The organism is Pseudomonas sp. SW-3 (genome assembly GCF_016615645.1).
Lineage (GTDB): Bacteria > Pseudomonadota > Gammaproteobacteria > Pseudomonadales > Pseudomonadaceae > Aquipseudomonas > Aquipseudomonas mandelii.
Map to the genome: position 1 here is coordinate 5840001 of NZ_CP067098.1, position 57524 is coordinate 5897524.

Sequence of the window (57524 nt, forward strand, 5' to 3'; positions counted from 1 at the left end):
ATCAGTCCAGGTGGTCGCCTTCGCCACTGGTGTTCCTTCCTATATCTACGCATTTCACCGCTACACAGGAAATTCCACCACCCTCTACCATACTCTAGCTTGTCAGTTTTGAATGCAGTTCCCAGGTTGAGCCCGGGGATTTCACATCCAACTTAACAAACCACCTACGCGCGCTTTACGCCCAGTAATTCCGATTAACGCTTGCACCCTCTGTATTACCGCGGCTGCTGGCACAGAGTTAGCCGGTGCTTATTCTGTCGGTAACGTCAAAACAGATACGTATTAGGTAACTGCCCTTCCTCCCAACTTAAAGTGCTTTACAATCCGAAGACCTTCTTCACACACGCGGCATGGCTGGATCAGGCTTTCGCCCATTGTCCAATATTCCCCACTGCTGCCTCCCGTAGGAGTCTGGACCGTGTCTCAGTTCCAGTGTGACTGATCATCCTCTCAGACCAGTTACGGATCGTCGCCTTGGTGAGCCATTACCTCACCAACTAGCTAATCCGACCTAGGCTCATCTGATAGCGCAAGGCCCGAAGGTCCCCTGCTTTCTCCCGTAGGACGTATGCGGTATTAGCGTCCGTTTCCGAGCGTTATCCCCCACTACCAGGCAGATTCCTAGGCATTACTCACCCGTCCGCCGCTCGCCACCAGGTACAAGTACCCGTGCTGCCGCTCGACTTGCATGTGTTAGGCCTGCCGCCAGCGTTCAATCTGAGCCATGATCAAACTCTTCAGTTCAAACATCTTTGGGTTTTTAAGAAACCCTAAACTTGGCTCAGCAATCGTTGGTTACATCTTTGATTTCTCGCGGAGTAACTTGTGATGCTGATAATCTTGTTGACTATCAGTCTGACTCCACAAGCACCCACACGAATTGCTTGATTCAGTTGTTAAAGAGCGGTTGGTTAAGATCTTTCGTCTCAACCGAGGCGCGCATTCTACAGCAGCCTCTGTTGCTGTCAAGCGGTTATTTTCAGAAGTTTTCAAAGTTTCCTTTGCAACTTCAACCACTTGCGCTTCCGATCTCTCGTTAGCGGGAGGCGAATTCTACAGCGTTACTCGCTGCTGTCAACACCTCTTTTTCTCCGCTTTCGACCGAGAAGATCGAACCGTCAATCAAGCCAAACAACCCTGCTTGATCAACTCCTTCTGTGCTTCGATAACCTGAAGCAACTCGCTGTCGAAAACTGCGTAACTCTTTGTTTACCAAGGAGTTTTCCGTTTCGACTGCGCCGGAAGTGGGGCGAATTATAGACTTCCAGAATCTGCCGTCAACCCCTAACTTAAGCTTTATTCAGATTTGAGCGTAATACGCGCAAATGCCTTCTTTCCGGCCTGGCAAACATGGGTCGCGCCCAGCACGTATATAAAGGTGCGATCAACAACCTCTCCATCTATACGCACACCGCCGGAATTCAGCAGATCACGGGCCACCGCCGAGTTCTTAACCAGCCCTGCCTTATTAAGGACAGCAGCAATCGGCATATCTTCAGTAGCCGTCAGCTCGATCTCCGGCAGATCGTCCGGCAACTCGCCATCCTTCATACGATTGCCCGCTGCACGGTGAGCATTGGCCGCGGCCTCTTCACCATGGAAACGCGCAACGATCTCTTCGGCCAGCTTGATCTTGATGTCACGAGGATTGGCGCCCGCCTCGACATCAGCACGGAATGCGTTGATTTCATCCATGGAGCGGAAGCTGAGCAATTCGAAGTAGCGCCACATCAGCGCATCCGGAATAGAGACCAGCTTGCCATACATGACACCCGGCGCTTCCTGGATACCGACGTAGTTGCCCAAGGACTTGGACATCTTCTTCACACCATCCAGACCTTCGAGCAGCGGCATCGTCAGAATGCATTGAGCCTCCTGACCATAACCGCGCTGCAGTTCACGCCCCATCAGCAGATTGAACTTCTGATCGGTACCGCCCAACTCGACATCCGCGCGCAAAGCGACCGAGTCATACCCTTGAACCAGCGGATAGAGGAACTCGTGAATAGCGATTGGCTGGTTGGTCGTGTAGCGCTTGTCGAAGTCATCGCGCTCAAGCATGCGAGCCACGGTGTACTGCGAAGTCAGACGAATGAAGTCCGCCGGCCCCATCTGGTCCATCCAGGTGGAGTTGAACGCCACCTCGGTTTTGGCCGGATCAAGAATCTTGAAGACTTGAGTCTTGTAGGTCTCGGCATTCTCGAGAACCTGCTCGCGGGTGAGCGGAGGACGCGTTGCGCTCTTGCCGCTCGGATCACCGATCATCCCGGTGAAGTCACCTATAAGGAAGATCACCTGGTGACCCAGTTCCTGGAACTGGCGCAGCTTATTAATAAGCACGGTATGGCCCAGGTGCAAATCCGGCGCGGTCGGATCGAAGCCTGCCTTAATACGCAGCGGCTGGCCACGCTTGAGCTTTTCGATCAGCTCGGACTCGACCAACAGTTCTTCCGCACCACGTTTAATCAGCGCTAGCTGCTCTTCAACCGACTTCATAACAGACCCGCAAGGCTCGAATTCAAAGGGGACCAACCATACAAGATCACGCGTCAAATACAAAGTTTGGCCGGCGCAATGACGCCAATCCGCTGGCAGAGTGACCGCGGACTTGCTTCAGAGATGATTTGGTTATATTTTATACAGTTATTTCATCTTCATCATGTCATTCATCTTTTCCAATTCATCTTTTTCAAAGTCAAAAATTACCTATGACCAAAGAATCGTCTAAAGCGCCACCGCTTTACCCGAAGACCCACCTGCTCGCAGCAAGTGGCATCGCCGCTCTTCTGAGCCTGGCGCTTCTGGTATTCCCTTCCAGTGATGTAGAAGCCAAAAAGACGACGCTGAGTCTTGAGCTGGAAAGCCCTGCTGAACAACTGACACAAGATCAAGACGCTGCTGAAGCCGTTCAAGCCACAAATGAACCGGCAGCCTCCCCTTTCGCGCAGATCGAAAACAGCGCTGAAGAGCCACAGGAAACCGCCCAGGCCGAGCCTGTACCTGCCCCGGTCACCGAAGAAAAGAAGACCCCAAACCACAGGGAAGTGATCGTTTCCAAAGGCGACACACTTTCCACGCTGTTCGAGAAAGTAGGCCTCCCCGCCACTTCGGTGCATGAAGTCATGGCCAGTGACAAGCAGGCCAAGCAATTCAGCCAGCTCAAACGCGGCCAGAAACTCGAATTCGAACTGACCCCCGACGGCCAGCTGAGCAACCTGCACAGCAAGCTCAGCGACGTCGAAAGTATTACCCTGACCAAGAATGACAAGGGTTATACGTTCAACCGCATTACCGCCAAGCCAACCGTGCGCTCCGCCTACGTTCATGGCGTGATCAACAGCTCGCTATCGCAGTCTGCCGCGCGTGCCGGGCTGTCCCACAGCCTCACCATGGACATGGCCAGCGTGTTTGGCTATGACGTCGACTTCGCCCAGGATATCCGCCAGGGTGACGAGTTCGATGTGATCTACGAGCAGAAAGTCGTCAACGGCAAGGCTGTCGGCAACGGCCCGATCCTGTCCGCACGCTTCACCAACCGCGGCAAGACCTACACCGCCGTGCGTTACACCAACAAGCAAGGCAACAGCAGCTACTACACAGCCGACGGCAACAGCATGCGCAAGGCGTTTATCCGCACGCCAGTGGACTTCGCCCGCATCAGCTCGAAATTCTCAATGGGTCGCAAACACCCGATCCTGAACAAGATCCGCGCTCACAAAGGTGTCGATTACGCAGCTCCACGCGGCACGCCGATCAAAGCGGCCGGTGACGGTAAAGTGTTGTTGGCCGGTCGCCGTGGCGGTTACGGCAATACCGTGATTATCCAGCACGGCAACACCTACCGTACGCTGTACGGCCATATGCAAGGCTTTGCCAAAGGCATAAAGACTGGCGGCAGCGTCAAGCAAGGCCAGGTAATCGGTTATATCGGCACAACCGGGCTCTCCACCGGCCCACACTTGCACTATGAGTTCCAGGTCAATGGCGTGCACGTCGACCCACTGGGCCAGAAAGTTGCGATGGCCGACCCTATTTCCAAAGGGGAACGCGCACGCTTCCTTTCGCAAAGTCAGCCGCTGATGGCGCGCATGGACCAAGAGAAAGCCACCATGCTGGCTTCGAAGCGCTAAATCATGACGCTCTATATCGGTGTGATGTCCGGAACCAGCCTCGATGGCCTGGACATTGCGCTAATCGAGCTGACCCCGGCGATCAAACTGATCGCCACGCACTACACCCCCATGCCTGACTCCCTGCGCGCCGAGCTGCTTGGCTTGTGCGCCAGCGGCGCGGACGAGATTGCCCGCTCCGCCATCGCACAGCAGAACTGGGTGAAACTGGCGGCTCAGGGTATTAACACTCTCCTCCGCCAACACAACCTGAAACCCGAAGACATTCGTGCGATTGGCAGCCACGGCCAGACCATTCGCCACGAACCGGCGCGCGGCTTCACGGTACAGATCGGCAACCCGGCCCTGCTGACCGAGCTGACCGGCATCACTGTGGTCAGCGACTTCCGCAGCCGTGATGTGGCCGCTGGCGGGCAAGGCGCGCCTTTGGTGCCGGCCTTTCACGAAGCGTTGTTTGATGAACGTGCCGGCAATCGTGCGGTATTGAATGTCGGCGGATTCAGCAACCTCAGCCTGATCGAGCCCGGCAAACCTGTCGCCGGTTTCGACTGCGGCCCGGGCAACGTCCTGCTGGATGCCTGGATTCATCAGCAACGCGGCGACAATTTTGATCGTGACGGCCAATGGGCTGCCAGTGGCAAGGTTGAACCGGTTCTGCTGAATGAATTGCTGAGTGATCCATTCTTCGTAACCAAAGGCCCGAAAAGCACCGGCCGCGAAGTGTTCAACCTGCCATGGCTGACACAGCATCTCTCGAAGCTCCCGCCCTTCGCCGCGGAAGATGTGCAAGCAACCCTGCTCGAACTGACCGCACTGACCATCGTCGAGTCATTGCAGCACGCCCAATCGGACACGCAGGAACTGCTGGTCTGCGGTGGTGGCGCGCACAACGCCACGCTGATGAACCGTTTGGCCGCCCTGCTGCCGAACGCGAGAGTCAGCAGCACTGCCGCTTACGGTGTGGACCCGGACTGGGTCGAAGCCATGGCCTTCGCTTGGCTGGCTCATTGCTGCCTGGAAGGCATCGCCGCCAACCGCCCGAGCGTCACTGGCGCCCGCGGCCTGCGCGTACTCGGCGCCATCTACCCGGCATAAACGCCGCACAGCAAAACGCCGCAAAGCCCTGAAGCCATGCGGCGCTTGATACTGCGGTGAAGCGCGATCAGATCGAGAACGAAGAGCCGCAACCACACGTGGTGCTCGCGTTCGGATTCTTGATCACAAAACGCGAACCTTCCAGACCTTCCTGATAATCCACCTCGGCACCGGCCAGGTACTGGAAGCTCATCGGGTCTACGACCAGACTCACACCTTCGCGCTCGACGATGGTGTCGTCATCGGCCACTTCTTCATCGAAGGTGAAGCCGTACTGAAAACCTGAACAACCGCCGCCCGTAACGAATACGCGCAGCTTCAAGCGATCATTCCCCTCTTCATCGACCAGGCTCTTCACCTTGTGCGCGGCACCGTGGGTGAATTGCAAAGCGGTGGGGGTGAAGGATTCGACGCTCATGCTGACTATCTCCCGGCGTTACGCCGCCATAATGCGTGATGACGCGCATTATCCGCTTCTCCTAGAAAATCGGTCAACTATTGTTACGGTATAGCAATAAACCCGATTGCCGGTTCGAAATGCAAAAAGGCCCGTCAGACGGGCCTTTTTGCTGAGCGGGATAAAGCCTTACGGCAGCATGCCGGCGTGGGACAGGCCCAGGCGCTCATCCAGCCCGAACAGAATGTTCAGGTTCTGCACCGCTTGACCCGACGCACCCTTGACCAGGTTATCGATTACCGACAGCACCACCACCAGATCGCCGTCCTGCGGACGATGCACGGCGATACGACAAACGTTGGCACCGCGAACACTGCGGGTTTCCGGGTGGCTGCCCGCCGGCATCACGTCGACGAACGGCTCGTTGGCGTAGCGCTTTTCAAACAACGCCTGCAGATCCACCGAGCGATCCACGACGGTCGCATACAGCGTCGAATGAATGCCGCGAATCATTGGTGTCAGGTGCGGAACGAAGGTCAGACCGACGTCCTTGCCCGCTGCACGACGCAGACCCTGGCGGATTTCCGGCAAGTGACGGTGACCTTTGACGGAGTAGGCTTTCATGCTTTCCGACGTCTCGGCGTACAGCGAACCGACCGAAGCGCCACGACCGGCACCGCTGACACCGGACTTGCAGTCAGCAATCAAACGCGTGGTATCGGCCAGGCCGGCTTCCAGCAATGGCAGGAAACCCAATTGCGTCGCCGTTGGATAGCAACCCGGCACCGCGATCAGGCGCGCATCCTTGATTTGCTCGCGATTGACTTCCGGCAAACCGTAGACCGCCTCCTCCAGCAACTCCGGCGCGCCGTGAGGCTGGCCGTACCACTTGGCCCACTCGGCAGCGTCTTGCAGACGGAAGTCAGCCGACAGGTCGATGACCTTGGTCCCCGCTGCGAGCAACTCACCGGCCAGTGCATGGGCAACACCATGAGGCGTGGCGAAGAACACCACATCGCAAGCGCCCAGCGTCTTGATGTCCGGAACACTAAAGGCCAGGCCGTCGTAGTGGCCTCGCAGGTTCGGGTACATGTCGGCCACGGCCAGACCGGCCTCGGATCGGGAAGTGATCACAACCACTTCAGCTTGCGGATGCTGTGCCAACAGACGCAGCAGTTCGACACCGGTGTAACCCGTGCCGCCGACGATACCGACCTTGACCATAAACCTGCCCTCAACGAACCCACTGGAAAGCCGTCGATAATAGGGGCCGCGCGGCCCTGCGACAACCGCTTAGGTGACGTGTGGCGGCTCATGTGTCCCTTCTCGGGCATATCGCCCAACTTTTGGCGAGTGGCTTTTGTGGCCTGGCAAGGCCCCGCGACGAGTCATAGCTCGCTATGGCGAGGAGCGGCAACGCAGTCTGGCCGCAAAAGACGCCGTCAAAATTGAACAGTTATGTCCGAGACGGGACACTTTCTCTACTATTCGGGCTACCGTGAACCTGGGAATAACTAAAAATGCTTTATCTATGGCTCAAAGCGCTTCATATCGTCAGCATGGTCTGCTGGTTTGCCGGCCTGTTTTACCTGCCCCGTCTGTTCGTTTATCACGCCCAAAGCGAAGACACCGTCAGCAAGGAACGCTTCAGCCTCATGGAGCGCAAGCTGTACCGCGGCATCATGGGCCCGGCGATGATCGCTACCCTGATATTCGGCATTGCACTGATCTGGCTTAACCCGAGCCTCTTCAGTCAAGGCGCGTGGATTCACGCCAAGCTGACCCTGGTGGTGATCCTGATCGGCTACCACCACATGTGCGGCGCACAGGTGAAGCGTTTTGCCCGTGGCGAAAACACCCGCAGCCATGTCTTTTATCGCTGGTTCAATGAAGTGCCGGTTCTGATATTGCTGGCTATCGTAATTCTGGTCGTCGTTCGGCCGTTCTAATAAGCACAACTCACCGGGGTACTTCCAATGTCGCTGCCCGCTTTGCTCGAACAACGCTTGCGTCTGCCGGTAGTGGCAGCGCCGATGTTTCTGATTTCCAATCCGCAATTGGTGCTCGCCTGCTGCCGTAACGGCGTCGTCGGCAGCTTTCCTGCGCTGAACCAGCGCGAGAGCAGCGGCTTCAAGGCCTGGCTGGAAGAGATCGAAGCAGGGTTGGCGACACTGGAGAACCCGGCGCCTTACGCGGTCAACCTGATCGTTCACAACACTAACCCACGGCTGCAAGCTGACCTTGCGATCTGCATCGAGCATAAAGTACCGATCGTGATTACCAGTCTCGGTGCAGTGAAAGAAGTAGTCGATGCCGTTCACAGCTATGGCGGACTGGTGTTCCATGACGTGACGACGCGGCGCCATGCCGAGAAAGCTGCCGAGGCCGGTGTGGACGGCTTGATCGCCGTGGCAGCGGGTGCCGGTGGACACGCTGGAACCTGGAGCCCGTTCTCGCTGATTGCCGAGATTCGCCAGTTTTTCGACAAGACCCTATTGCTGGCAGGCTGCCTTAACCACGGCCACGAGATCCTTGCTGCGCAATTGCTCGGCGCTGATCTGGCCTATTTCGGTACGCGATTTATCGGCACCACCGAAAGTCATGCGCCTGACGCCTACAAAGAGATGCTGCTGACGTCCAGAGCCGCGGACATCGTCCATACGCCGGCAGTGTCAGGCGTACCGGCGAGTTTCATGCGTCAAAGCCTGGAGGCTGCCGGTTTCGACATGGCGGCACTGCAAGGCAAGGGCGAAGTCGACTTCGGCTCCAAACTCAAGCCGATCAGCGATGAAGCCAAAGCCTGGAAAACCGTGTGGTCTGCGGGCCAGGGTGTCGGGGAAATCGATGATTTGCCGAGCGTCGATCAATTGGTCGCTCGACTTGACGCGGAATACCGCAAGGCTCTGGAACTGGCGGCCGAGCTGCCCAAACGCTGGCCACGATGAGATGAAACTTTGGCCAGCCCGCCCCGGCTGGCCTTACAATCCACGCTTGAAACACACCCTATTACAAATTCTCGCGACAAGGATGCCTCGCAATGAGCGACAACCGTTTCAAGATCGTGTTCGACGGCGCTCTGCTGCCAGGCGTTGACGCCGCCAGCGCCAGAGAGAACCTGGCTAAACTCTACAACAGCCAAGTCGCAGCCGTCGAACGGCTATTCACTGGCAAGACGGTTACGCTCAAGAAAGACCTGTCGCACGCCGACGCGCAAACCTACCTTCAAGCGCTGACGAAAACCGGCATCGATGCTCGCATCGAAAGCGAATCGTCCATTGAGCTGAACCTGGACGAAGCCCACGAACACAGGCCTGTCGCCAGCCAACCGGCATTTGCCGACCCCGCATCCCCTTACGCACCACCCCGAGCCACTGTCGGCGAAAGCCTGCCCGCGTATGCTCCACTCAAGCCATTCAGCGTTGAAGGCCGCATCGGTCGTTTGCGCTATCTCGCCTGGACGATGGTCCTGACGCTGGTCACCCTGGCCGTCGGTTCGGTATTGGCCATTTTCGCCTTCGCCATCATCAGCGCCGATTCGACCGCAGGCCTGATACTCGGTGGCCTGGTTGCGTTCATGCTGTTCATTGCCATGGCGGTCGTGAGCATTCAGATCAGTGTCCAGCGCCTGCATGACATCGGCTGGTCCGGCTGGCTCTGGTTGCTGAACCTCGTACCCTTCGTAGGCAGCTTCTTCCCGTTCGTGATCATGATCGCCCCGGGCACCAACATCGCCAATCGCTATGGCGCGCCGCCTCCACCCAACACCACGGCGGTCAAAGTGTTGTCTTCGTTGTGGGTGGTGTTGATCGCCATCGTCTTGGTTGGCGCGCTGGCCGGAGGCCTTACGGCGATCCAGGAAGAGTATGAAACTGCTGCCGAAACCAGCTATGACAGCAGCTCGGTAATCACTGAAGAAGTGGAAGTCGAGCCGGCCGCAGAGGCTGAGCAGGCACCCGATTCTGCAGACGATGAAGCCGAATAAGCCCCGGTCCCTGTAGACTCTGCGAAAGAATGAACAGCGCTCCCCGCCCGTGACACCCGCGTCGCTGGCGCGGAGCTGCTGCGATGGAGAACTGCATGACCCGTTACGCTCTGATCACTGGCGCTTCCAGTGGGATCGGCCTGGCGATGGCCGAAGCGCTGGCCCGCCGAGGCCGCAGCCTGATTCTGGTGGCCCGACAACGTGATCAGCTGGAAAGTATTGCCATTGAACTGACCCAACGCTTTGGCGTGGAAGTGCTGTTCCGCGCCTGTGACCTCGGCGAACCGCTACGGCTGTCCGGGTTCCTGCTGGAACTGGAAGAAGGTGACCGGCAAATCGATTTGCTGGTCAACTGCGCCGGCATCGGCACCTGCGGACCCTTTCTGGCCCAGGACTGGATGACCGAGCAGGACCTGATCGAAGTGAACATCCTGGCCCTCACCCGCTTGTGCCATGCCATCGGGAACAGCATGGCCTTGCAGGGGGGCGGACAAATTCTGAACGTCGCTTCAATGGCGGCATTCCAACCCGGCCCGTGGATGAGCACGTACTACGCCAGCAAAGCCTATGTGCTGCATTTTTCCGAAGGGTTGCGCGTCGAACTGAAGAAATGTGCGGTCAAGGTCTCGGTGCTGTGCCCCGGCCCGACCCGTACCGGGTTCTTCCGTACCGCTCAACTGGACACCGGTAAACTGGCCGACAGCAACATGCTCATGAGTCCCGAAGAGGTTGCGCTGTATACGGTGCGCGCCTTGGAGAAAAATCGAGCGATCATCATTCCCGGTCGAGGCAATCGCTGGCGCGCCCTCCTGCCACGGCTGGGCTCTCGCTGGCTGAACCGGACAATCGCTGGCATGGTCAACAAGGCCTACTGCCCGCGCTGACCCGGCCTCAAGGTAAAAGGCTGGGCTCGGGGATAACCCATGAGTACACTCAAGCCAGCCCAAACAACGGAGAAAACAGCTGTGGATACTCTGTTCACCAAGATCATCAACCGGGAAATCCCGGCGAAGATCATTTACGAGGACGACCAGGTACTGGCCTTCCACGACATCGCCCCACAGGCACCGGTGCATTTTCTGGTCATTCCGAAAAAAGCGGTGCGCACCCTCAACGACCTCACCGAGGAAGACAAGGCTTTGGCCGGACATATTCTGTTCACCGCCCAGCGCCTGGCCTTGGAACTGGGCTGCGAAGAAGGTTTCCGTGTGGTCATGAACTGCAATGAACTGGGCGGGCAGACTGTCTACCACATTCATATGCATGTGCTGGGTCAGCGCCAGATGCACTGGCCGCCGGGCTGATTGCAAAAAGCTTCGAGGGAGTGGCCAGCCACTCCCGTATGACCCAGCGCAAACCTTCCCCGGCCGATTGGGTTAAACTGGCCGCCGAGATTCCTCCCGGAGGTCAGCATGACTACCCAGCGTCACTACTCGCCGATTGACCGTCTTCTGCTGCAAGCCGATGCCGCGATGCGAACGTTGCTGCCTTTCAGTGGCCAGCCATACCGTCCGTCGCCAGCCATCGTGCAGCCGGATGCGCAAATGAGTGACGAAGACACCCGCCACGTTGCTGGCTTGATGCGCATCAACCATACCGGTGAAGTCTGCGCCCAGGCGCTGTATCAGGGTCAGGCCCTGACTGCCAAGCTGCCGCACGTGCGGGCCGCCATGGAACATGCTGCCGAAGAAGAAATCGATCACCTGGTCTGGTGCGAGCAACGCATCCAGCAACTGGGCAGCCACACCAGCATTCTCAACCCGCTGTTCTACGGCATGTCGTTCGGGATTGGCGCAGTGGCCGGATTGATCAGCGACAAGGTCAGCCTGGGTTTTGTCGCCGCCACCGAGCATCAGGTGTGCAAACACTTGAACGAGCACCTCGAGCAATTGCCGGCGGAAGATGAAAAGTCCCGGGCCATTCTCGAGCAAATGCGGATTGATGAAGAACATCATGCCGAGAGTGCGCTGGATGCCGGAGGTTTTCGTTTTCCGGCGCCGGTGAAGTTCGGGATGAGTCTGTTGGCCAAGGTAATGACCAAGAGTACCTACCGGATCTGATCGATACGTTGCCTGACAGGGCCTCTTCGCGAGCAGGCTCGCTCCCACAAGGTTCTGTATTCCAGACATGAAAAAGGCGACTGCCGTGAGGAAGTCGCCTTTTTTGTGCTTGAAATCTTAGTTCGGCATGTTGCGCGCGTAGAAGATTTCCAGCATTTCGTGTTTCACACGGTCAGTCACCTGAGCACGCTGCTCGGAAGACAGGTTGCTGGTGGCATCGCCGAACAGGTAGTTATCCAGTTCGAAGTTCTTCAGCAGCATTTTGGTGTGGAACAGGTTTTCCTGGTACACGTTCACGTCGGTCATCTGGTACGCGCCGCGGGTGTCTTCGGACAGGTAGTTCTGGATCGAGTTGATCTCGTGGTCGATGAAGTGCTTTTTACCTTCCACGTCACGGGTGAAGCCGCGCACGCGATAATCCACGGTCACGATGTCCGAATCGAACTGGTGAATCAGGAAGTTGAGCGCTTTAAGCGGTGAAATCACGCCACAGGTCGACACGTCAATGTCCACACGGAATGTCGCAATGCCGTCGTCCGGGTGGATTTCCGGGTAGGTGTGCACCGTGATGTGGCTCTTGTCGAGATGGGCCAGGATAATCTCGGGCAACGGGCCCGGCGATTCTTCGATCTGGCTGTCGGTCGGGGTTACCGGCTCTTCAGAGATCAGAATCGTGACGCTGGCGCCCTGGGGTTCATAGTCCTGACTGGCAATGTTCAGGATGTTGGCACCAATGATATCGACAACTTCCGTGAGGATCTGCGTCAGGCGTTTCGCGTTGTACTCTTTATTGATGTACTCGACGTAAGCCTGTTGGTCTTGCGGGGTTTCCGCGTAGCAGATGTCATAGATGTTGAAGCTCAAGGTCTTTGTCAGGTTATTGAACCCGTGGAGCTTGAGTTTGCTTTTCACCGTTAAAAACTCTCTATGTATTGCGGCCCGGGCCGCGTGATCAAGCATGCCCGTCAGATGCGAACAACGCAGCTGCGTAGGACGGTTAACACCTCTTCGCGATGGCGATTTTGGTTGTCTGTTCGGGTTCGCAGCCTGTCGATGACGAGGCCGTTACCCTGAAAAAAGTGGCGCATTATGCAGACGTCAGCTTGGGATCGCCAGAGTCTGCACTGCTTTTATGATAGTTGAATGTCGATTCAACCGAGTTCGATGATTTCGTAGTCGTGGGTAATGGCCACGCCAGCCGCGCCCAGCATGATCGAAGCCGAGCAATACTTCTCCGCCGACAGCTCGATGGCGCGTTTGACCTGGGCTTCTTTCAGCCCCCGGCCCTTGACCACGAAGTGCATGTGGATCTTGGTAAAGACTTTCGGATCCTCGGTCGCGCGCTCGGCTTCGAGAAAGGCTTCACAGCTTTCGACGGCCTGACGGGACTTCTTGAGGATGCTGACCACATCGAAATTGCTGCAACCGCCGACACCCAGCAGAAGCATTTCCATCGGCCGGACACCCAGGTTGCGACCACCTGCATCGGGCGGACCGTCCATGACCACGACGTGTCCACTGCCGGATTCACCGAGGAACATGGCTTCGCCAGCCCATTGGATGCGTGCCTTCATCGCCAGACTCCACTGCATAAAAAAGGGTCGCCAGCTTAGCACAGGGCCCCGGACTGGCAGTGCCTTGCATTTGTAGGGCATAACCTTCTGAACCGTAGGTAAATTCTCGAATATTGCAGGAAGTGTCTGTTAAGCTGGCGCCAATTCGCTGGCGCATGGCCAGCCTTTGCGCAGCCGTCGTCTGCGACTCATAAAAAAACCAAACACACCGTGAAGTCTTTTCGGGATACAACCATGGTTGCTATTGCCCCAACCCCCAAAATCAAGAACCTCGACAAGCTGTTGATGCATTGCCAGCGCCGTCGTTATGCGGCCAAGAGCAACATCATTTGTGCCGGTGATCGCTCGGAAACGCTGTTCTTCATCATCAAGGGTTCGGTCACGATCCTGATCGAGGATGACGACGGCCGCGAAATGATCATCGCCTACCTGAACTCCGGGGACTTTTTCGGTGAGTTGGGTCTGTTTGAACAAGCGGGGCTTGAGCAGGAACGCAGCGCTTGGGTACGCGCGAAGATCGAGTGTGAAGTCGCAGAAATCAGCTATGCAAAATTCCGCGAGCTGTCCCAGCAAGATCCAGACATTCTTTACGTGCTCAGCGGACAAATCGCACAGCGTCTGCGCAATACCACGCGCAAGGTCGGCGACCTGGCCTTCTTCGACGTAACCGGTCGTGTCGCCCGCTGTCTGCTGGAACTGTGCAAACAACCGGATGCCATGACCCACCCGGACGGCATGCAGATCAAAGTGACCCGCCAGGAAATCGGGCGGATTGTCGGTTGTTCACGGGAGATGGTCGGTCGCGTGCTCAAGGATCTGGAAGAACGCAACCTGGTGGACGTCAAAGGCAAGACCATGGTGGTCTTCGGTACGCGCTAAGCCTTGAACATGTCTGCCAGCAACTGGCGATAAAGCGCATCAAGCCGCCCGAGCGCATCGGGTGCGGCAAATTTCTCATGCAGGGCAATGTGGCTTTCGGCGCGAACCCGCTGCTCCAGGCCGCAGGCTTCATTGAAGCGATTGACTGCGGCGACCATCGACTCACGTTCGTTATCCAGCAACAACGCACCGTGTACCAACCCGACCGGACGCGTGCCGCCCTTGCTCTGGCGCCAGCGCTGGGCAGTGCCGACCATCTTGCGGCCGTCGAGGTTAACGTTGAAACGGCCATCGCAGAATGCGCCGTCGACTTCGCCCAAGGACGAAACGCCGCCCAGCTCATCCAGTAACTGACAGATCGGGTCGCAGAGTCGGCGGTAAGCGGTTTCGATTCGATTTTGATCGCCTTCGCTACGCGGGGGTGCGTAGACAAGGGCGATATTGATGGTGGAAGCCGATTGCGGCACTGGCTCGCCGCCGGTTTCACGCAACAGCACCGGCCAACCGGCGGCGGCTGAGACTTCGCAGGCCGCTTCGAAGCCGGGTAGACGATTCAGGCGTCGGGGCATGACCAGTGCGCGGTCGCTGGGTTGCCAGAACAGCAGACCAAACTCAACATCACCGGCACAGACAGACGCCAGCAGATCCTGTTCGGCCTGTAAGCCGGCTTCGACAGTCAAAGAGACGATTGAGGTCATAAGGTATTCCGTTGGACATGAAGTCTGTGGTGCTACTTATGCCGCCATCGCGAGCAAGCTCGCCCCCACAAGGAGTTTTCTGACACCGCAGATCCAATGTGGGAGCGAGCTTGCTCGCGATGGGGTCGACTCGGCCGGAGCCTGATCAGTCGAGGGTCGAACCGCTGACCGGACCGCCGCGCTCAGGAAAGAACAGGCGCTGCAGTTCAGTGCCCGGGCTTTCAGCGCGCATGAATGCCTCGCCCACCAAGAACGCATATACGTCGCTGATTTCCATCAGTTCCACATCGGCCCGGTTGAGAATGCCGCTCTCAGTAATCACCAGGCGATCACGCGGAATACGTGGCAACAGGTCAAGGGTGGTTTCCAGGCTGACATCGAAGGTGTGCAGGTTGCGGTTGTTCACGCCGACCAGTGGCGTGTCGAGGGTTTTCAAGGCCCGCTCCAGCTCGTTGCCATCATGGACTTCTACCAGCACATCAAGGCCGACGCTTTTGGCCACGGCCGCCAGCTCGGCCATTTTCACGTCGTCCAGTGCGGAGACGATCAACAACACGCAGTCAGCGCCCAAGGCACGGGCTTCGACGATCTGGTACGGGTCGATCATGAAATCCTTGCGGATCACTGGCAGGTTGCACGCTGCCCGCGCCTGCTGCAGATACGCATCGGCACCCTGGAAGTAATCGATATCGGTCAGCACCGACAAGCACGTCGCGCCGCCCTTCTCGTAGCTTTTGGCGATGTCGGCGGGAACGAAGTGCTCGCGGATCACGCCTTTGCTTGGCGACGCTTTCTTGATTTCGGCAATGACGGCCGGTTGTTTCGACTTGGCCTGAGCAATCAATGCCTGGGCAAAACCACGGGGTGCATCGGCCGCCTTGGCCAGACTTTCCAGCTCCGCCAGACTCACACGGGCGCTACGCTCGGCGACTTCCTGGACTTTGCGGGCCAGAATGTTTTCCAGAACCGTCGGTACACTCATCCCTCATTCTCCACTTTGAATACCGCGGTAAATGCACCCAACTCCTCAAGTTTTTCCCGTGCGAGGCCTGTGTGCAGCGCATCGTGCGCCAGGGCAACGCCCTCTTTCAAACTGGTCGCCAGGTCGGCGGCGTACAGCGCCGCACCGGCATTGAGCACAATCATCTCGGCGGCTTTCTGACCGCTCTCGGTCTTGCGCTTGCCCAAAGCATCGCGAATCAGCTCAAGGGACGCCGCCGGACTTTCCACTGCCAGGCCGTGCAGGCTCTGGCTCTTCATGCCCAAGTCTTCTGGCTCGACCCAATATTCGGTGATCTGGTCATTCTTCAGTTCTGCCACATAGGTTGGCGCCGCCAGGCTGAACTCGTCCAGGCCATCCTTCGAGTGCACCACCAGCACGTGCTTGCTGCCCAGACGTTGCAAGACTTCGGCCAGTGGCCGGCACAACGCCTGACTGAACACGCCCACCACCTGATGTTTCACGCCGGCCGGATTCGTAAGCGGGCCGAGCATGTTGAACAAGGTACGCAGGCCGAGATCCTTGCGCGGGCCGGCGGCGTGCTTCATGGCACTGTGATGGGTCTGGGCAAACATGAAACCGATGCCGACGTTATCGATGCAGCGAGCCACCTGCACCGGGGTCAGGTTCAGGTAGATCCCGGCCGCCTCCAGCAGATCGGCGCTGCCGCTTTTGCCCGACACCGCACGGTTACCGTGCTTGGCTACGGTGCAACCGGCTGCAGCGACTACGAAGGAGGAAGCCGTCGAGACGTTGAAAATGTTCGCACCATCACCGCCGGTGCCGACCACATCGACGACGCCGTCGAGGGTCTTGAGTTCGACCTTGTCCGCCAACTCGCGCATGACAGAGACCGCGCCGACGATCTCATCGATGCTTTCGCTCTTCATACGCATGGCCATCATGAACGCGCCGATCTGCGCATCCGTGCATTGCCCGGTCATGATTTCGCGCATCACATCGCGCATTTCATCGGTGCTGAGGTCGAGCTGATCGACGATACGGCTCAGGGCTGTCTTGATATTCATGAAAAGTCCTTAGCGCGTGCCGCCGGTTTGTTTGAGGAAGTTTGCGAACAGCTCGTGGCCCTGCTCGGTGAGGATAGACTCGGGGTGGAACTGCACACCCTCGATGTTCAATGTCTTGTGGCGCAAGCCCATGATCTCGTCGATCGAGCCGTCTTCGAGCTGGGTCCAGGCGGTCAGCTCCAGGCAATCGGGCAGGGTTTCGCGCTTGACGATCAGCGAGTGATAACGCGTCACCGTCAGCGGATGATTCAGACCTTCGAACACGCCCTTGTCCTCGTGGAATACCGGGCTAGTCTTACCGTGCATGACTTGGCGGGCGCGGACTACATCACCGCCAAAGGCCTGGCCGATGGACTGGTGGCCGAGGCAGACGCCGAGTATCGGCAGCTTGCCGGCGAAATGCTTGATCACGTCGAGCGAGATGCCGGCTTCGGTCGGTGTGCAAGGACCGGGGGACACGACGATGCGCTCAGGGTTGAGGGCTTCTATGTCGGCAATGGTGAGTTCATCGTTGCGCACGACTTTGACCTGGGAGCCGAGCTCACCGAGGTACTGCACAACGTTGTAAGTAAAAGAGTCGTAGTTATCGATCATCAGCAACATGGCGTTTGGAACCTCTTGAATTCACTGACTTTTAATACAGCCTTCGAATGATTACCCGCAGCGTCCTGCGCTTTTTCAGTCGCCGGGTGCGCCAGCAAAGCGGTATGTCATACGGGTGAAGAAGGCAAAGCGGTACAGGTCCGGCGGGGCCGGCAAAAGAATTCAGGCGCGCCAACGCCAGCGGGCGTGTGCCTTGATGACTTGATCCAGAAGTTTGCTGATGATCAACACGGGGAAGGTCTCATTCATACGTCTCGGCACAGTAACTTAGCTGGGCAGAGCGTGCAATATGGCCGTGGCGACTGGCTGCGAAACAATCGAAGGGTTCGCGACCGATGGCAAAAGGCCGGAAGTTTTTGGTACTGTCGTTTCGTTCACTACAACAATAAATAAACGGACTTGCTCATGATCAAACAGACGTTGTTTGTACCGCTCGCAGGATGCTTGCTCGCCGCGGCCTGCGCCCAGGCGATCGCCGCGCCTAACCCTTACTCCAATTTCGTCGTCTTCGGCGACAGTCTCAACGATGCCGGGACCTTTGCCGACACGGGCGGGCCTGCCGGCTCGACCCAGCGCTATACCAACCGCACCGGGCCGGTTTACCTGGATGGTAACGGTGAAGTCCGCTCGCTCAACTCCACGCAGATCCTGGGGGGGAAACTGGGGTTCTCGGCGGATCAGACCGCCTCATCGTCCTCGGCGGTACGTGCCAGCAATGGCCAGCCCGATGGCAACAACTGGGCCGTCGGCGGTTATCGTACCGACCAGATTCTCGACTCGATCACCAGCACCTCCGCCACGGGTGATCGCACCCGGGCAGGCTACCTGCCGTCGAACAATTTCCGCGCCGACCCGAATGCGCTGTATTACATTTCGGGCGGTGGTAATGACTTCCTTCAGGGGCGCGTGACCAGCCTGCCCCAGGCCAGCGCTGCCGCCGATCGTCTGGTCAGCAGCGTGCAAACCCTGCAACAGGCCGGTGCTCGCTACATCATGGTCTGGTTGCTGCCGGACATTGGCTTTACCCCGGCCTTCAACGGCACCCCGTTGCAAGCGTTCACATCCCAGCTCAGTTCTCAGTTCAACACCGAACTGGTGAGCCAGCTGCAAAACGTCAATGCCAACGTCATCCCGCTCAACATTCCGGTGCTGCTCAAAGAGACGTTTTCCAACCCGGCGCAGTTCGGCCTGGCCACCGACCAGAACCTGAGCGCCACCTGTTTCAGCGGTAGCAGCTGTACCGAAAACGCCCGTTACGGCATCAACAGTGCGACGCCGGACCCGACCAAGCTGATCTACAACGACTCGGTGCACCCGACCGAAGCCGGGCAGCGTCTGATTGCCGATTACGCTTACTCGCTGCTGGCCGCGCCGTGGGAAGCCACCCTGTTGCCACAAATGGCCCAGGGTACGCTGCGCTCTCATCAGGATGAGTTGCGCAACCAATGGCTGGCCGATTGGGAAAACTGGCAAGGCGTGGGCCAATGGCGAGCGATTGTCGCCGGCGGCGGCCAGCACCAGGATTTCGACAGCCAGCGCAGTGGTGCCAGTGCTGACGGCAATGGCGCCAACCTCAACATCGGTGGCAGCTACCGACTGAATGACGCGTGGCGTGTAGGTTTGGCGGCGGGCTTCTACAACCAGAAGCTCGAAGCCGGCGACAACGATTCGGACTACAAGCTCAATACCTACATGGGCACGGCGTTCGCCCAGTACCAGCAGAATCGCTGGTGGGGTGACGCGGCCGTGACGGCCGGGCATCTGGATTACGACAGCCTCAAACGCAAATTCCAGCTGGGGGTCAATGAACGCGGGGAGAAAGGCGATACCGACGGCTATCTGGTGGCTTTCAGCGGTCGCGTGGGGTACGACATCGCGCCGATGGCGAGCAGCCCGTGGCACTTGTCGCCATTCGTGAGCGCTGATTTCGCCAAAGTTGAAGTCGACGGTTACTCGGAGAATGGCGCCGACTCCACTGCGCTGACATTCGACGACCAATCGCGCATTTCCCGGCGTCTCGGCCTTGGCCTCCAGGGTAAGTACCAGATCACCTCGCAGACCCAGGTCTTCGGCGAACTGGCTCACGAGCGTGAGTACAACGACGATACCCAGGATGTGACCATGAACCTCAACAGCCTGCCGAACAACCGCTACACCCTGGCCGGCTATACCCCACAGACCAATCTGAACCGCCTGAACCTGGGCGTGAGCCACAACCTCACCAAGGACCTGGCTTTGCGGGCGAGTTATGACATTCGCAAGGATGATGACTTTACCCAGCAAGGCATTAACGTAGGCGTTGCGCTGGACTTCTAAACATCAGGCAAAAAAAACGCGGCGCCCTCCACAGGCGCCGCGTTTTTTTATGCTGAACACTTATTGTGGCGAGCGATCTTGCTCGCGCTCGGCTGCGAAGCAGTCGTCGATTGGGCCTGCTTCGCAGGCCAACGGGAGCAAGCTCCCTCGCCACAACGGCTCACTCCCACAGATGTTGCGTGAACTCAGGCGTCCGGGGTTTGTTCGGCCAAGGCTACGGCGCGGAACATCGCGCGGCGCTTGTTCAGGGTTTCTTCCCATTCCAGCGCCGGCACCGAATCGGCGACGATGCCGCCGCCGGCCTGCACGTGCAGCTCGCCATCCTTGATCACGGCCGTGCGGATCGCAATGGCGGTGTCCATGTTGCCGTTCCAGGCGAAGTAGCCCACCGCCCCGCCGTAGACGCCACGCTTGACCGGCTCCAGTTCGTCGATGATCTCCATCGCCCGAATCTTCGGCGCGCCCGACAACGTGCCCGCCGGCAGAATCGCCCGCAGCGCGTCCATCGCCGTCAGCCCGGCTTTCAATTGGCCAGTGACGTTGGAGACGATGTGCATCACGTTGGAATAACGCTCGATGACCATCTTCTCGGTGAGTTTCACCGAACCGATTTCCGAGACCCGTCCGGTGTCGTTACGGCCCAGGTCGATCAGCATCAAGTGCTCGGCGATTTCCTTGTCGTCCGACAGCAGGTCTTTTTCCAGCGCCAGATCGGCCTCTTCGTTAGCCCCGCGTGGGCGAGTGCCGGCAATCGGGCGCACGGTGATCAGGTTGTCTTCGACCCGCACCAGCACTTCCGGCGAACTGCCGACGACGTGGAAGTCGCCGAAGTTGAAGAAATACATATAAGGCGTCGGGTTGAAGCAACGCAGCGCCCGGTACAGATCGATCGGCGCAGCCTTGAAGTCGATCGACATACGCTGCGACGGCACGACCTGCATGCAGTCACCGGCCAGGATGTATTCCTTGATGGTGTCGACGGCTTTTTCGTAATCGTCCTGGGTGAAACTCGAACGGAATACCGGGTCAGCCGACTGTTGCTTGCTGAAATCCAGGCCGCGGCGAGGGGTGATCGGCTGACGGAGTTTTTCCAGCAGCTCTTCCAGTCGCGCCTGACCTTGCTCGAATGCATCGTCCTGGGACGGATCGGCGAGCACAATGGCGTGCATTTTCCCGGCGAGGTTGTCGAACACCACCACCGCGTCGGAGACCATCAGCAGAATGTCCGGCACGCCCAGCGGATCCGGGTTCGGGCATTTGCCCAGACGTTTCTCCACATAGCGCACGCAGTCGTAACCGAAGTAACCCACCAGACCGCCATTGAAGCGCGGCAGGCCGGGAATGGTTGGCACGTTGTAGCGGGCTTTGAATGCTTCGACGAAGGCCAGCGGATCTTCGGCTTCATGGCTTTCGATCTCGACGCCGTCGTGGGTCACGCTGACGTGATGATCATGAACCCGCAGCACGGTGCGGCACGGCAGGCCAATGATCGAATAACGGCCCCACTTCTCCCCGCCCTGCACCGATTCCAGCAGGTAGGAGTTTGGCTCGTCGGCCAGTTTCAGGTAGATCGACAGCGGCGTGTCGAAGTCGGCCAGGGTTTCGCAGGCCAACGGGATACGGTTATAGCCGGCAGCGGCCAAACGCAGGAATTCTTCGCGGATCATGGGGTAGCCTCGTGGCTTGAGGTGCTAACAGTCAGGTATGCAAACGCGCCGGAAAGCCGGCCAGAATCGAGTCAGGCGCGCCAACGCCAGCGGGCCAGGGCCTTGATGACTTTCATCCAGAGTTTGCGAGTGACCACCACGATGGCGTTTCCAGAAGGGGATTGAGCAACGTCGGGCAACGTTATCTCAGCGGCTGGATCCAGGCAACCGGGAATTAGCTTGCGCAGATCGTCGATCACCAGCGCCGGCGACTCTTCCGAAATCGGCCGACCGTGGTTGTAGCCGTAGCTGAGGGCCACGCACTTGACCCCTGCCGCTTTCGCCGCCAGCACATCGCTGCGTGAGTCGCCGACAAACAGCGACTGCGAGGCCGGGATGTTGGCCATTTTCATCACGAAAAACAGCGCGGCCGGGTCAGGTTTCTTCTGCGGCAAGGTGTCGCCGCCGATGATCCATTTGAAGTAACGGCCGATTTTCATCTGATCCAGCAGTGGCGCGACGAAGCGCTCCGGCTTATTGGTAATCAGCGCCATTTCGACACCCTGCTTGTGCAGCCATTTCAGGGTGTCACGCACGCCGGGATAGACCACGGTCAGATCATGGCTCTCGCTGTAAGCCTCCATGAAGATATCCAGCGCGCCCTCGGCTTCGCCATCGTCGACCGCCGAATGGTCGATGCCGCCGGCCAGCGCACGGCGGACCAGCACCGGCGCGCCATTGCCGACCCATTCACGCACCGACTCGATGCCGGCGGGTTGACGCCCCAGTTTGAGCAGCATGTTATCCACGGCCACAGCGAGGTCCGGGACCGAATCGACCAGCGTGCCATCCAGATCGAACATCACCAGCCGTGGCAGACGCCCCGGAAACAGCTGCTCAAAGCCACTCATAGACGAGCCAACGCCAGTTCGGAACGCATCTTTTCAATCACCTCTTGGTAGTTCGGTGCATTGAAGATCGCCGAACCGGCGACGAAGGTGTCCGCGCCAGCCGCAGCGATTTCACGGATGTTGTTCACGTTGACGCCGCCGTCGATTTCCAGGCGGATGTCACGGCCGGAGGCATCGATCAGCGCGCGTGCTTCACGCAGCTTGTCGAGGGTGCCGGGAATGAACTTCTGCCCGCCGAAGCCCGGGTTGACGCTCATCAGCAGAATCATGTCGACCTTGTCCATCACGTACTTGAGTACGTCCAGCGGCGTCGCCGGGTTGAACACCAGGCCGGACTTGCAGCCGCCCTCGCGGATCAGTTGCAGGGAACGGTCGACGTGCTGCGTGGCTTCGGGGTGGAAGGTGATGTAGGTCGCGCCGGCCTCGATGAAGTCACCGACAATGCGGTCCACCGGGCTGACCATCAGGTGCGCGTCAATCGGCGCGGTCACCCCGTATTTGCGCAGCGCGGCGCAAACCATCGGGCCGATGGTCAGGTTTGGCACATAGTGGTTGTCCATGACATCGAAGTGCACGAAGTCGGCGCCGGCGGCCAGGACGTTGTCCACTTCTTCACCCAGGCGGGCGAAGTCGGCGGAGAGAATCGACGGAGCAATGACGAAGGGCTGCATGACGCACCTTTTTTGAGCAGAATCACGATGGCGCGCATTGTATACCTCATGCTTTGACGCGCGCGACGTGGCCGCGATGATCAGTACGCCGCTCGGTAGATCTTCTCGATATCGACGGCGCTCAATTTACGTGGATTGTTGCGCATCAGGCGCTCGATCCCCGCCGCTTCCACGGCCATGGCCGGGATCGCATCCTCGGGCACACCGAAACTGCGCAGACCTGACGGAATCTCTACCGCCGCGCACAATGCGGTCATTGCCTCGACGGCTTTGTCCGCTGCTTCGTTGGCGCTCAGATGGACAGTCCTCACCCCCATGGCTTCGGCAATATCCTGCATACGCTCGACGCAGGCCATCTTGTTCCACGTCATGACATACGGCAGCAGCAAGGCGTTGCTGACGCCATGAGCGATGTTGAAACGCCCGCCCAGCGGATACGCCAGCGCATGCACCGCGCCGACCCCGGCATTACCGAAGGCCATGCCGGCCATCAGGCTGGCGGTGGCCATGTCTTCGCGGGCTTGCAGGTTGGACGGGTTGGCATAGGCCTTGGGCAGAGCTTTGGCGATCAGCTTGATGGCGCCGATAGCCAGGGCATCGGTGATCGGCGAGGCGTTGACCGACAGGTAGGATTCGATGGCATGCACCAGCGCGTCGACACCACTGGCGGCGGTGACGCTGCGTGGGCAGGTCAGGGTCATTTGCGGACTGACCAGCGCCACGTCCGGCAATAGGTAGTCGCTGACAATCCCTTTCTTCAATTGCGCGACCTTGTCGGAGAGGATCGCCACATTGGTCACCTCCGATCCGGTGCCGGCCGTGGTCGGGATGGCGATCAGCGGCGGACCTTTGCGCGGCACCTGATCCACACCAAACAAATCCTCCAGCGCACCGTGGTAACCGGCGTAGGCCGCGACGCTTTTGGCGATGTCGATGGCGCTGCCGCCGCCGAGGCCAATCAGACCGTCATGCCCGCCCTCGCGGTAAACCCGCATGCAGTCTTCGACGATGGCGATTTCCGGGTCTGGCAGCACACGGTCGAAAATTTCGTAGGATCGATCGCCCAACTGCGCCAGCGCCAGCTCGACCGTGCCGGACTTGACCAGCGCCGCGTCGGTGACGATCAGCGGGTTGTCGATATCCAGGCGGGTGAGTTCGGCGGCCAACTGCTCAATGGCACCTGCGCCGGTGATCAGTTTGTGAGCAATCTTGAAAGAGGAAAGACTCATCGTGCGCAGCCTCTTATAAATAGGGGAGCTGGGCACAATAGTAGCTGGGGATTGGGGTTTGTCTGCTATTCAGGTTGTGAATGACCCAACATCCCGAAACACCTTGAACTCCTGTGGGAGCGAGCCTGCTCGCGATAGCGGAGTATCAGTCGACATCAATATTGAATGTCAGTCCGTCATCGCGAGCAGGCTCGCCCCCACAGGGGATGGTGTGGGGGTTTAGACCTGGGCAGTGCGCAGTTTTTCGCTGCGGCCACGCAGCCACTCGAGGGTCAGCAACAGGATCACCGAGAAGGCGATCAGCAGGGTTGCTGCAGCGGCAATCGTCGGGCTGAGGTTTTCGCGGATACCGCTGAACATCTGCCGAGGCAACGTCGCTTGTTCGGGACCGGCGAGGAACAGCGTCACCACCACTTCATCGAACGACGTCGCGAAGGCAAACAGCGCACCCGAGATCACACCCGGCGCAATCAGCGGCAACGTCACCCGGCGGAACGCCGTCAGCGGCGAAGCCCCCAGACTGGCGGCGGCGCGCACCAGGTTATGGTTGAACCCCTGCAAGGTCGCCGAAACAGTAATGATCACGAACGGCACGCCCAGCACCGCGTGCACCACGATCAGCGAGAAGAAGCTGTTGCCCAGGCCCAACGGCGCAAAGAACAGGTAGCTCGCCACACCGATGATCACTACCGGCACCACCATCGGCGAAATCACCAGGGCCATGACCAGCGCCTTGCCCGGGAAATCACCCCGAGTCAGGCCAATCGCCGCCAGCGTTCCGAAGATCATCGCCAGCACCGTCGCCGCCGGAGCGACGATGATGCTGTTCCTCAATGCCCGCATCCATTCCGCCGAGGCGAAGAAGTCCTGGTACCAGTGCAGCGAGAAGCCTTGCAGCGGATAGACCAGGAAACTGCCCGAGTTGAACGACAGCGGAATGATCACCAGCACCGGCAGAATCAGGAACAACAGAATCAAGCCGCAGAGAATCCGCAAGCTGTAGAACCACACCCGCTCAATGGGCGACATATAAGGACTCAGCATTTCATTCTCCCCTTAGCTCAGGCGCAGGCGACTGGCGCCCACCAGCCAGCTGTAAATCAGATAAAGCACCACGGTCGCCAACAGCAGCAGCCCACCGAGTGCGGTCGCCATGCCCCAATTGATGCTGGTGTTGGTGTAGAAGGCGACGAAGTAGCTGACCATCTGATCGTTCGGGCTGCCCAGCAACGCCGGGGTGATGTAGTAGCCGATGGCGAGGATGAACACCAACAGGCAACCGGCGCCGACACCGGCATAGGTCTGCGGGAAGTACACCCGCCAGAAACTGGCGAACGGGTGGCAGCCGAGGGAAATCGCGGCGCGCATGTAGGTCGGCGAAATGCCTTTCATCACGCTGTAGATCGGCAGAATCATGAACGGCAGCAGGATGTGCACCATGGAGATGTAAACGCCTGTGCGGTTGAACACCAACTCCAGGGGTTTATCGATGATGCCCAGCGCCATCAGGCCGCTGTTGATCAAGCCACCCGATTGCAGTAACACGATCCACGCGGCCACCCGGACCAGGATTGAGGTCCAAAAAGGCAACAACACCAGAATCATCAGCAGATTACTTTGGCGTGACGGCAGGTTCGCCAGCAAGTAAGCCAAGGGATATGCCAGCAACAAGCAGATCACGGTGATGATCAGGCCCATCCAGAATGTGCGGGCGAAGATATCGAGGTAAATCGCCTGGTCAGGCGTGGCCGGTGCGATTTCGCCGAGGTCGTCGATGCGATGATCGACAGCCGCCAGCAAATAGTACGGTGTGATGTTGCTGGTGTTGCGGCGCACCGCTTGCCAATAGGCCGGGTCGCCCCAGCGTTCGTCGAGGCCTTCCAGCGCTTCTTTATAAGAGGCCGGTTCAGTGGCGAACGGCAAGGCGCGGGCGGTTTTGGTCAGCAGGCTGCGGTAGCCGGCCAACTCCATGTTCAAGCGCTTGGACAAGTCGCCCAGGGTCTGATTCTTGCGCGCTTCAGCGAGGTCTTCGCTGGCCGCTTTGTACACCGGCTCGGCGGGCAGGCCGCGGCCGTCCCAACTGGCGATGGCCGCCACAGTGCGCGGCATGCCGCCGACCACTTCTGGGTTACCAACGCTTTTGTAGAGCAGCGCCACGATCGGCACCAGGAACACCAGCAACAGAAACAGCACCAGGGGCGCGATCAAGGCCTGGGCCTTCCAGCGGTTGATCCGCTCGGCGTGCTTGAGCCGCTGCTTCAAGGTGGGGTCAGTGCCCGCGTTCAGGGGAATGGCGGTGGCCATGGCGTACTCCGGAAATCTTTGATCGTTGCAGAGGCAGGCAAGCCACCTCTGTTCCTGATAACTACATATCACCCCTGTAGGAGCGAGGCTTGCCCGCGAAAACGTCGGCACATTCAACATTAATGCTGACTGACACGCCGCCTTCGCGGGCAAGCCTCGCTCCTACAGGGGACTGATCGTTCCCACGCTCTGCGTCACAGGGACGCGGAGCGTCCCGGGCGGCATTCCCACGCACAGCGTGGGAACGATCATCCGCAGAACCGTCGTCCTGTGTGACTTGCTTATTTGGCAGCCCAGGAATTGAAGCGCTGCTCCAGTTGCTCGCCGTTGTCAGCCCAGAAGCTGACGTCGATCTGCACCTGGTTGGCGATGTTTTCCGGGGTGGTCGGCATGTCTTTCAGGACATCCTTGGCCAACAACGGTACGGCTTGAATGTTGGCCGGGCCGTAAGCGATGTTTTCCGAGTAGGTCTTCTGCTGCTGCGGCGCCACCGAGAACGCGATGAATTTCTTCGCCGCTTCGGCGCGCTTGGCGTCCAGACCTTTCGGGATAGCCCATGCGTCGAAGTCGTAGATACCGCCGTTCCACACGACTTTCAGGTTGCTTTCTTTCTGCACGGCGGCGATCCGGCCGTTGTAGGCCGAGCTCATGACCACGTCACCGGACGCGAGGTATTGCGGCGGTTGTGCGCCGGCTTCCCACCACTGAATGCTTGGCTTGAGCTCATCGAGCTTCTTGAATGCGCGGTCCTGACCGTCTTTGCCAGCCAGCACTTTGTAGACGTCTTTCGGCGCAACGCCGTCGGCCATCAGCGCGAATTCCAAGGTGTACTTGGCGCCTTTACGCAGGCCGCGCTTACCCGGGAATTTCTTGGTGTCCCAGAAATCCACCCAGCTGGTCGGTGCCGAGGCCAGTTTGTCGGCGTTGTAGGCCAACACGGTCGACCACACGAAGAAACCTACGCCGCAAGGCTGGATCGCGCCCTTGACGTAATCTTCGGATTTGCCGAACAGCGCAGGATCAAGTTGCTCGAACATGTCTTCGTCGCAACCGCGAGACAGTTCTGGCGACTCAACTTCCACCAGGTCCCAGGACACGCTCTTGGTGTCGACCATGGCTTTGACCTTGGCCATCTCACCGTTGTATTCGCCAGCCACGATCTTGCCGTTGCCTGCCGCTTCCCACGGTGCGTAGAAGGCCTTGACCTGCGCCGCCTTGTTCGCCCCGCCAAAGGACACCACGGTCAAATCCGGGCCCGCCGCCATCGCGTGTGCCGCACCGATCATGCCCATGACCAAAGCGGTGAATTTCAGGGATCTCAACATTTATTGTTCTCTCCACGTGCAGGGTTGGTGTTGGTGTAGCCGGGGCGATCAGTTCGCCTCTAAAAGGGGGTCGAGCGCGCGAACGTGTTCGACCTGCCAGCCAAGCGGTACCACGTCGCCGACAGCCAGCGCGGGATCGAGCTCGGCAATCGGTTGTTTCACGAAGAAGTCGGTCTTGCCGCAGACTTCCAGGCGAACCCGGACGTGGTCGCCCAGATAGATGAATTCCGCTACCCGCCCTGAGAAGCGGTTGACGCAGGACTCGCTGGAGCCGTTGAGGCTTACGCGTTCCGGGCGAATCGACAGCGTGACCGGTTCGCCGGTTTTGCCGACGTTGACCGCCAGGGCTTCAACCTTTTCACCGCGGCCGAGCTCGACGATGCAGCGGTCGCCGGTCTGGCTGTGCAAGCGGCCATTGAGGCGGTTGTTCTCGCCGATGAAATTGGCGACGAAGGTGTTTTTCGGCTCTTCATAGAGGGTGCGCGGCGCGGCGATCTGCTGGATCTCGCCCTGATGGAACACCGCCACGCGGTCGGACATGGTCAGGGCTTCGCCCTGGTCGTGAGTCACATAGACCACGGTCACGCCGAGGCGCTGGTGCAGGTGTTTGATTTCCATCTGCATGTGTTCACGCAGCTGTTTGTCCAGTGCGCCGAGGGGTTCGTCCATCAGCACCAGTTGCGGTTCGAACACCAATGCGCGGGCCAGGGCCACACGCTGTTGCTGACCGCCGGACAGTTGTGCCGGGTAGCGCTGGGCGAAGGCATCGAGCTGAACCATGCTCAGCACGCGTTTGACCCGGTCACTGACATCGCTCTTGTTCAAGCCGCGCACGGTCAGCGGGAACGCCAGGTTCTCGGCGACGGTCATGTGCGGGAACAACGCGTAGTTCTGGAACACCATGCCGATGTCCCGCTTGTGCGGCGGTACGTTGTTGATGGAGCGTCCGGCCAGCTGGATTTCGCCGGCGGTGGGTGTTTCGAAACCGGCGAGCATCATCAGGCTGGTGGTCTTGCCGGAGCCGGAAGGCCCGAGCAAGGTGAGGAACTCGCCTTTGCGAATCTCCAGGTTGAGGTCTTTGACGATCAGGTTCTCGCCGTCGTAGCTTTTTTGCACTCCACGAAAGCTGACCAGAATGTCACTGGCCCCTGCGTTTGAATCGACCTGGCTCATACCCACACCTTTTTTGTTGATGACTGCTGTGGACTAAGCCTAGTGGACGCTGCCGACCGCGCAAATCGGGGCGCAGGAGAGAATCGCCTCAGCGGGATGGAAGGTTGGGTGTAGGGATTGCCCTACAAGGATGGCGGGGATGGGCAGGTGCAACGGTGATTTGCAGCTGCAAGCGGCAAAAATGGGCAAAAGCGGGATTTCAGGATGTCGCAAATGGATATGACGACGAGATTCCTGTAGGAGCGAGGCTTGCCCGCGAAGGCGCCCGCGCTGGCGCTAAAAGCTTCGCGGGCAAGCCTCGCGCCTACAGGGGATCGCATTCAGATCTAGAGGAGTTTGTGTTCCATCGCGTACTTCACCAGTTCCGCCAGTGAGGTGATGTTGAGCTTTTGCATCAGCCGCGCCTTATGGGTGCTGATGGTTTTGCTGCTCAGGGCCAGTTGCTGGGCGATATCGTTAACGTTGGCGCCCTGGGCCAGGCGTTCGAACACCGAGAACTCACGCTCCGAGAGCAATGAGTGCAACGGCCGCGAATCGGTCAGGCCGACTTCGAAGACCATGCGGTCCGCCAGGTCCGGGTCAATGTAGCGACCGCCCGCAGCGACCTTGCGGATCGCTGTCAGCAACAGCGCCGGATCGCTGTCCTTGGTCGCATAACCCGCGGCGCCGACCTTTAATGCCCGGGCAGCCATTTGTGCCTCGTCGTGCATCGACAACACCAGGATGGCCGGCGGATTGTTCAACGCACGAATCCTTGGAATCGCTTCCAGGCCATTGACGCCAGGCATGGAGATGTCCAGCAACACCACTTCGCAGGGCACATGCCGCAAGGTTTCGAGCAACTGCTCGCCATTGCTCGCCTCCCCTACCACCAGCAAGTCCTTGGCCAGGCCAATCAACTGCTTGATGCCTTCACGGACGATGGTGTGGTCTTCGGCTACCAGTACACGGATCACAGTCTTCTCCATTCTTTTTATGTAAGAGCCAAGATCATTCTCGGGCAAGCTCGCTCCTAAAGTGGACTGCGGGGTTATCAGCTATCTGCGCACCTGCCCGAATCCCTGTGGGAGCGAGCCTGCTCGCGATGACGAAAGCAAAGTCACCACGAAGACTTCAGCCCTCATCCACCGGCACTCGCACACTCAACGTGGTGCCCTCCCCCGGCTCACTCTCCAGCGACAACCGCCCGCCCATGATCAACACCCGCTCACGCATGCCGACCACACCGAAGGACGTTGCCCTGCCCGTGGCGGGGACAAATCCTACGCCATCATCGCTCACCGTCAGACACAACTCGTCACCTTCCAGCGTCAATGTCAGTTCGACAGTATGCGCCTGGGCATGCCGCATGACATTGGTCAGCGCTTCTTGAAGGATTCGGAACAGCCCAATCGCCTTGGCATCACTGAGCACCGGCAGGTTCTCCGGCACCTGCACCAGACATGGAATCTGCGTGCGCGCCTCGAAGCGCCGGGCCTGCCACTCGATCGCCGAGGCGATCCCGGCATCGAGAATCGGTGGTCGCAGCGCGGTCGCCACATCGCGCACCAGCTGGAACAGCTGCGCAATCAGGCGTTTCATGCTGTTCAAGCGCTCGTTCAGACCAGGGTCGAGCTGGGCGTAGGCCAATTCGCACATGGAGGTTTCCAGCTTCAGTACGGTGAGCATCTGACCCAGTTCATCGTGAACTTCCCGGGCGATACGCGCTTTTTCCTCTTCCCGTACGCTCTCCAGGTGAGCCGACAGCTCACGCAGTTGCTCACGGGAACTGGCCAGTTCCAACTCGATGCGCTTGCTCTCGCTGATGTCCCAGACAATCCCGTCCCAGACATAGGCGCCATCTTCGAGCCGACGAGTGATGGCCTTGATCTCGGCCCAGCGCTGCTCGCCCGAACGAGTAAGAATCCGCCCCTGCCACGACCAGTCACTGTCGGTATCCAGCGCATGGTCCTGAGTCTGGTGATAGCTGGCCTTGTCGTCCGGGTGCACCAGGCTGCGCAGGCCTTTGTCACGGTGGGCCAGGGTCGCCGGCGAATAACCCGACAGGCTCTCGCTGCCTTCGCTGATGTAGGCAAAGTCGATCTGCCCTGTCACCGGCGCCCGCTCAAGGCGGAAGACCAATCCCGGAACGTTGGCCGCAATCCCCTGCAACCGCGCTTCGCTTTCCTGCAACGCCGCCAGGGCGCGACGACGTTCGGTGACGTCGTTGAGGTAGACCACCAGGTATTCACCACCACGAAAGCGCATAAAGCTCAACGAAACATCGGTCGGCAGGATGCTGCCATCCGCTCGCACACAGTTGGTTTCGAAACTTTGCGGCCCTTCTTCGCTGGCCCGGGCACGCTTCCACAGGTTCAGCCAGCGGTCCATGTGCAGGCCCGGCTCAAAGTCGATCAGCGGCCGATCCATGATGCCGCCGACCGGATACCCGAGCATGGTTTCGGCCGCGCGGTTGGCGTAGCGCACGTGGCTGTCCCAATTGACCCAGAGGATGCCGACGGTGCTCTGATCGATGGAAAATTGCGTGAGGCGCAACGCCTCTTCGCTGGCCTCGCGCAGGGCGATGTCCGCGCGCGCCTCCAATAGTCGCTGTTCCAGACTGTGTTGTTGGCGGCGCTGCCAGAACACGATGGCCATGCTGCTCAACATCAACACCGCCATCAACAGGCTGAGGTTTTGCCAGAAGCCCGGGGTCTCGGTCAGGCGCGGGTATTTGGGTTGCAGCCATTGGTTGTGCAGTTGCTCCAGGTCCTTGGCCGGGATCGCCCGCAGCGCGCTTTCGACGATGCCCGCCAGTTCCGGTTGGTCCCGCCGCGTGGCTACTCGCAGCAATTGCGGCAAGCCGATGTCACCCACCACGACCAGCCCGGCAAATTCGGGCTCGACCGACAGCCGCCCCAATTGCGCTTCATCGACCACGGCATAACCGGCCTGCTGACTCAGCAACAATTGCAATGCCTGGCGCTCGGTCGGTACGCCTTGCAGGTTCAGGTGGGGATAGTTGCCGCGCAGATAGTCAGCCGTCGCACTGGGCATGCGCACAGCGACGCGGGTTTGGCTGTCGAGTTTTTCCAGCTCCACCGCGCCGGTGCTTTTCTGGTCACTAACCACCAGTTGCGGCACTCGCATGTAGGGGTCGGAGAATTGCCAGAACCGCAAGCCGGCGGGGGTTTGGGTCAGCCCGGGAGCGATGTCGATTTCACCCTCGCGCGCGGCGGCTTCCAGTTGCGCAAGGTCGGGGAAATTACGCCAGCTCAGCTCGACCTTGAGCGCTTTGGCCAGCCATTTCATCAACTCGACGTTGACCCCCGACAGGCGCTGCAAGCGGCGATCGTATTGCGCGTAAGGCGCCTGCAGCACCAGCCCGACACGCAATTCTCCGTGCGCTGCCAGCCACTGTTGTTGCTGGAGCGACAGGGGCGCGACGTGCGTCGGTGGCGCGGAAGCCGCCCAACTCATCAAGGGAAACCACAAACAGCCGATAACCCACAGGCAGCGAAAACGCATCATCGAAGTCTCACACACTGACAAATACTGACCAACCCATTAGGCTGCCGGAATAACTTCTGGCCTGGAATATCCGATGCCCCCTGTCTACCGCCTGGCATTGCCAGCATTGTGCCTGTCGCTGATCCTGCCTTGCGCCTTTTCCGTCGAGGCGGCCGACCCGGCACCTGCCGCTGCGGAAAAACCCGCAGAAGAAAAACCGGTCGAACGCCAGCCACTGCTTGAGCGTAGTCAGGAAGAAACGACAGCACTTGAGCGAAAAATCCCCGCGCAGGAACAGCAACAGCTGCAAGCCGGCGCCGACACCTTCCTTGCGCTGTGGAAACCGGCCAACACCGCCGAGCCCAAAGGCGCGGTGATTATCATCCCAGGCGCAGGTGAAACCGTTGACTGGCCGCAAGCAATCAGCCCGTTGCGTAACAAATTGCCCGACGCGAAGTGGAGCAGCCTGAGTATCACCTTGCCGGACGTGCAAAGCGACGCCATTGCACCACGCGTCATGGAAATGCCGCCAACGCTCAAGGCGCCGGAAACCGGCAGCAAGGACTCGACCACGGCCGCTCCCATCGAGCAAGCGGCAGGTGGTGAAGCGGAAGTAGCCGACAAGGCCATCGCCGAAACCACTGAGGAACAGTCAAAGGCCGCCGCCGAACGCATCTTTGCTCGAATTGATGCGGCCATTGCGTATGCCGAACAGCAAAGCGCTCGCAGCATCGTGGTGTTGGGCCATGGCACAGGCGCTTATTGGGCCGCGCGTTATTTGAGCGAGAAGCAGCCGTCGCAAGTGGAAAAATTTGTGATGGTCGCGGCACAGACGCCTGCCGCGGCGAAACCCGAACTGGTCGAACTGACGCCGACACTGAAGCTGCCGACGGCAGATATCTTCTACATGGATAAGCCGCTGGATCGCAACGCAGCACTGGCACGGATGCAGGCCAGCAAGCGCTTGAAGTCTTCAGCGTTCAGCCAGGTGTCGCTCAAGGCGTTGCCCGGTGACGCCAAGGCCGAGCAAGAGCAACTGGTGCGCCGGGTGCGCGGGTGGTTGAATCCGCAGAAGGCGGCGGACTGAAAGACCGCGTCGCCCCCATCGCGAGCAAGCCTAGCTCTTACAGGTTCTGTGTTGTATGACGCGAAACCTGTAGGAGCGAGGCTTGCCTGCGAAGACGGTATCCCTGGCGACACGAATCTTTCCAGCTACCGAAAATCCCGCCGCTCACGAATCAACGTGTAGGCCGAGTGCAGTTCGCGGGTCTTGTCAGTCGCCTCACGCACCTGCAACGCCGTCGCACCGCTGCCGGCAATCTTGTCCGGATGGTGGCGACTGAGCAGGCGTCGATAGGCACGCTTGATCTGCGCCGGCTCGCTGGTCGCCGACACCCCCAACAGCTGCAAGGCATCCTGATAAGTCAGGGTGCTGCTGACCTGCGGTCGCTTGTGCTGATCGTAGTCGGCCGCCAGCGCCAGTACTTGTTGCGGCGTCCAGCCCAGCCACTTGCCCCACAGGGCCAGCAATTCACGTTCATTGTTCCCCGCACGCCCATCGGCCCAAACCATGCGCCAACAGGCGCGCAATACGCCTTCCGCGGCGTGGGGCTGAGCACTCAAGCGCCGCAGATACCCGCGCAACCGGTCACGGCCCGACTTGCCGCGATTGAACGCGGCAATGGCACGACGCTGCGCCGGTTCGGTCATTTCCAGCGCACGCATTTCCTGGCGAGCCTGCTGGATGTGACCATCCACCACGCGTCCATCGCTCTTGGCCAACCGTCCCAGCAACACGAACAACAGTTCATCGTTGCGCAGCATCGGACGACCGCCGAGCTTTTCACGCAAATGCCCCCAGCTTTGCAGGTGCAAGCGCCGATCCAGCGCCTGTCCCAGCAAAGCACCGAGCATGGCCCCCGGAATGCTGGCTATGACAAAGCCCGCTCCGGCTCCAATCAGAGTCCCTGGCCACAGCATCTCAGCGTCTCGCTTCTATCAGGGTTTCAACTTCAGCCAGGCGTTCGTGCGTGCCGACATCCACCCAGTGTCCGCTCAGGCGTTCGCCGGTAACCTGTCCATCCGCCATCGCTTTGCGCAGCAACGGCGCCAGTTTGAAGGCGCCGGCCGAGCAACCGTCGAACAGTTGCGGATGCAGCACGGCAATGCCGCTGTAGGTCAGGGTGTCGGCGTCGGGCTGACCGTCGCGCACTTGCCCGTCGACCAGCGTGAAATCGCCGGTCGGGTGATGGGCCGGATTGTCCGCCAGCACCAGGTGCGCCAACCCGGCGATGGGTTGATGCAGCACGCTGAAGTCGTAGTCAGTCCAGATGTCACCATTGACCACCAGGAATGCTTCATCGCCCAGCAGAGGCAATGCGCGGAAGATACCGCCGCCGGTTTCCAGTGGCTCTCCTTCCGGTGAGTACTGAATACGCAGGCCGTATTGCGAGCCGTCACCCAAGTAGCTTTCGATCTGCTGACCGAGCCAGGCGTGGTTGATCACAATCTCGGTAAACCCGGCGTTTGCCAGGGCTTTCAAGTGGTACTCGATCAGAGGCACGCCGCCAGCACGAACCAGCGGTTTGGGTGTGGTCAGGGTCAGCGGGCGCATGCGCTCGCCTTTGCCGGCCGCCAGAATCATCGCCTTCATGCAGGGGCTCCAGCACGCAGGCTCAGCAGCAACACATCCAGCTCGGCCAGCTCAGGACGGCGGGCGATCACTGCATCTATATAAGCAAAGAAGCGCGGCACATCGGCCAGGTAGCGCGGCTTGCCGTCGCGATGACAGATGCGGGCGAAAATGCCGATCACTTTCAGGTGACGCTGCACGCCCATCAGGTCGCTGGCGCGCAGGAAGTCTTCGAAATCAGGCTGCACGGGAATGCCGAGCGCACCCGCTTGCTGCCAGTAATTTTCCAGCCAGGCGTGCACACGCTCCTCGGGCCAACTGAGGAAAGCGTCCTTGAACAGGCAAGTGACGTCGTAGGTCACCGGGCCGTAGACCGCGTCCTGGAAATCCAGCACGCCGGGGTTCGGCTCGCTGAGCATCAGGTTGCGAGGCATATAGTCGCGATGCACCAGCACTTTAGGCTGGGCCAGGGCGCTGTCTATCAGCAGCTCAGTCACATGCTGCCAGAGCGTTTGCTGCGCCGAGTCGAATTCGATGCCCAACTCGCGCTTCACGTACCACTCGGGGAACAGCTCCAGCTCACGACGCAGCAAAGCCACGTCGTAACTCGGCAACGGCGCGACCATCGGCAATTGCTGAAAAGCCAGCAATGCTTGCAGGGCATCCTTGAACAAATCGTCTGCGTTTTCGCTGTCGATCACGTCCAGATAAGTCTTGTTGCCCAAGTCATTGAGCAAAAGAAATCCGCGTTCGAGGTCTTCGGCATAAATTTTCGGCACATTTATTCCGGACTTCGCCAACAAAAAAGCGATATCCACGAAGGGTTTGCAGTTTTCCTGGGGCGGTGGCGCGTCCATCACGACGAAACTTCTGCCTTCGCCTTCCCACCGGAAATAGCGCCGAAAACTCGCGTCACTACTGGCCGCGGTCAATGTGGCCGGGGGTACGACGCCCCAGCCCTGTTCTGCAAAGAGGATAGCCAACTGCTCATCGAGCCAAACTTTCAGGTGTTGCAAACGTACATCTTGGTCAGGCATTGCAAGGGTCTCCGACGGCGCTAGCCGTCAAGCGGGTCATGCTTTATTATCCAGCATCTTTTTCAGACCATCGAGAGGCGTGCGGCCCACACCGCGGGCAGATGGCACGCAGGAAGCCCGGACTAATAAGATGGCATTGAAATCCCCCGCGTTTCGTAAAAAATTTCCGTTGTTGGTTACCGGCAGTCTGCTGGCCCTGCAACCCCTAGCCACTTCTTTCGTGGTCGCCGCGGAACAGTATGACTGCTCAGTCTCTGCTTCGGGTGCCTGGGACTGTGCGCCAAAAGCGCCAGCGGCGGCATTGCCTCCGCGTCCCGTCCATGACGGCAGCGCAGTTTCCGCCACCGGCGAACCTGCGTCCGAAAGTGGCACCAGTGAAGACACTGGCGCCAAGCCTGTGCTGGTTACCGAGTCCAAAGGCCGCGGCCTGAAGTCGCGTAGTGCAGACTACAGTCACCTCGACTGGGTTCCGCGCGAGAACCTCACGGCAGCGCAACTGGCCGAGACCGGTCCTTACTGCTCTGGTTCCTATATCGAACCGATTCGTCCTGGCATGAATGACAAGACGAATAAAAGTGACGCTCCAACCTTTATCGGCGCCAAAGCCTCCCGCTATAAGCAGGAAGAGCAAGTCGCGACCCTGGCCGGTGACGTCGTCATGCGCCAGGGCAGCATGCAGGTTGAAGCCGACGAAGCGAACCTGTACCAGGCCGAAAGCCGTGGCGAATTGAGCGGCAACGTGCGCATTCGCGACAACGGCGCACTGATCGTGGGCGACCACGCCGACGTGCAGCTCGATACCGGTGAAGCCAAGGTCGATAACGCCGAATACGTGATGCACAAATCCCGTATCCGCGGTAACGCGCTGTACGCCAAACGTGCCGAAAACGCGATCATCCGCCTCAAGGATGGTACGTACACCACGTGCGAACCGAACAGCAACGCCTGGCAGCTCAAGGGCAACAACATCACCTTGAACCCGGCCACCGGCTTCGGTACCGCGACCAACGTGACACTGCGGGTCAAGGACATTCCTGTCCTGTACACGCCGTACATCTATTTCCCGATCGATGACCGTCGCCAGTCCGGCTTCCTGCCGCCGACTATCGGCAGCGGCACCGATACTGGCTTATTGCTGGTAACGCCGTACTACTTCAACCTGGCACCGAACTACGATGCCACGTTGTATCCGCGCTACATGAGCAAACATGGTCTGCTCATGGAAGGTGAATTCCGCTACCTGACCAAATCCAGCGAAGGTCAGTTTGGCGCAGCGTACCTTAACGATGAAAGCAACGATCGCGACAAGCAGACCGATGCCGAAAAAACCCGCTACATGTACAACTGGCAGCACAAGGGTGGCCTCGACTCTCGCGTCCTCACTGAAGTCGATTACACCAAGATCAGCGATCCGTATTACTTCCAGGATCTGCAGACTGACCAGATTGGCGTGAAAAGCGCGGATTATGTGAATCAGCAGGGTGCTGTCAGCTATCGAGGCGACGGATATACCGCTCGTATCAACGCCCAGGCCTATCAGCTTGCGACCGTTTCGAACATCACACCGTACAATCGCTTGCCGCAGATCACTTTCAACGGTGCGCTGCCGTATCATCCGGCCGGTCTGGATTTCGCGTACAACACGGAAATCGTGCGCTTTGATCGGGATCTGAAAACCGGGAATTACACCGATGAAGATGGCGGTCCGTTCAATGCGGATGGAACCGTCGGTACTCGACGGCTTGATACCAACGTTTTCGGCTTGGCCCGGGCTACCGGCAATCGTCTGAACGTAGAGCCGGTTGTCAGCTACCCGATGAACACGACTTATGGCTTCCTGAAGCCCTCGCTCAAGTATCAATACACGCAATACGATCTGGATCTCGATAATCAGGGTAAACGCGACATCGCCACCCAGGGCGCTGAAGGTGACCGGCTCAACGGTACCTATAGTCGCAACCAAAGTCGTGGCGTGCCAATCGCCAGCATCGACAGCGGCCTGTATTTCGATCGCGATACCCAATGGTTCGGCAAGAACTATCGTCAGACCCTCGAACCGCGTCTGTACTATCTCTACGTGCCTGAAAAAGACCAGAGCGACATTCCGGTCTTCGATTCTGCCGAGTCCACGTTCAATTATTCTTCGCTGTTCCGTGACAACCGCTTCTCCGGCTCCGACCGTGTCGGCGACGAGAACAAACTATCCCTGGGCGTGACCAACCGCTGGATCGAAGATAACGGGTTCGAGCGTCAACGCATCAGTGTCGGCCAAGCCTTGTACTTCAAGGATCGCGAGGTTCAGTTGCCGGGTATCGATGCGAAAACTCGCGACGACGCCCATTCAAACGTCTCGCCTTACGCGCTGGAATACGAATACCGCTGGAACCGCGATTGGCGCACCACGGCCGACTACAACTGGGATCCGGACAGCCGCAGCCCTCGCTCGGGTAGCGCGATGTTCCACTACCAGCCTGAAGGCAATCCGAACAAGATCATCAACGCCGGCTATCGCTATCGCAACGACCAGGTCCGTTATGACCAGAACACGGGCAAATGGACTGTGGGCGGTGGCGACTATGGCGTCGAAGGCAAACCGGGCTTCGTGAAGGACTACTACAAGATTCAACAGCACGACTTCTCGGTGATGTGGCCGATCGTTCCGCAATGGAACCTGATCAGCCGCTGGCAGTATGACTACAACCGCAACCGTACCCTGGAAGCCTTCGGTGGTTTCGAGTACGACAACTGCTGCTGGAAACTGCGCCTGATCAACCGTTACTGGGTTTCCTATGACGAATTCAGTCAAGAAGCCCCACAAAACGAAAAAGGCGACCACGGCGTCTTCCTACAAATCGTTCTGAAAGGTCTCGGCGGCCTCACCGGCGCCAAAGTAGAGAGCTTCCTCGACAAAGGCATCCAAGGTTATCGTGAACGTGAAGACCAAGCTTTCTGATTGTCTGCGCCCGCTAGTGCTGGGCGCGCTGTTCCTGGGTACTGCGGCGAACGCCGCGGTACAGTCCATCGACAAAGTGGTGGCCATCGTCGACAACGACGTGGTCATGCAAAGCCAACTGGACCAGCGTGTTCATGAAGTTCAGCAAACCATCGCCAAACGCGGTTCTGCGGTTCCGCCGGCCGGCGTGCTGGATCAGCAGGTGCTTGAGCGTCTGATCGTCGAAAACCTGCAATTGCAGATCGGCGAGCGTTCCGGCATCCGCATTACCGATGAAGAACTGAACCAGGCTGTCGGCACCATTGCCCAGCGCAATAACATGTCGATTGATCAGTTCCGTGCTGCCCTGACTCGTGACGGCCTCTCTTATGAGGACGCACGGGACCAGATTCGTCGCGAAATGATCATCAGCCGAGTGCGCCAGCGTCGTGTGGCCGAGCGCATTCAGGTGTCTGAACAGGAAGTGAAGAACTTCCTCGCTTCCGACCTCGGCAAAATGCAGTTGTCCGAAGAGTTCCGTCTGGCCAACATCCTGATTCCTACGCCGGAAAGCGCCAACTCCGATGCAATTCAGAATGCAGCCAAGCAAGCGGACGCGGTTTACCAGCAGCTCAAGCAAGGCGCTGACTTCGGTCAGTTGGCAATCGCCAAATCCGCCAGCGAAACCGCACTGGAAGGCGGCGACATGGGCTGGCGTAAAGCCGCTCAATTGCCACCTCCGTTCGATCGCATGTTGAGCACCATGACCGTTGGCGACATTACCCAGCCAATGCGCACGCCGGGGGGCTTCATCATCCTGAAGATCCTCGACAAGCGTGGCGGTGAGACCCAGACCCGTGACGAAGTGCACGTGCGTCACATCCTGGTCAAACCTAGCCCGATTCGTGACGAAGCAAAAACCAAAGCCCTGGCTGAATCGCTCTATACCCGAATCGAAGCGGGCGAAGATTTCGGCGAACTGGCGAAAAGCTTCTCGGAAGACCCGGGTTCCGCCCTCAACGGTGGCGACCTGAACTGGATCGACCCGAACGCATTGGTGCCCGAGTTCCGCGAAGTGATGGCCAAGACCCCGCAAGGTCAACTGTCCAAGCCGTTCCAGACTCAATACGGCTGGCACGTTCTGGAAGTCCTTGGCCGCCGCGCCACCGACAGCACGACCCAGGCCCGTGAGCAGCAGGCGATGACCGTACTGCGTAACCGCAAATACGACGAAGAGCTGCAAACCTGGCTGCGTCAGATCCGTGACGAAGCGTATGTAGAGATCAAACTCCCTGGTGCAGACCAGGCAGCGCAGTGAAACCCAAGCGTTTCGCGCTGACACCCGGCGAACCGGCCGGCATAGGTCCTGACCTGTGCCTGCTGCTCGCCTCGCAAGCCCAGCCACATCCCCTGATTGCCATAACCAGCCGCGACCTGCTCCTTGAGCGGGCCGCGCAGCTGGGTGTGGTCGTCGATTTGCTGCCGGTAACACCGGACAGTTGGCCGGATGCCCCGGCACCCGCCAACAGCCTGTATGTCTGGGATACCCCGCTCAATGCACCGGTCATCGCCGGGCAACTGGACAAGGCCAATGCGGCTTTCGTTCTGGAAACCCTGACCCGTGCGGGCCAAGGCTGCCTCGACGGGCATTTCGCCGGCATGATCACCGCCCCCGTGCACAAGGGCGTGATCAATGAATCGGGCATTGCCTTCTCCGGGCACACCGAATTTCTCGCTGACCTGACCCATACCGCACAAGTGGTGATGATGCTTGCCACCCGCGACTTGCGCGTGGCGCTGGTCACCACTCACCTGCCCCTTCGGGAGATTGCCGATGCAATCACCCCGGAGCGTCTGGAACGGGTCACGCGGATTCTGTACACCGACCTGCAACAAAAGTTCGGCATCGCCCGGCCACGCATCCTGGTCTGCGGGCTAAACCCGCACGCCGGTGAAGGCGGACATCTGGGCCATGAAGAAATCGACATCATCGAACCTACATTAGAGCGCCTGCGCGGCGAGGGCATGGACCTTCGCGGCCCCCTGCCCGCCGACACTCTGTTTACCCCCAAATATCTGGAGCACTGCGACGCGGTGCTGGCGATGTACCACGACCAGGGCCTGCCTGTGCTGAAATACAAAGGCTTCGGCGCGGCAGTCAACGTGACCCTGGGCTTGCCGATCATCCGCACATCGGTCGACCACGGCACTGCCCTGGATCTGGCCGGCAGCGGCAACATCGACACCGGCAGCCTGCAAGTCGCCCTGGAAACCGCCTACCAGATGGCCGAGACCCGTTTATGACCGAACATTACCAACACCGGGCGCGCAAGCGTTTTGGCCAGAACTTCCTGCACGATGCCGGCGTTATCGACCGCATCCTGCGCTCCATCCACGCCAAGCCTGAGGACCGCCTGCTGGAAATCGGCCCGGGCCAGGGTGCACTGACCCAGGGCCTGCTGGGCAGCGGCGCGCAACTGGACGTGGTGGAGCTGGACAAAGACCTGATCCCGATCCTCAATCAGCAGTTCGCTGGCAAGAGCAACTTCAATCTGCATCAGGGCGACGCACTGAAGTTTGACTTCAACAGCCTGAACGCAGCCCCGGGCAGCCTTCGGGTCGTCGGCAACCTGCCGTACAACATCTCTACGCCGCTGATTTTTCACTTGCTGCACAACGCGAGCCTGATTCGCGACATGCACTTCATGCTGCAAAAGGAAGTGGTCCAGCGTATGGCGGCGGGCCCTGGTGGCGGTGACTGGGGCCGTCTGTCGATCATGGTTCAGTATCACTGCCGGGTTGAGCATCTGTTCAACGTTGGCCCCGGTGCGTTCAATCCGCCACCGAAAGTCGATTCGGCCATCGTGCGCCTGGTGCCTCATGCGGTGCTGCCGCACCCGGCCAAGGATCACAAGCTGCTGGAGCGTGTTGTGCGCGAAGCCTTCAACCAGCGCCGCAAAACCCTACGCAATACCCTCAAGTTGCTGCTGAGCAACGACGAAATCACGGCAGCCGGCGTCGACGGCAGCCTTCGTCCAGAGCAGCTCGACCTTGCCGCCTTCGTGCGCCTTGCCGACAAGCTTAGCGAACAAGTCCTGGCTACTCCCGCTGTCGACTGACAGCCGACGAGCGTTATCGGGTAGGACACCAGCGCCCATGTCTGGTTTACTACCCGATACTTGGCCTAGACTGAGCTCCATCAGCTACGCCCCGCGTCCCGCTTCGCTTTTAAGGCCTCTTGCATGTCCGATCCTCGTTATCAGGTCGACGTCAGCGTCGTCACCCGCTATCTGGCAGAACAATCGCAACCCGAGCACAACCGCTTCGCCTTTGCCTACACCATTACCGTGCACAACAATGGCGAGCTACCGGCCAAACTGCTGTCTCGGCACTGGGTCATCACCGATGGCGATGGACATGTCGAAGAGGTTCGCGGTGCGGGCGTTGTCGGCCAACAACCGTTGATCGAACCAGGCAAGAGCCATACCTACAGCAGCGGCACCGTCATGACCTCCAAGGTCGGTACGATGCAGGGTACTTATGAAATGATCGCCGACGACGGCAAACACTTTGACGCCGTTATCGCGCCATTCCGCCTGGCGGTGCCCGGAGCCCTGCACTGATGGCGACGTATGCCGTCGGTGACCTTCAAGGCTGCCTTGAAGCCCTGCAATGCCTGCTCAAAAAAGTCGCGTTCGACCCGGCGAAGGATCGTCTGTGGCTGGTGGGCGATCTGGTCAACCGCGGCCCGCAGTCGCTGGAAACCTTGCGTTTTCTCTACAGCATCCGCGAATCGCTGGTGTGCGTGCTCGGCAACCATGACCTGCACCTGCTGGCCGCCGGTAAGAACATAGAACGCCTGAAGAAAACCGATACCCTACGCGAAATTATCGAAGCCCCCGATTGCGCCGAGCTGCTGGAATGGCTACGCCAGCAAAAACTCATGCATTACGACGAACAACGTAACGTTGCGCTGGTGCATGCCGGTATTCCCCCGCAATGGTCGCTGCGCAAAGCACTGAAGTACGCCGCCGAGGTCGAGACGGCGCTACGCGACGACAATCTGCTGCCGCCCTACCTCGACGGCATGTACGGCAACGATCCGGCGAAATGGGACAGCGACCTCAGAGGCGTCACGCGCCTTCGGGTGATCACCAACTATTTCACCCGCATGCGTTTCTGTACGGCCGAAGGCAAGCTGGACCTCAAGAGCAAGGAAGGCCTGGGCACTGCGCCACCCGGCTACAAACCCTGGTTCCAGCACAAGGAACGCAAGACCAAAGGCGTGAAAATCATTTTCGGGCACTGGGCCGCGCTTGAAGGCCAGTGCAACGAACCGGGCATCTCTGCGCTCGACACGGGTTGCGTCTGGGGCGGTGCCCTGACGATGATGAACGTCGACAGCGGCGAACGCCTGTCCTGCAAATGCGACGAGCATGGCCATGCTGCCGCGCCGCCAGTCGCCCCACGAACTAGCGAACAAACGCCAGCCAGCGCCCAGCGCTAGACTGCGCTTTCAGCCGAGCCACAGGAGCCCGCCATGAGCGAATTCAAACGTATCCCCCCAGAACAGGCACAGGCCTTGCGCGAACAAGGCGCAGTAGTGGTCGATGTCCGTGACCCCGCGACCTATGCCGCCCTGCACATCAGCGGCTCGAAGCATCTGGACAATCATTCCCTGCATGCCTTCATTCAGGCGGCCGATCTGGACGCACCGACCGTGGTGGTCTGCTATCACGGCAATTCCAGCCAGGGCGCCGCCGCATACCTGATCAGCCAGGGCTTTTCCGACGTGTACAGCATGGATGGCGGTTTTGAGCTGTGGCGTACGACTTATCCTGCGGAAACGGCGCAAGGCACTTCCGAATAATTTTTTTGTAACGTGCAAGCCCCGTCCCCTGTGGGCTCGCACGGTGGCAGACGAACGGTCTGCCACAACTAATTACGTATCTCGCCTTTACCTCCTGAATAAGCAACTATCCTTAAGCGCAGGCCATCCAAAACAGGGGAGAGCCGGTACACCGGCGCGCGGGTCATCGGGAGTAGCTTTCGAGGTCGTCAGCTTCGAAAGAGTTCTGGGGGGTAAACAGCGACTGCATATCCGGTTGCTGCCAGCATCGACTGAATGATCCGGCGTCGGCTCCACGTATCGAGCGAGGTGACGTCATGAGTATCTTTAGCCACTTCCAACAACGCTTCGAGTCCACACGCCAGGAAGAACTCTCTCTGCAAGAGTATCTTGAGCTGTGCAAACAGGACCGCAGCGCCTACGCCTCCGCCGCCGAGCGTCTATTGCTGGCCATCGGAGAACCGGAGCTGCTCGACACCTCGACCAACTCGAGACTGTCGCGAATCTTTTCCAACAAGGTGATCCGCCGCTATCCGGCCTTTGAAGACTTCCACGGGATGGAAGAATGCATAGACCAGATCGTGTCGTATTTCCGCCATGCCGCTCAGGGCCTGGAAGAGAAGAAACAAATCCTCTATCTGCTCGGCCCCGTCGGTGGCGGTAAATCGTCCCTGGCCGAGAAGCTCAAACAACTGATCGAGAAAGTGCCCTTCTACGCCATCAAGGGCTCGCCGGTATTCGAGTCGCCGCTGGGTCTGTTCAACGCCACTGAAGATGGTGCGATCCTCGAAGAAGACTTCGGCATTCCGCGGCGCTACCTCAATACCATCATGTCTCCATGGGCCACCAAGCGCCTGGCCGAATTCGGCGGTGACATCAGCCAGTTCCGCGTGGTGAAACTCTATCCGTCGATCCTCAACCAGATCGCGGTGGCCAAAACCGAACCGGGCGATGAAAACAACCAGGACATCTCGGCGCTGGTGGGCAAGGTCGACATCCGCAAACTGGAGGAATACCCACAGAACGACGCTGATGCCTACAGCTATTCAGGCGCGCTGTGCCGGGCCAACCAGGGCCTGATGGAATTCGTCGAAATGTTCAAGGCGCCAATCAAGGTGCTGCACCCATTGCTGACCGCCACCCAGGAAGGCAACTACAACAGTACCGAAGGCCTCGGGGCGATTCCGTTTACCGGGATCCTGCTGGCTCACTCCAACGAATCGGAATGGCACACCTTCCGCAACAACAAGAACAACGAAGCCTTCATCGACCGGATCTATATCGTCAAAGTGCCTTACTGCCTGCGGGTCAGCGACGAGGTGAAGATCTACGACAAGCTTCTGTTCAACAGCTCTCTGGCCAAGGCCCATTGCGCACCCGACACCCTGAAAATGCTCGCCCAGTTCACCGTGCTCTCACGCCTCAAGGAGCCGGAAAACTCCAACATTTATTCCAAGATGCGCGTGTATGACGGCGAGAACCTCAAAGACACGGATCCGAAAGCCAAGTCGATCCAGGAATACCGCGACAACGCCGGTGTCGACGAAGGCATGAACGGTCTGTCGACCCGGTTTGCGTTCAAGATCCTGTCCAAGGTCTTCAACTTTGATCCGCACGAAATCGCCGCCAACCCGGTGCATTTGCTCTATGTGCTGGAACAACAGATCGAACAGGAACAATTCCAGGCCGAGACCCGTGAACGCTATCTGCGCTTCCTCAAGGAGTACCTGGCACCGCGTTATATCGAATTCATCGGCAAGGAGATCCAGACTGCCTACCTCGAGTCTTACAGCGAGTATGGCCAGAACATCTTCGATCGTTACGTGCTGTACGCAGACTTCTGGATCCAGGACCAGGAATACCGAGATCCGGAAACCGGCGAAATCCTCAACCGCGTCGCGCTGAACGAAGAGCTTGAGAAAATAGAAAAACCGGCCGGCATCAGCAATCCGAAGGATTTCCGCAACGAAATCGTCAACTTCGTCTTGCGCGCCCGGGCCAACAACAATGGCAAGAACCCGACCTGGCTCAGCTACGAAAAACTGCGGGTGGTCATCGAGAAGAAAATGTTCTCCAACACCGAGGACCTCCTGCCTGTCATCAGCTTCAATGCCAAGGCCAGCAAAGAGGACCAGCAGAAGCACAACGACTTCGTCACACGGATGGTCGAGCGGGGCTACACCGACAAACAGGTACGACTGCTGTCCGAGTGGTACCTGCGGGTCCGGAAATCGCAATGACGCAGCGGCAAGCCATAAGCTACAAGCGGCAAGAAAAAGCGCGTAAGCCCTGATATCCGGGCAGCTTCTACTTGCAGCTTGTAGCTCACAACTTGAAGCCGCCCGGAGGGGCCTATGAGCTATGTGATCGACCGACGTCTCAATGGCAAGAACAAGAGCACGGTGAACCGTCAGCGGTTTCTGCGGCGTTATCGTGATCACATCAAAAAGGCCGTCGAAGAGGCGGTCAGTCGGCGTTCCATTACCGATATGGAACACGGCGAACAGATCAGCATCCCCGGCCGCGACATCGACGAGCCGGTGCTTCACCATGGACGTGGTGGCAAGCAGACCGTCGTGCACCCCGGCAACAAGGAATTCACCAGCGGCGAACACATTGCCCGTCCGCCAGGCGGTGGTGGCGGCAGAGGCCCAGGCAAGGCGGGCAACTCGGGCGAAGGGATGGACGAGTTCGTCTTCCAGATCACCCAGGAGGAATTCCTCGAATTCATGTTCGAGGACCTCGAACTGCCGAACCTGGTCAAGCGCAACCTGACCGGCACCGACACCTTCAAGACCGTGCGCGCGGGTATCAGCAACGAAGGTAACCCGTCGCGAATCAACATCATCCGTACCCTGCGCTCGGCCCATGCCCGGCGAATCGCCCTGTCTGGCAGCAGCCGGGCAAAATTACGGGAAGCCAAAGAAGAACTGCTGCGACTCAAGCGGGATGAACCGGATAACTTCGGCGATATTCAGGAGATCGAAGCAGAAATCGAAAAACTCAGTGCGCGCATCCATCGCGTTCCCTTTCTCGATACCTTCGACCTCAAGTACAACTTGCTCATCAAGCAGCCGAACCCCAGCTCCAAGGCGGTGATGTTCTGCCTGATGGATGTGTCCGGTTCAATGACCCAGGCGACCAAAGACATCGCCAAGCGCTTTTTCATCCTGCTGTACCTGTTTCTCAAGCGTAACTACGACAAAATCGACGTCGTCTTCATCCGCCACCACACCAGCGCCCGCGAAGTGGATGAGGAAGAGTTCTTCTACTCCCGGGAAACCGGCGGCACCATCGTCTCCAGCGCCTTGAAACTGATGCAGGAAATCATGGCCGAGCGTTATCCGAGCAATGAGTGGAACATCTACGCGGCCCAGGCCTCCGACGGTGACAACTGGAACGACGATTCGCCGATCTGCCGCGACATTCTGATCAACCAGATCATGCCGTTCGTGCAGTACTACACTTACGTTGAGATTACCCCGCGCGAACACCAGGCTTTGTGGTTCGAATACGAACGCATCGCTGAAGCCTTCTCTGACACTTTTGCCCAGCAGCAACTGGTCTCGGCCGGGGATATCTACCCGGTCTTCCGTGAACTCTTCCAGCGCAGGTTAGTGACATGACCGCCAAAGAGCAGAAGCGCCAACCCATTTCCACCGGCTCAGAATGGACATTCGAGCTGATCCAGGCCTATGACAAAGAAATCAGTCGCCTGGCGGCTCGTTATGCCCTGGATACGTACCCTAACCAGATCGAAGTGATCACCGCCGAGCAGATGATGGATGCCTACGCCTCCGTCGGCATGCCACTGGGTTATCACCATTGGTCCTATGGCAAACACTTCCTCAGCACCGAGAAGTCCTACAGCCGTGGGCAGATGGGGCTGGCCTACGAGATTGTGATTAACTCAGACCCATGCATCGCCTATCTGATGGAAGAAAACACCATCTGTATGCAGGCCCTGGTGGTCGCTCATGCCTGCTATGGCCACAACAGCTTCTTCAAGGGCAATTACCTGTTCCGCACCTGGACCGACGCCAGCTCGATCATCGATTACCTGGTTTTCGCCAAGCAGTACATCATGCAATGCGAAGAACGCCACGGCATCGACGCGGTGGAGGACCTGCTGGATTCCTGCCATGCGCTGATGAACTACGGGGTCGACCGCTACAAACGCCCGTATCCGATCTCGGCTGAAGAAGAACGCCGCCGGCAGAAGGATCGGGAAGAGCACTTGCAGAAACAGATCAATGATTTGTGGCGGACCATTCCAAAAGGGGCCGACAAGTACAGCGACAAGGACAACGCGCGCTTCCCCGCCGAACCTCAGGAAAACATCCTGTACTTCATCGAAAAACACGCGCCGCTGCTGGAGCCCTGGCAGCGGGAAATCGTGCGCATCGTGCGCAAGATCGCCCAATATTTCTACCCGCAACGCCAGACCCAGGTCATGAACGAAGGCTGGGCCACGTTCTGGCACTACACGCTGATGAACGATCTGTATGACGAAGGCCTCGTTACCGACGGCTTCATGATGGAGTTTCTGACGTCCCACACCAGCGTGGTCTACCAACCCGGCTTCGACAGCCCCTACTACAACGGCATCAACCCCTACACCTTGGGTTTTGCCATGTACCGGGACATCCGCCGCATGTGTGAACACCCTACCGAGGAGGATTACCGCTGGTTCCCTGAGATAGCCGGTACCGACTGGCTGTCGAGCATCAAGTTCGCCATGAGCAGCTTCAAGGACGAAAGCTTCATCCTGCAGTACCTGTCACCGCAGGTGATCCGCGACCTGAAGTTGTTCAGCATTCTCGATGACGACCAAAAGGACGACCTGCTGGTCCCGGCCATTCACGATGAAGGTGGCTACCGCACCATTCGCGAAACACTGGCCGCGCAGTACAACCTGGGTAATCGAGAGCCCAATATTCAGATCTACAGCATCGACCGGCGTGGCGACCGCTCCCTGACCTTGCGTCACCAGCAGCACGACCGCAAACCGCTGGGCGAGTCCACCGAGGAAGTGCTCAAGCACCTGCACCGGCTGTGGGGCTTCGACATTCATCTGGAAACGCTGCAAGGCGACCAGGTCATGAAAGTTCACCATGTCCCGCCCAGAAGCGAGCACAGCGAGGGGGATTACGGCCGGCTGGACCTGGCCGTCATTCATCTTTGATCCTGTTTCTGCCTCCGGAAGTTCGACGCAAAGGTTATTCTGTCGAGCTAACGGAGGTTTTTTATGCGGATTTATAAAGTCGGCGGCGCGGTACGCGATCGCCTGCTGGGCGAACCTGTCACCGATATCGACTGGGTCGTGGTCGGTGCCACCACTGAAGAAATGCTCGCCCAGGGTTATCGCCCCGTGGGTGCTGACTTTCCGGTATTTCTTCACCCCAAGAGCGGTGAGGAATACGCCCTCGCCCGTACCGAACGCAAAAGCGGACGTGGTTACGGCGGTTTCACCTTTCATGCCAGCCCCGAAGTCACCCTCGAAGAAGACCTGATCCGTCGCGACCTGACAATCAACGCCATGGCCGAAGATGATCAGCAGAATCTGACCGACCCTTACCACGGCCAGCGCGATCTCGAAGCCCGAGTGCTTCGTCACGTTTCCCCCGCGTTCGCCGAAGATCCGCTCCGTGTCCTGCGCGTTGCCCGCTTCGCAGCCCGATACGCAGGACTGGGTTTCACCGTTGCGCCTGAAACTTTGGAGCTGATGCGCCAACTCAGCGAATCAGGTGAATTGAAGGCGTTGACGGCGGAACGCAGCTGGAAAGAGATTTCCCGTGCACTGATGGAAGATCAGCCACGGGTGTTCATTGAGGTGCTGCGTGAATGTGGCGCGCTCAAAGTGTTAATGCCGGAAGTTGATGCTCTGTTCGGCGTGCCGCAACCGGCAGCCCATCACCCTGAGATAGACACGGGGGTGCACACCCTGAGCGTCCTTGAGCAAGCGGCGCAGCACAAACAGCCGCTGACCGTGCGCTGGGCATGCCTGCTGCATGATCTGGGCAAAGGGCTCACGCCCGTGGAAGAATGGCCACGCCACATTGCCCATGAGCACACGGGCCTGAAGCTGATCAAAGCGGTGAATGAACGGTTCAAGGCACCGAAAGATTGTCAGGAATTGGCATTGCTGGTGGGTCAGTACCACACCCACGGCCACCGCGCCCTGGAGCTGAAACCCTCGACGTTACTGGACCTGCTGCAGAGTTTTGACGTTTACCGTCGGCCGCAGCGGTTTGAAGAGTTCATTGCGGCGTGCGAGATGGACGCCCGCGGCCGCAAAGGGCTGGAGCAGAGAAGTTACCCACAGGCGGATTATTTACGCGGAGCGGCGACTGCGGCGCGGAACGTGGCGGTACAGCCGTTGCTGGAGAAGGGATTCAAGGGGCCGGAGCTGGGTGAGGCGATCAAGCGTGAGCGACTAAAAGCGCTGAAGGCCTACAAAGAGGCGGCGTCTGCCTGAAAAGCTTCGCGGGCAAGCCTCGCGCCTGCAAGATCCAAGTCGTTTGCGATGGGGCGAACGACGCAAAACTTGCAGGAGCGAGGCTTGCCCGCGAAGGCATCATCCGCCTCACAACAAATTCGAAGGTGTCAGCTGTTCACCGCGCCACTCAAACGCCACCGGCGCCAACACCTGATCAATCTGTGCCTCACGCCACAACGTCGCAAAGCTTTTGCCTACCCCCGGATGCACTCTGTCCGGCGCAATCAGGGACAACGGCCATAGCACAAAGGCATTTTTCAGAATCTCTGCCCGCGGCAGGATCAATCCATCGAAATTGCCCACCAGATCGCCAAACAGCAGCACGTCGATATCCAGCGGCAAACCCTTACGGTCGGGCGCATACCGGCCATTGTCCGCCTCGATGAATTTCAATCGACGGTCCAGCTCCATCAGCGGCAAATCGGTGTAAGCCGACACCACGAAATTGAAGAACGGACCGCTCTTGATCCCCACTGGCTGGCTTTCGAACACCGCCGAGCAACGGATATCCACCAGGAAGCCTGCCAGGGCTTCCAGGCCCGCCTGCAAATGGGTTTCGCGCTCGATATTGCTACCGAGCCCGAGATACACCTGAGTCAGCGACATCCGCGCTCGATCTCCACGCCCACACCACCGGTGGCCGCCGGGACGGCGCCAGGCTTGGTCAGTTTGAGGCGCATCCAGGTGATCTTGAATTCGCTCATCAATACTTCAACCAGACGCTCGGCAAAGGTCTCGACCAGTTGGAACTGTGCCTGCTCGGCAAAGGCCTGGATGCGCGACGAAACGCTCGCGTAATCGAGCGCCAGGGTCAGGTCATCGCCTGCCGCTGCCGGGCGATTGTCCCAGGCGAAGCTCAGATCAAGTCGCAGGCACTGTCGGATGCCTCGTTCCCAGTCGTAGGCACCAATCACGGTGTCGACTTCCAGGCCCTCGATAAACACTCTGTCCAAGCACTTTTCTCCGCTGCACGACAAGGGCGCAATGCGCCGTTAGAATCAGGGCGTCCTCGCCCGGAATAGTTAGCATGTTTTGGTTACTGGCGACCCTCGCCTACCTGCTCGGCTCTCTGTCCTTCGCCATTTTGCTCAGCCGCCTGACCGGTAACCCCGATCCGCGAATGAGTGGCTCGGGCAATGCCGGCGCCACCAACATGTTGCGCCTGGCCGGCAAGAAACTCGCCATCCTGACCCTGATCGGCGACCTCTGCAAAGGCCTGTTGCCGGTGTTGATCGCCGGTGTTGCGGGTCTTTCGCTGCAAGAACAGGCCTGGATCGGCGTCTGTGCCGTCATCGGCCACCTGTTCCCGCTGTACTTTCGCTTTCGCGGTGGCAAGGGTGTCGCCACCGCGGCCGGAATGCTCCTGGGCCTGTATCCGCCAGCTGCATTGCTGGCGGTTTGCGCCTGGTTGCTGACGTTCTACCTGACCCGCACCAGCTCCCTCGCCGCATTGATCGCCACGCCGCTGACCCTGCCGCTGCTGGCCTGGCAAGCACCTGCGGCACTGCTACCCATGAGCGCACTCACGGGGCTGATCGTCTGGCGTCATCGCGGCAATCTACGCGACCTGTTTGCCGGGCGCGAACGGCATTTTTAAATACCGGACGTGAGCCCCGCTCATCACAGCGCCGACAGTTGCTCCATCGGCCAGCGCGCCTGCACGCTGATCGCCAGGCTTTCGTGCTGGCCGGCCTGCAAGCGCTGGCAACCGGCAAACGCAATCATCGCGCCGTTGTCGGTGCAGAACTCCGGACGGGCATAAAACACGTCGCCCTTCATGTCACCGAGCATCTTTTCCAGGGACGTGCGCAGCGCCTTGTTGGCGCTGACGCCCCCAGCGATCACCAGACGCTTCATGCCCGCTTGTTTCAGGGCGCGCTTGCACTTGATGGTCAAAGTCTCCACCACGGCCTGCTGGAACGCCAGCGAGATGTCGCAACGGGCTTGCTCGCTGTCGTCCCCGGCGCTGACGCTCTGCTGCCAAGTGTTCAGGGCGAAGGTTTTCAAGCCACTGAAGCTGAACGCCAGGCCCGGGCGGTCGCACATGGGACGCGGAAAAGTGAAACGTCCTGAAACGCCCCGCTCCGCCAGCTTGGCGATTTCCGGACCGCCCGGATAATTGAGGCCCATCATCTTCGCGGTCTTGTCGAATGCTTCACCGGCGGCGTCATCGAGGGTCTCGCCCAAGAGCGTGTAGTGACCGATACCGTCGACCTGAACCAGCTGCGTATGACCACCCGACACCAACAAAGCGACGAACGGGAATTGTGGCGGCTGCGGCTCCAGCATCGGCGCCAGCAAGTGGCCTTCCATGTGGTGCACACCCAAGGCCGGAATGCCCCAGGCAAAGGCCAGCGCCTGAGCGCAAGAGGCGCCCACCAGCAAGGCACCGACCAGGCCAGGACCCGCGGTATAAGCGATGGCATCGATCTCGGTCGGCACACAGTCAGCTTCGGCCAACACCTGACGAATCAAGGGCAGCATGCGCTTGACGTGGTCGCGCGAGGCCAGCTCCGGCACTACACCGCCATAGGCGCGGTGCAGGTCGATCTGACTGAACAGCGCGTCGGCCAGCAGGCCGCGCTCACTGTCATATAATGCGACACCGGTTTCGTCGCAGGAGGTTTCTAATCCCAGTACTAGCATGGGTTTGCGCCTTGTTTAGGCTGAATTCGAAGGCGCGCATAATAGTCGCCATGGGATGCCCCGACTAGCGGTTTTCGATCAGAGGCTTTGCATTCCGGTCGATGAGGAGTTAACATCCGCAACCCTTAAAAACCGACGTCTTCAAGTGCTCTTTTGCCGCGAGGATGTTGACCCCGGTAATGAATGAAGGTAGCTCTGGATGCCAGCCGTCAAAGTAAAAGAGAACGAACCCTTCGACGTAGCTCTGCGTCGTTTCAAGCGCTCCTGCGAAAAAGCCGGTGTACTGGCTGAAGTTCGTAGCCGCGAATTCTACGAGAAGCCTACTTCTGAGCGTAAGCGCAAAGCAGCAGCCGCTGTTAAGCGTCACGCGAAGAAAGTTCAGCGCGAACAGCGCCGCGCCGTTCGTCTGTACTAATACACAGACGTTCGTAGCAAGCTTCTGCCAAGCCCGGCCCTCAGCCGGGCTAATGGCATTTGCGGAAAACGCTTGATGCTTCACCGTCAAAGCCGCAGACGCGACCGAGACAAACCTGCTTCGCAGCGTCAGACCTGGCTCTTTTGCCAGCGGTGCACGTCTTTTCTGACGAGCCTTCCAAGGCTACTGACGAGCACACCCACTGATTCCTCTTACGACGATCAGCCCAAGGCACCTTCTTGCGTGCCCGCTTATGAGCTATCCGAGGCCCTCGACTGGCCGCAGCGGATTTCAGCGAAATACTTTCGTATAGTCGAATACTGATTGGTACTAACGTCAGTGGATTTTCGGCAGATACACTTCCCGACAGCGATTACGCAGACGACACCGGTCGAGCCGCACATTTTGCGCGCCTCAAACAACGACCTGCGTTCGGCCGCTCATCGTTTTGGGTCCATTTCAGCGCAGATGACGAGAACGCCATGGCCGGGCTAATTCCCCAGAGCTTCATTGACGACCTTCTGAACCGCACCGACATCGTCGATGTGGTCAGCTCGCGCCTGCAAATGAAAAAGGCCGGTAAAAACTACACCGCCTGCTGCCCTTTTCATAAAGAAAAAACCCCGTCCTTCAGCGTCAGCCCCGACAAGCAGTTCTATTACTGCTTCGGCTGCGGCGCGGGCGGCAACGCCCTCGGCTTCATGATGGACCACGACAACCTGGATTTCGTCCAGGCTGTCGAAGAACTGGCCAAAGCCGCGGGCATGGAAATCCCCCGCGAAGAAAGCGGTCGGCCGCACAAACCGCGGCAACCGACTGATTCGCCGCTTTACCCGCTGCTGACTGCAGCCGCCGACTTCTACCGGCAAGCCCTGAAAAGCCATCCATCGCGCAAAGCGGCTGTGGATTATTTGAAAGGTCGTGGGCTGACCGGCGAAATCGCCCGGGACTTCGGCCTCGGCTTCGCGCCGCCCGGTTGGGACAATCTGTTCAAGCACTTGAGCAGCGACACCCTGCAACAAAAAGCCATGGTCGACGCCGGCCTGCTGATCGAGAACGCCGAAACCGGCAAACGCTATGACCGCTTTCGCGATCGCGTGATGTTCCCGATCCGCGACAGCCGCGGACGCATCATTGCTTTCGGCGGCAGGGTATTGGGCGACGACAAGCCGAAATACCTGAACTCACCGGAAACCCCCGTATTCCATAAAGGCCAGGAACTCTACGGCCTTTATGAAGCACGCAAGAACAACCGCAACCTCGACGAAATCATCGTAGTCGAAGGCTACATGGACGTCATTGCCCTCGCCCAACAAGGCTTGCGCAATGCCGTCGCGACCCTGGGCACCGCCACCAGCGAAGAGCACTTGAAGCGGCTGTTTCGAGTCGTGCCTAACGTGCTTTTTTGCTTCGACGGCGACCAGGCCGGCCGCAACGCTGCGTGGCGCGCACTGGAAGCTGCCCTGCCGTGCCTGCAAGACGGGCGGCGCGCGCGCTTTCTGTTCCTGCCCGAAGGTGAAGACCCCGACACGCTGGTCCGCTCCGAAGGCACTGACGCTTTCCGCGCGCGAATCAACCAGCACGCCCAGCCGTTGGCGGATTATTTCTTTCAGCAACTGACCGAGGAATCGGACCCGCGCTCGCTCGAAGGCAAGGCCCACATGGCCACCCTCGCCGCACCGCTGATCGACAAGGTCCCTGGCGCCAACCTGCGCATCTTGATGCGTCAGCGCCTGACCGAAATTACCGGCCTCAGCGGTGAAGCCGTGAGCCAACTGGTTCAAAGCGCACCTCAAGATGCGCCGCCGGCATACGACCCGGGCGTCGATTACGACGCCATGCCGGATTACAGCGACTACCATCAGCCGCAGGCACAAGAGATGTATGTGCCGCAGCAGGAATGGACGCCGAAGAAACCCGGAGCGGGCGGCAAGAAGTGGGACAAGAAGCCCTGGGACAAAAACGGCAAGCGAGGCGGTGATCGTGATCAACCTAGCGCCCCGCGCACACCGATTGCTGTGGAAGCCCCAACCCTGATCGCACTTCGCACACTCATTCATCACCCCGATCTGGCTAGCAAGGTCGAAACCGCCAACCACTTCGCCAATGAGAGCAATACCTATGCTCAGTTGCTGGTAGCGCTGATCGAGGCTGTGCAAAAAAATCCTAAGCTAAACTCTATTCAGTTGATGGCCCGCTGGCACGGGACTGAACAGGGGCGTCTGCTCAGGGCTTTGGCGGAAAAGGAATGGCTGATTGACGGCGATAACCTTGAACAACAGTTTTTAGACACCATTACTAGGCTATCGGCAAGTCAACACACGGATAGCCTGGAAGTACTTATCAGGAAAGCAAGGCAGCCAGGATTGACCGCGGAGGAAGCAAATCAGATCGCAAATCAGATGCGCGACCTATTAAAACGCAATATGGCTGTATCAACCCCGACCTCAACTGGCGCGTGAGGTCATAGCTCAGGTATAATCCTCGGCTTGTTTTTTGCCCGCCAAGACCTTCAGTGGATAGGGTGTTATGTCCGGAAAAGCGCAACAGCAGTCTCGTATCAAAGAGTTGATCACACTTGGTCGTGAGCAGGGTTACCTGACTTACGCGGAGGTCAACGACCACCTGCCGGAGGATATTTCAGATCCGGAACAGGTGGAAGACATCATCCGCATGATTAACGACATGGGGATCAACGTATTCGAGGTTGCGCCAGATAAGGATTCCCTTATGCTGGCCGACGCCGATACTGACGAAGCCGCGGCCGAAGAGGCAGCAGCAGCGTTGGCAGCGGTCGAGACCGACATTGGTCGTACCACCGACCCAGTGCGCATGTACATGCGCGAAATGGGTACGGTAGAGCTCCTCACTCGTGAAGGCGAAATCGAAATCGCCAAACGTATTGAAGAGGGTATCCGTGAAGTGATGGGCGCAATCGCGCACTTCCCTGGTACGGTTGACCACATTCTCTCCGAGTACACTCGCGTTACCACCGAAGGTGGCCGCCTATCCGACGTCCTGAGCGGTTATATCGACCCGGACGACGGCATTGCGCCGCCTGCTGCCGAAGTGCCGCCGCCTGTCGATCCGAAAGCCGTTAAAGCGGACGACGATACCGACGACGAAGAAGCTGAAGCCAGCACCGACGACGAAGAAGAAGCCGAAAGCGGTCCGGATCCGGTCATCGCAGCACAGCGTTTTGGCGCTGTCTCCGATCAGATGGAAATCACCCGCAAGGCGCTGAAAAAGCACGGTCGTGGCAACAAGCTGGCAATCGCCGAGCTGGTGCTGCTGGCTGAGTTGTTCATGCCGATCAAACTGGTTCCGAAGCAATTCGAAGGCCTGGTCGAGCGTGTTCGCAGTGCCCTGGATCGTCTGCGTCAGCAAGAGCGCGCGATCATGCAACTTTGCGTTCGTGATGCCCGCATGCCGCGTGCCGACTTCCTGCGCCAGTTCCCGGGCAACGAAGTTGACGAAAGCTGGACCGATGCACTGGCCAAAGGCAAAAGCAAATACGCTGAAGCCATTGGCCGCCTGCAACCGGACATCATTCGTTGCCAGCAAAAGCTGACCGCGCTGCAAACCGAAACCGGTTTGACGATCGCCGAGATCAAGGACATCAACCGTCGCATGTCGATCGGTGAGGCCAAGGCCCGCCGCGCGAAGAAAGAGATGGTTGAAGCGAACTTGCGTCTGGTGATCTCCATCGCCAAGAAATACACCAACCGTGGCCTGCAATTCCTCGATCTGATCCAGGAAGGCAACATCGGTTTGATGAAAGCGGTAGACAAGTTCGAATACCGCCGCGGCTACAAATTCTCGACTTATGCCACCTGGTGGATCCGTCAGGCGATCACTCGCTCGATCGCCGACCAGGCCCGCACCATCCGTATTCCGGTGCACATGATCGAGACGATCAACAAGCTCAACCGCATTTCCCGGCAGATGTTGCAGGAAATGGGTCGCGAACCGACCCCGGAAGAGCTGGGCGAACGCATGGAAAT

At 59.0% G+C, this 57524-nt stretch carries 51 protein-coding genes and 1 rRNA gene (2 of these 52 cut by a window edge); 26 read left to right on the plus strand and 26 right to left on the minus strand.

The annotated features are described in order from the left end of the window. Both JIO00_RS26535 and tyrS read right to left on the minus strand, forming a co-directional pair. Nucleotides 1-744: ribosomal RNA gene (locus JIO00_RS26535) — 16S ribosomal RNA — on the minus strand (it extends 795 nt beyond the left edge of the window). 552 nt (nucleotides 745-1296) lie between these two features. Continuing rightward, on the minus strand, nucleotides 1297-2496 hold the full coding sequence (gene tyrS / locus JIO00_RS26540; protein WP_010467228.1) for a tyrosine--tRNA ligase: 1200 nt from the start codon (nucleotides 2494-2496) through the stop codon (nucleotides 1297-1299). Between the two features lie 212 nt (nucleotides 2497-2708). On the opposite strand from tyrS, the gene JIO00_RS26545 reads away from it, so the two are divergent. Together JIO00_RS26545 and JIO00_RS26550 are read left to right on the plus strand one after the other, a co-directional pair. Next, entirely contained in the window at nucleotides 2709-4130 is a 1422-nt protein-coding gene (locus JIO00_RS26545) for a peptidoglycan DD-metalloendopeptidase family protein (protein WP_010467226.1), read from the plus strand. Nucleotides 4131-4133: 3 nt separating this feature from the next. Beyond that, nucleotides 4134-5225 carry an anhydro-N-acetylmuramic acid kinase gene (locus JIO00_RS26550; RefSeq protein ID WP_200667147.1) on the plus strand — a complete coding sequence of 364 codons (1092 nt, stop codon included), beginning with the start codon at nucleotides 4134-4136 and terminating at the stop codon, nucleotides 5223-5225. A gap of 67 nt (nucleotides 5226-5292) precedes the next feature. Here the strand turns inward: JIO00_RS26550 and erpA are convergent, their stop codons facing one another. Together erpA and argC are read right to left on the minus strand one after the other, a co-directional pair. Continuing rightward, nucleotides 5293-5643, minus strand: a complete 351-nt coding sequence (erpA, locus tag JIO00_RS26555) for an iron-sulfur cluster insertion protein ErpA (protein ID WP_007947969.1) — start codon at nucleotides 5641-5643, stop codon at nucleotides 5293-5295. A 168-nt stretch (nucleotides 5644-5811) separates the two neighbouring features. Continuing rightward, nucleotides 5812-6846 carry an N-acetyl-gamma-glutamyl-phosphate reductase gene (argC, locus tag JIO00_RS26560; RefSeq protein WP_010467224.1) on the minus strand — a complete coding sequence of 345 codons (1035 nt, stop codon included), beginning with the start codon at nucleotides 6844-6846 and terminating at the stop codon, nucleotides 5812-5814. A 296-nt stretch (nucleotides 6847-7142) separates the two neighbouring features. Here argC and hemJ point away from each other — a divergent pair, with 296 nt between their 5' ends. The 6 genes from hemJ (at nucleotide 7143) to coq7 (ending at nucleotide 11664) form a co-directional block, all read left to right on the plus strand. Next, entirely contained in the window at nucleotides 7143-7571 is a 429-nt protein-coding gene (gene hemJ, locus JIO00_RS26565; protein WP_010467221.1) for a protoporphyrinogen oxidase HemJ, read from the plus strand. Nucleotides 7572-7598: 27 nt separating this feature from the next. Continuing rightward, on the plus strand, nucleotides 7599-8567 hold the full coding sequence (locus JIO00_RS26570) for an NAD(P)H-dependent flavin oxidoreductase (protein WP_010467219.1): 969 nt from the start codon (nucleotides 7599-7601) through the stop codon (nucleotides 8565-8567). A gap of 92 nt (nucleotides 8568-8659) precedes the next feature. Then, nucleotides 8660-9604, plus strand: coding sequence for a DUF805 domain-containing protein (locus JIO00_RS26575; protein ID WP_077747324.1), 945 nt, complete (start codon nucleotides 8660-8662; stop codon nucleotides 9602-9604). Between the two features lie 95 nt (nucleotides 9605-9699). Beyond that, the gene (locus JIO00_RS26580) at nucleotides 9700-10488 is read left to right on the plus strand and encodes an SDR family NAD(P)-dependent oxidoreductase (RefSeq protein ID WP_010467216.1); all 789 of its coding nucleotides are present in this window, start codon (nucleotides 9700-9702) and stop codon (nucleotides 10486-10488) included. An 81-nt stretch (nucleotides 10489-10569) separates the two neighbouring features. Further along, a complete protein-coding gene (locus JIO00_RS26585) occupies nucleotides 10570-10908 on the plus strand; it encodes a histidine triad nucleotide-binding protein (RefSeq protein WP_010467214.1) in 339 nt (112 codons plus the stop codon). Between the two features lie 108 nt (nucleotides 10909-11016). Beyond that, nucleotides 11017-11664, plus strand: a complete 648-nt coding sequence (gene coq7 / locus JIO00_RS26590) for a 2-polyprenyl-3-methyl-6-methoxy-1,4-benzoquinone monooxygenase (RefSeq protein ID WP_010467212.1) — start codon at nucleotides 11017-11019, stop codon at nucleotides 11662-11664. 117 nt (nucleotides 11665-11781) lie between these two features. Here the strand turns inward: coq7 and speD are convergent, their stop codons facing one another. Both speD and JIO00_RS26600 read right to left on the minus strand, forming a co-directional pair. Then, nucleotides 11782-12576: an adenosylmethionine decarboxylase gene (speD, locus tag JIO00_RS26595; RefSeq protein ID WP_010467209.1), complete on the minus strand. Its 795-nt coding sequence runs from the start codon at nucleotides 12574-12576 to the stop codon at nucleotides 11782-11784. A 239-nt stretch (nucleotides 12577-12815) separates the two neighbouring features. Continuing rightward, nucleotides 12816-13238 carry an OsmC family protein gene (locus JIO00_RS26600; RefSeq protein WP_007941657.1) on the minus strand — a complete coding sequence of 141 codons (423 nt, stop codon included), beginning with the start codon at nucleotides 13236-13238 and terminating at the stop codon, nucleotides 12816-12818. A 234-nt stretch (nucleotides 13239-13472) separates the two neighbouring features. Here JIO00_RS26600 and crp point away from each other — a divergent pair, with 234 nt between their 5' ends. Further along, nucleotides 13473-14117: a cAMP-activated global transcriptional regulator CRP gene (gene crp, locus JIO00_RS26605; protein WP_008027103.1), complete on the plus strand. Its 645-nt coding sequence runs from the start codon at nucleotides 13473-13475 to the stop codon at nucleotides 14115-14117. On the opposite strand, the gene JIO00_RS26610 is transcribed toward crp, so the two are convergent. The 4 genes from JIO00_RS26610 to JIO00_RS26625 form a co-directional block, all read right to left on the minus strand. After that, a complete protein-coding gene (locus tag JIO00_RS26610; RefSeq protein ID WP_102595484.1) occupies nucleotides 14114-14815 on the minus strand; it encodes a lipoate--protein ligase family protein in 702 nt (233 codons plus the stop codon). The two genes, crp and JIO00_RS26610, sit on opposite strands and share 4 nt — an antisense overlap. Before the next feature lie 145 nt (nucleotides 14816-14960). Beyond that, on the minus strand, nucleotides 14961-15797 hold the full coding sequence (gene trpC, locus JIO00_RS26615; RefSeq protein ID WP_010467200.1) for an indole-3-glycerol phosphate synthase TrpC: 837 nt from the start codon (nucleotides 15795-15797) through the stop codon (nucleotides 14961-14963). Then, nucleotides 15794-16843: an anthranilate phosphoribosyltransferase gene (gene trpD, locus JIO00_RS26620; protein WP_010467198.1), complete on the minus strand. Its 1050-nt coding sequence runs from the start codon at nucleotides 16841-16843 to the stop codon at nucleotides 15794-15796. Before trpD ends, trpC begins: the two co-directional genes overlap by 4 nt. A gap of 9 nt (nucleotides 16844-16852) precedes the next feature. Continuing rightward, nucleotides 16853-17446: an aminodeoxychorismate/anthranilate synthase component II gene (locus JIO00_RS26625; protein ID WP_169857111.1), complete on the minus strand. Its 594-nt coding sequence runs from the start codon at nucleotides 17444-17446 to the stop codon at nucleotides 16853-16855. 405 nt (nucleotides 17447-17851) lie between these two features. Between JIO00_RS26625 and estP the strand changes: the two genes are divergently transcribed. Next, nucleotides 17852-19762: an esterase EstP gene (gene estP, locus JIO00_RS26630; protein ID WP_169857112.1), complete on the plus strand. Its 1911-nt coding sequence runs from the start codon at nucleotides 17852-17854 to the stop codon at nucleotides 19760-19762. A 185-nt stretch (nucleotides 19763-19947) separates the two neighbouring features. Here the strand turns inward: estP and trpE are convergent, their stop codons facing one another. From trpE to JIO00_RS26680, 10 genes are all read right to left on the minus strand, one after another. Then, the gene (gene trpE, locus JIO00_RS26635) at nucleotides 19948-21429 is read right to left on the minus strand and encodes an anthranilate synthase component I (protein ID WP_010467190.1); all 1482 of its coding nucleotides are present in this window, start codon (nucleotides 21427-21429) and stop codon (nucleotides 19948-19950) included. Nucleotides 21430-21500: 71 nt separating this feature from the next. Further along, nucleotides 21501-22319, minus strand: coding sequence for a phosphoglycolate phosphatase (locus tag JIO00_RS26640; RefSeq protein ID WP_077747320.1), 819 nt, complete (start codon nucleotides 22317-22319; stop codon nucleotides 21501-21503). Next, on the minus strand, nucleotides 22316-22990 hold the full coding sequence (gene rpe / locus JIO00_RS26645; RefSeq protein ID WP_200667149.1) for a ribulose-phosphate 3-epimerase: 675 nt from the start codon (nucleotides 22988-22990) through the stop codon (nucleotides 22316-22318). Before rpe ends, JIO00_RS26640 begins: the two co-directional genes overlap by 4 nt. Before the next feature lie 80 nt (nucleotides 22991-23070). Further along, the gene (locus JIO00_RS26650) at nucleotides 23071-24219 is read right to left on the minus strand and encodes an iron-containing alcohol dehydrogenase (protein WP_200667151.1); all 1149 of its coding nucleotides are present in this window, start codon (nucleotides 24217-24219) and stop codon (nucleotides 23071-23073) included. Between the two features lie 219 nt (nucleotides 24220-24438). After that, entirely contained in the window at nucleotides 24439-25263 is an 825-nt protein-coding gene (locus tag JIO00_RS26655) for an ABC transporter permease (RefSeq protein WP_010467184.1), read from the minus strand. A gap of 12 nt (nucleotides 25264-25275) precedes the next feature. Continuing rightward, nucleotides 25276-26523, minus strand: a complete 1248-nt coding sequence (locus JIO00_RS26660) for an ABC transporter permease (RefSeq protein WP_010467183.1) — start codon at nucleotides 26521-26523, stop codon at nucleotides 25276-25278. A 281-nt stretch (nucleotides 26524-26804) separates the two neighbouring features. Next, a complete protein-coding gene (locus tag JIO00_RS26665) occupies nucleotides 26805-27848 on the minus strand; it encodes an ABC transporter substrate-binding protein (RefSeq protein WP_010467181.1) in 1044 nt (347 codons plus the stop codon). Between the two features lie 48 nt (nucleotides 27849-27896). Then, nucleotides 27897-29021, minus strand: a complete 1125-nt coding sequence (locus tag JIO00_RS26670) for an ABC transporter ATP-binding protein (RefSeq protein ID WP_010467179.1) — start codon at nucleotides 29019-29021, stop codon at nucleotides 27897-27899. Between the two features lie 326 nt (nucleotides 29022-29347). Further along, nucleotides 29348-29977, minus strand: a complete 630-nt coding sequence (locus JIO00_RS26675; protein ID WP_003210977.1) for a response regulator — start codon at nucleotides 29975-29977, stop codon at nucleotides 29348-29350. 157 nt (nucleotides 29978-30134) lie between these two features. Then, nucleotides 30135-32531 carry a PAS domain-containing sensor histidine kinase gene (locus tag JIO00_RS26680; protein ID WP_010467176.1) on the minus strand — a complete coding sequence of 799 codons (2397 nt, stop codon included), beginning with the start codon at nucleotides 32529-32531 and terminating at the stop codon, nucleotides 30135-30137. 73 nt (nucleotides 32532-32604) lie between these two features. On the opposite strand from JIO00_RS26680, the gene JIO00_RS26685 reads away from it, so the two are divergent. After that, nucleotides 32605-33597: an alpha/beta hydrolase family protein gene (locus JIO00_RS26685; RefSeq protein WP_077747317.1), complete on the plus strand. Its 993-nt coding sequence runs from the start codon at nucleotides 32605-32607 to the stop codon at nucleotides 33595-33597. 125 nt (nucleotides 33598-33722) lie between these two features. Here JIO00_RS26685 and JIO00_RS26690 read toward each other — a convergent pair whose 3' ends face one another. The 3 genes from JIO00_RS26690 to JIO00_RS26700 are packed head-to-tail and all read right to left on the minus strand — an operon-like array spanning nucleotide 33723 to nucleotide 36179. Continuing rightward, a complete protein-coding gene (locus tag JIO00_RS26690) occupies nucleotides 33723-34490 on the minus strand; it encodes a TerB family tellurite resistance protein (RefSeq protein ID WP_200667153.1) in 768 nt (255 codons plus the stop codon). Nucleotide 34491: 1 nt separating this feature from the next. Continuing rightward, nucleotides 34492-35163: an N-acetylmuramate alpha-1-phosphate uridylyltransferase MurU gene (gene murU, locus JIO00_RS26695; protein WP_154501910.1), complete on the minus strand. Its 672-nt coding sequence runs from the start codon at nucleotides 35161-35163 to the stop codon at nucleotides 34492-34494. Beyond that, nucleotides 35160-36179 (minus strand): aminoglycoside phosphotransferase family protein, encoded by a 1020-nt coding sequence (locus tag JIO00_RS26700; RefSeq protein WP_010467168.1) that lies wholly within the window; start codon nucleotides 36177-36179, stop codon nucleotides 35160-35162. The genes murU and JIO00_RS26700 overlap by 4 nt, the downstream gene beginning before the upstream one ends. Nucleotides 36180-36309: 130 nt before the next feature. On the opposite strand from JIO00_RS26700, the gene JIO00_RS26705 reads away from it, so the two are divergent. The 11 genes from JIO00_RS26705 (at nucleotide 36310) to JIO00_RS26755 (ending at nucleotide 50438) form a co-directional block, all read left to right on the plus strand. After that, nucleotides 36310-39132 carry an LPS-assembly protein LptD gene (locus tag JIO00_RS26705; RefSeq protein ID WP_200667155.1) on the plus strand — a complete coding sequence of 941 codons (2823 nt, stop codon included), beginning with the start codon at nucleotides 36310-36312 and terminating at the stop codon, nucleotides 39130-39132. Then, a complete protein-coding gene (gene surA / locus JIO00_RS26710; RefSeq protein WP_010467166.1) occupies nucleotides 39113-40429 on the plus strand; it encodes a peptidylprolyl isomerase SurA in 1317 nt (438 codons plus the stop codon). Before JIO00_RS26705 ends, surA begins: the two co-directional genes overlap by 20 nt. After that, nucleotides 40426-41415: a 4-hydroxythreonine-4-phosphate dehydrogenase PdxA gene (gene pdxA / locus JIO00_RS26715; protein WP_200667157.1), complete on the plus strand. Its 990-nt coding sequence runs from the start codon at nucleotides 40426-40428 to the stop codon at nucleotides 41413-41415. The genes surA and pdxA overlap by 4 nt, the downstream gene beginning before the upstream one ends. After that, on the plus strand, nucleotides 41412-42230 hold the full coding sequence (gene rsmA, locus JIO00_RS26720) for a 16S rRNA (adenine(1518)-N(6)/adenine(1519)-N(6))-dimethyltransferase RsmA (protein ID WP_010467164.1): 819 nt from the start codon (nucleotides 41412-41414) through the stop codon (nucleotides 42228-42230). Before pdxA ends, rsmA begins: the two co-directional genes overlap by 4 nt. Before the next feature lie 123 nt (nucleotides 42231-42353). Then, nucleotides 42354-42734: a Co2+/Mg2+ efflux protein ApaG gene (apaG, locus tag JIO00_RS26725; protein ID WP_010467163.1), complete on the plus strand. Its 381-nt coding sequence runs from the start codon at nucleotides 42354-42356 to the stop codon at nucleotides 42732-42734. Continuing rightward, complete coding sequence (locus JIO00_RS26730) at nucleotides 42734-43618, plus strand: symmetrical bis(5'-nucleosyl)-tetraphosphatase (RefSeq protein ID WP_010467162.1); 885 nt, start codon at nucleotides 42734-42736, stop codon at nucleotides 43616-43618. Before apaG ends, JIO00_RS26730 begins: the two co-directional genes overlap by 1 nt. A 33-nt stretch (nucleotides 43619-43651) precedes the next feature. Beyond that, nucleotides 43652-43981, plus strand: coding sequence for a thiosulfate sulfurtransferase GlpE (gene glpE, locus JIO00_RS26735; protein WP_010467161.1), 330 nt, complete (start codon nucleotides 43652-43654; stop codon nucleotides 43979-43981). Between the two features lie 296 nt (nucleotides 43982-44277). Continuing rightward, entirely contained in the window at nucleotides 44278-46200 is a 1923-nt protein-coding gene (locus JIO00_RS26740; protein ID WP_010467160.1) for a PrkA family serine protein kinase, read from the plus strand. Nucleotides 46201-46314: 114 nt separating this feature from the next. Further along, complete coding sequence (locus JIO00_RS26745; RefSeq protein WP_010467159.1) at nucleotides 46315-47586, plus strand: YeaH/YhbH family protein; 1272 nt, start codon at nucleotides 46315-46317, stop codon at nucleotides 47584-47586. Then, entirely contained in the window at nucleotides 47583-49145 is a 1563-nt protein-coding gene (locus JIO00_RS26750) for a SpoVR family protein (protein WP_077747309.1), read from the plus strand. Before JIO00_RS26745 ends, JIO00_RS26750 begins: the two co-directional genes overlap by 4 nt. Before the next feature lie 63 nt (nucleotides 49146-49208). Next, nucleotides 49209-50438 (plus strand): multifunctional CCA addition/repair protein, encoded by a 1230-nt coding sequence (locus JIO00_RS26755; RefSeq protein ID WP_077747308.1) that lies wholly within the window; start codon nucleotides 49209-49211, stop codon nucleotides 50436-50438. A 108-nt stretch (nucleotides 50439-50546) separates the two neighbouring features. Here the strand turns inward: JIO00_RS26755 and folK are convergent, their stop codons facing one another. Both folK and folB read right to left on the minus strand, forming a co-directional pair. After that, a complete protein-coding gene (gene folK / locus JIO00_RS26760) occupies nucleotides 50547-51065 on the minus strand; it encodes a 2-amino-4-hydroxy-6-hydroxymethyldihydropteridine diphosphokinase (protein ID WP_010467156.1) in 519 nt (172 codons plus the stop codon). Beyond that, the gene (folB, locus tag JIO00_RS26765) at nucleotides 51056-51412 is read right to left on the minus strand and encodes a dihydroneopterin aldolase (protein ID WP_008051601.1); all 357 of its coding nucleotides are present in this window, start codon (nucleotides 51410-51412) and stop codon (nucleotides 51056-51058) included. Before folB ends, folK begins: the two co-directional genes overlap by 10 nt. Nucleotides 51413-51486: 74 nt before the next feature. On the opposite strand from folB, the gene plsY reads away from it, so the two are divergent. Next, a complete protein-coding gene (gene plsY, locus JIO00_RS26770) occupies nucleotides 51487-52056 on the plus strand; it encodes a glycerol-3-phosphate 1-O-acyltransferase PlsY (protein ID WP_077747307.1) in 570 nt (189 codons plus the stop codon). Between the two features lie 23 nt (nucleotides 52057-52079). On the opposite strand, the gene tsaD is transcribed toward plsY, so the two are convergent. Then, the gene (tsaD, locus tag JIO00_RS26775; protein WP_010467153.1) at nucleotides 52080-53105 is read right to left on the minus strand and encodes a tRNA (adenosine(37)-N6)-threonylcarbamoyltransferase complex transferase subunit TsaD; all 1026 of its coding nucleotides are present in this window, start codon (nucleotides 53103-53105) and stop codon (nucleotides 52080-52082) included. A 199-nt stretch (nucleotides 53106-53304) separates the two neighbouring features. Between tsaD and rpsU the strand changes: the two genes are divergently transcribed. The 3 genes from rpsU to rpoD form a co-directional block, all read left to right on the plus strand. Then, nucleotides 53305-53520: a 30S ribosomal protein S21 gene (gene rpsU, locus JIO00_RS26780; protein ID WP_002551877.1), complete on the plus strand. Its 216-nt coding sequence runs from the start codon at nucleotides 53305-53307 to the stop codon at nucleotides 53518-53520. A gap of 482 nt (nucleotides 53521-54002) precedes the next feature. Then, nucleotides 54003-55982, plus strand: coding sequence for a DNA primase (gene dnaG / locus JIO00_RS26785; protein ID WP_200667159.1), 1980 nt, complete (start codon nucleotides 54003-54005; stop codon nucleotides 55980-55982). A gap of 67 nt (nucleotides 55983-56049) precedes the next feature. Then, nucleotides 56050-57524, plus strand: the 5' portion of a protein-coding gene (gene rpoD, locus JIO00_RS26790) for an RNA polymerase sigma factor RpoD (protein ID WP_077747306.1). The gene runs 376 nt beyond the window's last position; only the first 1475 of its 1851 coding nucleotides appear in the window; its start codon is at nucleotides 56050-56052; its stop codon lies off the right edge, out of view.

Excerpts from the sequence above, each read along its gene's own strand:
- tyrS (WP_010467228.1), bottom strand. The coding sequence starts at position 2,496 with ATGAAGTCGGTTGAAGAGCAGCTAGCGCTGATTAAACGTGGTGCGGAA.
- JIO00_RS26545 (WP_010467226.1), top strand. The coding sequence starts at position 2,709 with ATGACCAAAGAATCGTCTAAAGCGCCACCGCTTTACCCGAAGACCCAC.
- JIO00_RS26550 (WP_200667147.1), top strand. The coding sequence starts at position 4,134 with ATGACGCTCTATATCGGTGTGATGTCCGGAACCAGCCTCGATGGCCTG.
- erpA (WP_007947969.1), bottom strand. The coding sequence starts at position 5,643 with ATGAGCGTCGAATCCTTCACCCCCACCGCTTTGCAATTCACCCACGGT.
- argC (WP_010467224.1), bottom strand. The coding sequence starts at position 6,846 with ATGGTCAAGGTCGGTATCGTCGGCGGCACGGGTTACACCGGTGTCGAA.
- hemJ (WP_010467221.1), top strand. The coding sequence starts at position 7,143 with ATGCTTTATCTATGGCTCAAAGCGCTTCATATCGTCAGCATGGTCTGC.
- JIO00_RS26570 (WP_010467219.1), top strand. The coding sequence starts at position 7,599 with ATGTCGCTGCCCGCTTTGCTCGAACAACGCTTGCGTCTGCCGGTAGTG.
- JIO00_RS26575 (WP_077747324.1), top strand. The coding sequence starts at position 8,660 with ATGAGCGACAACCGTTTCAAGATCGTGTTCGACGGCGCTCTGCTGCCA.
- JIO00_RS26580 (WP_010467216.1), top strand. The coding sequence starts at position 9,700 with ATGACCCGTTACGCTCTGATCACTGGCGCTTCCAGTGGGATCGGCCTG.
- coq7 (WP_010467212.1), top strand. The coding sequence starts at position 11,017 with ATGACTACCCAGCGTCACTACTCGCCGATTGACCGTCTTCTGCTGCAA.
- JIO00_RS26600 (WP_007941657.1), bottom strand. The coding sequence starts at position 13,238 with ATGAAGGCACGCATCCAATGGGCTGGCGAAGCCATGTTCCTCGGTGAA.
- crp (WP_008027103.1), top strand. The coding sequence starts at position 13,473 with ATGGTTGCTATTGCCCCAACCCCCAAAATCAAGAACCTCGACAAGCTG.
- JIO00_RS26610 (WP_102595484.1), bottom strand. The coding sequence starts at position 14,815 with ATGACCTCAATCGTCTCTTTGACTGTCGAAGCCGGCTTACAGGCCGAA.
- trpC (WP_010467200.1), bottom strand. The coding sequence starts at position 15,797 with ATGAGTGTACCGACGGTTCTGGAAAACATTCTGGCCCGCAAAGTCCAG.
- trpD (WP_010467198.1), bottom strand. The coding sequence starts at position 16,843 with ATGAATATCAAGACAGCCCTGAGCCGTATCGTCGATCAGCTCGACCTC.
- JIO00_RS26625 (WP_169857111.1), bottom strand. The coding sequence starts at position 17,446 with ATGTTGCTGATGATCGATAACTACGACTCTTTTACTTACAACGTTGTG.
- estP (WP_169857112.1), top strand. The coding sequence starts at position 17,852 with ATGATCAAACAGACGTTGTTTGTACCGCTCGCAGGATGCTTGCTCGCC.
- trpE (WP_010467190.1), bottom strand. The coding sequence starts at position 21,429 with ATGATCCGCGAAGAATTCCTGCGTTTGGCCGCTGCCGGCTATAACCGT.
- JIO00_RS26640 (WP_077747320.1), bottom strand. The coding sequence starts at position 22,319 with ATGAGTGGCTTTGAGCAGCTGTTTCCGGGGCGTCTGCCACGGCTGGTG.
- rpe (WP_200667149.1), bottom strand. The coding sequence starts at position 22,990 with ATGCAGCCCTTCGTCATTGCTCCGTCGATTCTCTCCGCCGACTTCGCC.
- JIO00_RS26650 (WP_200667151.1), bottom strand. The coding sequence starts at position 24,219 with ATGAGTCTTTCCTCTTTCAAGATTGCTCACAAACTGATCACCGGCGCA.
- JIO00_RS26655 (WP_010467184.1), bottom strand. The coding sequence starts at position 25,263 with ATGCTGAGTCCTTATATGTCGCCCATTGAGCGGGTGTGGTTCTACAGC.
- JIO00_RS26660 (WP_010467183.1), bottom strand. The coding sequence starts at position 26,523 with ATGGCCACCGCCATTCCCCTGAACGCGGGCACTGACCCCACCTTGAAG.
- JIO00_RS26665 (WP_010467181.1), bottom strand. The coding sequence starts at position 27,848 with ATGTTGAGATCCCTGAAATTCACCGCTTTGGTCATGGGCATGATCGGT.
- JIO00_RS26670 (WP_010467179.1), bottom strand. The coding sequence starts at position 29,021 with ATGAGCCAGGTCGATTCAAACGCAGGGGCCAGTGACATTCTGGTCAGC.
- JIO00_RS26680 (WP_010467176.1), bottom strand. The coding sequence starts at position 32,531 with ATGATGCGTTTTCGCTGCCTGTGGGTTATCGGCTGTTTGTGGTTTCCC.
- JIO00_RS26685 (WP_077747317.1), top strand. The coding sequence starts at position 32,605 with ATGCCCCCTGTCTACCGCCTGGCATTGCCAGCATTGTGCCTGTCGCTG.
- JIO00_RS26690 (WP_200667153.1), bottom strand. The coding sequence starts at position 34,490 with ATGCTGTGGCCAGGGACTCTGATTGGAGCCGGAGCGGGCTTTGTCATA.
- murU (WP_154501910.1), bottom strand. The coding sequence starts at position 35,163 with ATGAAGGCGATGATTCTGGCGGCCGGCAAAGGCGAGCGCATGCGCCCG.
- JIO00_RS26700 (WP_010467168.1), bottom strand. The coding sequence starts at position 36,179 with ATGCCTGACCAAGATGTACGTTTGCAACACCTGAAAGTTTGGCTCGAT.
- JIO00_RS26705 (WP_200667155.1), top strand. The coding sequence starts at position 36,310 with ATGGCATTGAAATCCCCCGCGTTTCGTAAAAAATTTCCGTTGTTGGTT.
- rsmA (WP_010467164.1), top strand. The coding sequence starts at position 41,412 with ATGACCGAACATTACCAACACCGGGCGCGCAAGCGTTTTGGCCAGAAC.
- apaG (WP_010467163.1), top strand. The coding sequence starts at position 42,354 with ATGTCCGATCCTCGTTATCAGGTCGACGTCAGCGTCGTCACCCGCTAT.
- JIO00_RS26730 (WP_010467162.1), top strand. The coding sequence starts at position 42,734 with ATGGCGACGTATGCCGTCGGTGACCTTCAAGGCTGCCTTGAAGCCCTG.
- glpE (WP_010467161.1), top strand. The coding sequence starts at position 43,652 with ATGAGCGAATTCAAACGTATCCCCCCAGAACAGGCACAGGCCTTGCGC.
- JIO00_RS26740 (WP_010467160.1), top strand. The coding sequence starts at position 44,278 with ATGAGTATCTTTAGCCACTTCCAACAACGCTTCGAGTCCACACGCCAG.
- JIO00_RS26745 (WP_010467159.1), top strand. The coding sequence starts at position 46,315 with ATGAGCTATGTGATCGACCGACGTCTCAATGGCAAGAACAAGAGCACG.
- JIO00_RS26750 (WP_077747309.1), top strand. The coding sequence starts at position 47,583 with ATGACCGCCAAAGAGCAGAAGCGCCAACCCATTTCCACCGGCTCAGAA.
- JIO00_RS26755 (WP_077747308.1), top strand. The coding sequence starts at position 49,209 with ATGCGGATTTATAAAGTCGGCGGCGCGGTACGCGATCGCCTGCTGGGC.
- folK (WP_010467156.1), bottom strand. The coding sequence starts at position 51,065 with ATGTCGCTGACTCAGGTGTATCTCGGGCTCGGTAGCAATATCGAGCGC.
- plsY (WP_077747307.1), top strand. The coding sequence starts at position 51,487 with ATGTTTTGGTTACTGGCGACCCTCGCCTACCTGCTCGGCTCTCTGTCC.
- tsaD (WP_010467153.1), bottom strand. The coding sequence starts at position 53,105 with ATGCTAGTACTGGGATTAGAAACCTCCTGCGACGAAACCGGTGTCGCA.
- rpsU (WP_002551877.1), top strand. The coding sequence starts at position 53,305 with ATGCCAGCCGTCAAAGTAAAAGAGAACGAACCCTTCGACGTAGCTCTG.
- dnaG (WP_200667159.1), top strand. The coding sequence starts at position 54,003 with ATGGCCGGGCTAATTCCCCAGAGCTTCATTGACGACCTTCTGAACCGC.